Genomic DNA, 47,462 nt, shown 5'->3' with positions numbered 1-47,462 from the left:
CGCTGAGATGGATGCTTCAGGTGTAGATGTCTCAGTTGCTTTCTCCTTTGGCTGGAGTGATCCCGGCTTGATCGAAGCGACAAATAGCTACGTTATCGAGGCTATGCAGCGGTATCCCGGGCGGATCTATGGCATGGCTGTGATACAACCTACCTCTGGCTTACGAGCTGTGCGTGAACTAGAGCGATGCGCGGCGGCTGGTGTGCTTGGCTTGGGCGAACTGATGCCGCATGGACAGGGCTATCGCCTCAGTGATATTACCCTGCTGACTCCTCTGCTTGAGGTCGTGCGCCACTATCAGCTACTGGTGCTCTCGCATTGTAGCGAGCCTGTTGGCCATCTCTACCCTGGAAAGGGTGATGTCTCTGTGCAAGATGTGCTTACTTTCCTCACGGCTTTTCCAGATGTGCGCTTTATTGCCGCTCACTGGGGAGGCGGTTTGCCTTTTTATGCCCTTATGCCAGAAATAGAGCGCGCCACAGCCAATGTATGGTATGATACAGCCGCAACCATCTATCTCTACCGTCCCGCGATTTTTAAGGCGGCGGTCAATATGGTTGGCGCTGAGCGTATTCTCTTTGCCAGCGACTATGGACTTCTGGGCCAGCGGCGAGTGATTAAGCATATTCAGGCGAGCGGCCTGAACGAGGCTGAGTTACAACTTATTCTGGGCGAGAATGCGCGACGCTTGCTGCGCCTACAAGCGGCTGAATAAAATATTTTTTCTGAAGGATAACAAGGTAGCAGATATATGCGTGTGGTTTCGTTAGGTAGTAGTAGTAGTGGAAATTCCCTCTATGTCGAGGCCGGGCCAGGAGGGCGTACCAGGCTGCTGGTAGATGCTGGCCTGGGAGTACGTGTGCTTCAAGCTCGTTTACGCTCGCTCGGCGTCGACCTCTCTCAGTTGCGCGGCGTACTGGTAACTCATGAGCATAGCGACCACGTATTGGCTCTTCCTGCGCTACTTCGCCGCTACCAGGTTCCTGTTATCACAAATGAAGAGACCTTCGCGGCTATTGAGCAAGGCCTGGTGGCTGGCGCGTGGCGCTCAGACTCAGGCAAACTGGTGGTATCTCCAACTGAGGCAGAGGGGGATGTGGTTATTCAAGAACAGAGCGAGACAACGCTGGTTCAGGAGCAGTCTGGTGTAGAGATTGTGACCAGGATTCAGGAGTCTACCCTCGTCTATCGCCCGGCGAACAATGTGCCAGCCTTGATCCTGCCCACAGGCAAAACGACTACTGTGGGGGATATCGAGGTGACCTCTTTTCCTATCTTGCACGATGCTGTTGCTCCCTGTGGATATCTCTTGAGCGTTGGCGGTTGTCGTCTCTGTGTCGTGACAGATACGGGTGAGGTGACTCCTGAGATGCTCTCTATGATGGCGCAGGCGGATTTGTTGGTGCTGGAGTCCAATCATGATCGCCAGCGCCTCTTACGCGGCCCCTATCCGCAAAGGCTGAAGCAGCGCATCATCAGTTCAACAGGGCATCTCTCAAATGACCAGGCCGCGAATGCTGTTCTGAAAACGTGGCGTCCAGATAGTATACGCTGGCTCTGGTTAGGCCACTTAAGCAAGACCAACAATACACCCTCACTGGCCCTGACCAGCATGCGCGAACGACTGCAAAGTGCTGGCGCGAATCTCTCACAACTTCATATCACAGTCCTGCCACCCGGAATGGGAGGCATCTGGGATTCCACCCAACTCTGGCATGCTCCTTCGCTCTGGGATCTCTAGCTTACCCGAATATATTTAATTGGTAGATTCACCAAATATGTAGGGTCCATGCTTGCATGGACTGCGAGCGAAGCGACTTTCCTCGTGCAGGAGAGTCCATGCAAGCATGGACCCTACAGGTTACTATTTAGACGCGTGTCGAAGAAGTCTGCATCAGTATCAGGCGCAGGCGCTCAATTTGTGGCTGGGCCTTGAGAGCCTCGAAAAAGCCCAGGGCGCGTTCGAGATGATAGCGGGCGCGACTCAGATAGCTATTACGTTTCTGAGCTTTATCGTTGTTTTCTTCGGCCCGGCGCGCGTATTGAATGCCGAGATAGTAGAGTGTGAGTCCCTGCTCCCAGGGCAGGTCAAGCGCCTCGCAGCGCGTCAATGCCTGCTTGAAGTAATCTTCAGCCAGTTTCCAGTTCTTCCGCTCCGTATGCAGGCGCCCCCAGGCCCTTAGAGCAATTGCCTCACTTTTCCGTGCCCCCGACTCCTGGGCATGCAGGAGCGCGCGCTCACAAAGCTCCTCCTGTTTCTCTGCATCTTCCCCAGTGCTTACGAGTAGTTCCGCTAGTGTGGCCAGTGTTTCGGGTGTTGGTATGGGTTCACTGATGCGCAGTTTCTCTTTATAGTCCGCGGTGGCTAGCGTCCAATCCTCGCGTGCCAGGTGAATGGCATGCAACCGCGTCGCCTGGAGATTGCGTCCGTGTTCCTCTCCACGCTCCATCTGTTGCTCCACCAGGCGCTGGCACTGGCGATAATAGCGGTCGCCCTCTTCTTGCTTCCCCTGGCGATAGGCAATCGTTGCCAGCGTTTCCAGTGCCCAGAACTGCAATTTCTCGTTCTCTAGCTGATACTGGTCGATCAGAGCCAGAATCTCAATGGCGACCTGCCTGGCTTCATCCCAGCGATTCCACTGGCGCCAGGCGCGCATGCGTCCAACCATGCTTTCGAGCAGTAGAATGGGATTCTCCATGGTTTGCGCGTTGCTATAGGCCCGCCCAAACCACATCAAAGCAGCGGAATAGTCGCCTGTTTCCTCATGTGCCAATCCAAGCGATCCATAAAGATCGTAGAGCTCTTCGCGCTCGGTAAGCTGGCTTTCAAGCTTATAACGACGATGTTGCAGCTCATGTGCTTCACGATATTTATTGTATTGTCGGTAGATAAAGCTCAGCGCGTCCAGCGTTAGCGAGAGCGCGATGGGTAGGTTGAGCTTTTCGGCCAGATTTAAGGCTTCGTGCCCACTGGCAAGAGCCTGCTCCGCCAGGGCTACCTTTTGCGAAACGGGTGTTGCCTCCAACTGGCGAATATTCCAGAAGGCCTGGTAGGTCAGGAAGTATACGCGTTCTTTCGCGAGCTGTTGATTGGTGTCAAGCAGGGCCAGTCCTTGATCGATATAGCTGCGAATTTCTTGTAGCGCGGGCGGGTTGCGGAACATGCCGCGCATGCGTGTACCTAGCTCGCCCAGCCGCTCATAGATATCCACCAGCTCAATGGCTTCAATGGCAATTGGCTTCTGAGCCTCGGTTACCAGGCGTAGGGATTTACGGTATTCCTGCCAGGCCTCATCGGCGTTGCCTCGTTGCCAGTGTGCGTCTCCCAGTTTAAAGTGCATTCGTACAAGCTCAAATGGCTCCGTCTCCCCTTCTTGCTGAAGTTCCAGGGCGTCATTGTAGGCCTGCAAGGCGCGTAGCGTGTAGTAGCTATGCAAGGCCTGGTCGCCCGCCAGTGTCAGGTATCTGATCGCGCGTTTGCGCAGCTCAGGGCGATCTATAATATGTGCCTGAGACCTGGCTCCGCTGCCGAACTCCAGCGGGTCATAGGCTATATTAATAGACCAGTTTACCAGGGCCTGTTGATAGTGATAAGCCAGCAGCTCGATGTAGGTATCGCGATCTTCTCGTGTCTTCTCCTCAAGCCATTGGGCCAGCACGGCGTGCTCACGTGAGCGGCGCGTGCGCGGAATATTGTTATACACCACGTCGCGAATGAGAACGTGCTTAAAGGCAAAGGTGCGGTCATCAGGAATAATGTTGCGTGTATGCTTCTCGATTTCAGTGATAAAGTCGCGTTGGATGAGGGCGTCAAGCGCGCTGGTGAGCACTTCTTGTTGAATATCGGGTGCCAGTTCACGCAGTTGCGAGAGCCAGAAGGTGCGTCCGATAATGGACGCATGCTGGAGCACACGCTTCTCAATAAACTTGAGCAGGTCGATGCGGGCCGCGAGCACGCCCTGAATGGTGTCGGGCAGATGCGACATTGGCAGAAGATAGGGCATATTGAGCAATTCATCGGAATGCTCTAAGGGTGAGGCAAACTCACCAAAATCCATCTCGTTATAGCGTCCCAGCCGCCAGTAGTCCTGCCCTGTATTGATATCGCTTTCATATATCAGAGTGCCCTGATCAATCAGCATGCGAATGATTTCTTCTACAAAGAAGGGGTTTCCTTCGGCGCGGGCCAGGATCGACTGGCGCAGGAACTCAGGGAACTCTTCCGTATTGAGGTGGGCATCAATGAGCTCACTACTTTCCTCGGGCGAGAGGGCATCCAGCTCAATTGTCGTAAAGTTACGGCGCCCTCCCCCCCATTCACGCCGCCGCTCAAAGAAATCGGGGCGAGCTGGGCAGAGGAAGAGAATCGGCACGTCAGTGACGCGGTCGGTCAGGTATTCCAGCAGGTCGAGAAGCGCCTCATTCGCCCATTGTAGATCATCGACGACGATTATAAGTGGCTGCTCCTCCGCCAGGGCTTCCAGAAAGATGCGCCAGGCTCGTAGGAGGGGGCCTGTCTGGTTGCTGATCTGCTTGGGACTGAGCTCTTTCCCTTTCTCTTTCTCGGGGCTACCTTGTCGCTCATCCAGGCCACGACCAACGCTACGGATTATGGTGTTAACGATTTCGTCCGCCGACTCGGTGCGATGTGAGCGTTGCAGGGCTTGTTTGATGCGCTCAGAGAGGCGGGCCAGGTATTGTTCATTGCTCTCGCTCTCCTCAATAGGTAGGAGTGAGCGCAGGATCTCGATGAGCGGCCAGTATGTGATGCCTTCGCCATAGGGAGGGCAGCGTCCCTTGAGCACGCGGGGAACCACCAGTTTACCATAGGACGAAGCGCTCTTGACCTTTTCCTGCTCGCGCTTAATAAATTCTCTGACGAGTCGTGATTTACCTATGCCGGGTGAACCCAGGATCGTGATGAGATGCGGCTGACGCTCGGCGAGGACGCGCGCATAATTGGCATGAATTAAGGTTAGCTCAAGGGAACGCCCTACCAGCCTGACCTGGCGGCCCTTGATGCCGCGTGGATGTTGATCTGTGGTTGAAATGCCCTTGCGCTCATTTAGTACGACGCTGGCTGTGATTGGCTCAGCTTTTCCTTTGAGCTGTAAGGGCGCCATAGGGCTAAACTCGAAGACCTCGCGCGTCGTAAGGTAGGTGCGCTCGCCAACGAGAATTGTATCGGGCGCGGCCGCCTGTTGTAGACGCGCGGCTACATTGACTGCGTCACCTGTAATGAGAAAATCCTGCCTCTGGTGCGTGTTACTATTGGGAATGGCGACCTCGCCAGTGTTAATGCCGATACGCATTTGCAGGCGCGTGGCCTGTGGATCGAGCCTGCCGCGTTGCTCATTGAATTGGTTGAGCGCTGCTTGCATGTCTAAAGATGCGCGAATAGCCCGGTCGGGATCATCTTCATGCGCGATAGGCGCGCCGAAAACCGCCATGACTGCGTCGCCAATATATTTCTCAACGATGCCGCCATGTTTGCGGATTTGCTGCGTCATCAAGTTAAAATAGCCTGTCAGAATGGCACGCATATCTTCGGGGTCCAGGCGATCTGCCAGGGGCGTTGAGCCAGTGATATCGGCGAACATGATGGTGACAACACGCCGCTCCTCAGGTGGCAAAAGGAGAGAGGAAGCCGTGGGCGTGGGCGCTGGTAGAGGCGCTGTATTGCTCGGGCTTCGTGTCTCTGCCTGTACGACTGACATTGGCGCGGTAGGACCGCCTACGCTGGCCTTTGTTTGTGCCGTCTGTAACCTGGTGCCGCATTCAATACAGAACTTGGCGATGGGCAGGTTTACCGTCTGGCAGTTGGGGCAAACGAGCAGGCGATTCCCGCACTCAAGACAGAACTTCGCATTTGCTGGATTGATTGTCTGGCAGTTGGGGCAACGCATAAATTTCTTAATAGTCCGCATCTTCTGATCCGAAAACCCTGAGCGCGCTTGTCCCCGAATGGGGGGAGCGCTAGCCACTGCCGTGGCGTTGGGTTTCGGAATAAGATTATTCTGATCCGAAAACCCTGAGCGCGCTTGTCCCCGAATGGGGGGAGCGCTAGTCACGGTAGTGACGTTGGGTTTCGGAATAAGATTATTCTGCTGATCTTGCAACAAGCTGGCGCCCTTCTGGCAAGCAAGGCGCACGTAGTAATATGGGTAGTAAGCAGGGTGTAGAAACACGCGCCAGCACCCATCAGCTTGTATTGTACAACACCAGGCCCCCAGAAGAAAGGCCAGGGATGAGGTGCGGAGGCTTGGAAGGGGTTAAAGCTCTATTTGCGGAATAAAAGGTGAGTACAAAGCGTTTATTCAAACTGCAATGCAACAGACAGAAGTAAGCAAAGTGCCAGGCATAATGGGAAAAAGTATCTTTTATGCTTGACGTTTCAAGATAAGTTCCGTACTATGGGGTCGACGGAAGGGAGTATATGTATGCGGCAAGACTTTTTAGTAGAGTGTCGTAACTATGATAAGACGCTACGTGGCTCGTGGAAGGCACACCAGTTGAGCGCTGAGACGCAAGTGGGGGACGAAGAGGCAGAGGCGGCGCAGGGTTCCTTGCGACTCTGGCTGCCGGCTGGTACACCGATGAATTGGGAGCGAGGGGCACGCCCTCTGCGCTCACATTGTCTGCAATTCTTCTGGCCCGAGCGCTGGTACATGTTAAGCGCATTTTATGACGGCGAGAGCCTGATTCATACATACGCCACCATTATTCAGCCTGCTATCCTGGGATATGAGCGCCTTTCCTATGTTGACCTGGATCTGAGCATGCTGGTCAAGCCCGATCTCTCGTACGAAGTCCTGACCCAGGCCGAGTTCGAGCAGGCCGCGGATGCGCTTGGCTATGACGAGGAGACGCGTATCAGCGCCCTTATGGCCCTGCGTACGTTGAGTAGTACCATTCAGCGTAGCCTGGGCGTTTTCTCCGCCGTGCCTCATCGCCTAAAGTCGGATCTTCTTCAATCCCAGCATTCAAAGCATAGCTACAGCTAACGCCATAAGTAAGTAATTCTGATAGGTGGTGTGGTGTCGTAGCCGCGTACGCAAGTAGCGGCTACGACACCACACCACCTATCAGGTGAGCGCCGCAGGCGCGAGGAGTCATTGTAAAGAATGTCAGCCGAGAATACCCCTAAGCGGATCGACCATGTGGCTATCATTGTCCGTAACATTGAACAGGCATTAACCTTCTATCGTGATACACTTGGTATTGAGCCGCGCGAGATCAAAGAGGTTCCAAGCGAGCAGGTGCGTATCGCCTTTCTGCCCATGGGTGGTCCCGGCAGTAGCGAGATTGAACTAATTGAGCCTGCCGCGACCAATGCCAGCCTACTCAAGTTCCTAGAGAAGCGTGGAGAGGGCCTACATCATATCTGCCTGGAGGTTGAGCATATCGATAAAGCCTTGCAGGAGATGCAGACCCAGGAGGCGCCCGTACTCGATCAGCAGCCACGCCTTGCCGCCGAGGGCCGCGCGATATTTATCCATCCCAAAGGCACCAATGGTGTCCTCCTCGAACTCCTAGAAAAAAATAAGTAGAAGATGAGAGTGTGTTCGTTGATACGGGCAAAGCCCGTATCAACGAACACACTCTCATCTTCTACTTAAAACATTTATAAGGGGATATTGCCGTGTTTCTTGGGTGGGTTGGAGTCGCGCTTATTTTTTAGCATCTCCAGGGCGTTGATCAGCTTCACACGCGTATGGCGTGGTTCGATAATCTCATCGACATAACCGCGACTGGCTGCGATGTAGGGATTATTAAACTTCTCCGTGTACTCGGCGATCAACTCTTTACGTCGCTGCTCCGGATCGTCGGCACGCTCGATCTCGTCCTTGAAGAGGATATTGACCGCGCCCTCTGCCCCCATCACCGCGATCTCAGCGGTCGGCCAGGCGTAGTTGATATCGCCTCGGACGTGTTTGCTACTCATCACATCATACGCGCCGCCGTAGGCCTTGCGCGTAATAACGGTGATCTTAGGCACAGTGGCCTCACAATAGGCGTAGAGCAGTTTGGCGCCATGGCGAATGATGCCTCCATGCTCCTGTCCGACGCCGGGAAGGAAGCCTGGCACGTCAACGAAGGTAAGAATGGGAATATTAAAGCAATCGCAGAAGCGAACGAAGCGGGCGGCCTTGTCTGAGGCATTGATATCAAGGACGCCTGCCAGTGCGCGTGGCTGTTGCGCGACGATGCCTACAGTGCGCCCATTCAGGCGAGCGAAGCCGATAAGAATGTTCTGGGCGAAATGTTCCTGGACCTCAAAGAAATTGCCTTCATCAACGATATGTTTGATTATTGCCTTCATATCATAAGGTTTATTTGAGTTATCAGGAATAATACTGTCCAGGGCTTCCTCGACGCGGGTAGGGCTATCGCTGGTGGTGATGCGCGGAGGATCCTCCATGTTATTGGATGGCAGATAACTGAGGAGCTGACGGAGCTGACGAATGCACTCTGGCTCGCTGGGGCAGGCAAAGTGCGCGACGCCGCTGGTGCTATTGTGGATCTGTGCGCCACCCAACTGCTCGAAGGTCACATCCTCGTGTGTGACCGATTTGACGACGTTAGGGCCGGTGACGAACATATAGCTCGTCTCCTCGACCATAAAGATAAAGTCGGTGATCGCGGGTGAGTAGACAGCACCTCCGGCACAGGGTCCCATGATGGCCGAGAGCTGAGGTACCACGCCCGAGGCCATGGTATTGCGCAGGAAAATGTCTGCATAAGCGCCCAGGCTCACCACGCCCTCTTGAATGCGTGCACCGCCCGAGTCATTAAGTCCGATGACGGGTGCGCCATTCTTCATCGCCATGTCCATGATCTTGCAGATTTTCTCTGCATGTGCCTCTGAGAGTGAACCGCCAAATACGGTGAAATCCTGGGAAAAGACGTAAACAAGACGTCCATCGACATGCCCGTAACCAGTGACAACGCCGTCGCCGGGAATTTTTTGCTCATCCAGACCAAAACCTGAGGCGCGATGGGTCACAAACATATCCAGTTCGTTAAACGTACCGGGATCGAGCAGGAGGTCGATGCGCTCGCGGGCCGTTAACTTGCCCTTCTTATGCTGCACCTCGATGCGTTTAGGGCCACCGCCCAGCTTAGACGCCGCTTTGGCCTCGGCCAGGTCGGCCAGTTTCTCCTGCGTTCCCTTGGTATGTGTTGTTCCCTGTGAGCTACGTTCGCTAGTGGTCATAAAACTCAATCTCCATTGATCTATGGCAAGAACAGTGCGTACGTATGGCAGTATATCACAGCCCTTTTTACCGAGGCTACTCAGCACACACTACGCCCTAACCTCGGATGAGCTACACACCAGTTTGTAGTAAGAAGCTAGTGGCATGGTTTGCGGCGTCAGCCGCAAACCATGCCACTAGCTTCTTACTACAAAAAAGAGCGCCCCCGCAGGGGCGCTCTCGATCGGACGCAAGAGGAACTCACCGCTCAATGGGGGAGCGGACCAGGCTACCCCATTCAGTCCAGGAGCCATCGTAGTTACGGACGTTTGTATAGCCCAGCAACTGTGTGAGAATGAACCAGCTATAGGCTCCACGCTCACCAATGCGGCAATAGGTAACTACTTTGTTTTCGGGTGTAATGCCCTTGTCTGCGTAGAGCTTGCGCAGTTCATCGGCACTCTTGAATGTACCGTCTTCGCGCGCACCGGTGGCCCAGGGAATATTCTTCGCGCCAGGGATGTGACCGCCACGCTGGGCGCCTTCCTGGGGATAGTTCGGCATAGCGATCAGCTCACCGCTGTACTCACCTGGGGAGCGTACATCTACGAGGCGCAGGTCAGAATCCTTCAGTTCGACCAGGACCTGGTCGCGGAAGGCCCGGATCTGATCGTTCTCTTCCTGGGCCTGGTAATGGGTGCGCTCGTAAGTGGGAACCTCTTTAGTATAGGCTTTTTCTGCCTTTTCCCAGGCCGCGCGACCACCATTAAGAATGCGTAGATCCTCATGCCCATAGAGCTTGAAGAGCCAGAAGGCATAGGCAGCGTACCAGTTGTTCTTATCGCCGTAGAGGACCACGGTGGTATCGTTGGAGACGCCCCAGCGGCTCAACAACTGCTCAAAGCCCTCTTTATCCACAAAGTCGCGGCTCAAGGGATTCTGGACATCGACATTCCAGTCAAGTTTGACCGCGCCCGGAATATGACCAATTTCGTAGAGCAGGACATCTTCATCCGCCTCGATCAGGCGAACACGGGGATCCTGCAAATGATCCTCAACCCAATTAACGTCAACGAGTACCTCTGGATGTGCATACTCTGACATCGCGCTGGCTCCTTTGAAAAGTTGATTAAATAGATCAACAAAGTATTTTTCTCTTGAGCTAAGTATAAGTTCTGGCATAGGTAAATGTCAACCTTTAAAACGAGGTATTTTTGCGAATGCCCATCTGGAGTGGGGGAATAGCCGTCGGGAGGCCTCAAAGTGTTTACATATTGCTTCGGCTGATAAAGTGAGCGCCGCTATTTTTCAATCACGGCTTTGAGAGACTGGTGGTTAAAGGCTAACATTGTATTACATTGTTTGCTGATATAATCGTTCTTGGTCATGTTTTTAATCTTTGTTTGTATAGATATTATCTCTTTATTCTTCTTTTACGATTTTGCTGAAAAAAACTTGACAAGCAAGCTTCCTGTCTGGCATATTTATATTTAAGCTAAGCACTTAGTTTTGTTTATGCATCTTACGTTGCTTCTGCCTATAAAATACTTTCTGCGAGAGACTTTAGCCATTCGCCAAAGTACTAATCTATGTAGGGCTCGTACTGCTGGAGCCGCAGGGCACCCCACCTCGCTGACCTTTGGCAATGGGCAGTACAGCCTCTCGGCCTCCTATGACTCGGGTATGCGCGTGACCAACCTGCTCTACAAGAATGTCAGCTCCGGCACGACGCTCTTACAAGAGCAGCCTGGCTACGACGCGGTCAACAATGTCGTCACCGTCTCGGCGACCCTGCCTCAAGGTACAGACAATCAGCAGTTCTGTTACGATAACCTGAACCGCATGACCTGGTCGGGATCGACGGGCACACCACCCTGTGCCACGTTCACGGCTGGCACGCTGACCAGCGCGCAGTATCAGGAGAGCGACTCCTACAACACGGAGGGCCAGCTTACCACGGGTCCCGCAGGTGGCTACACCTATGGCAACAGCAAGCATCCGCATGCCGTCACTGCCACGGGCAATGGCTACACCGCCTCCTATGAGCTATCGGGCAACATGGTCTGTCGCGCGCTGACCAGCGCCATCACCTGTAATAGCACGCAGACCGGTCAGCAACTGGGCTATGATGCCGAAAGGCGCCTGAGCACCTGGCAGGACGAACCCAGGTTCCCCAACTCGACGGCTCAAACCTATCTTTGAAGACGTCTGCCTTCACCTTTTGAGGGATTAAAGATGAAATATTTGTTATTGAGTGCCTTCCTTTGCTTGATGCTGCTCTGCTCATGCGCGCATTTGCAGTCATTGATCTTGCCTTTGTCTTCACCTCCTGTTGCAAAGCATACGCCACTATCGCTAGCTCCAACTTCTATCCCTACCCCAACCGCTACTTCAATGCCGACGGTACTGCCGATGCCATCTGGAGATCTTCCAGGTTGGCATAAAAGTACAAGCCCCGTTTGGAGTGGATATTCATCGTTCACGAGGGGAGTTTTGGGTGTGAGAGCACAGTGGGTGGAGCCGCAGGTGTCAGGCGGACCCAATTCAAATGTGTATATATGGATTGGCGTAGGAGGATGGGCGCAAACGCAAAATGAGCTTGTGCAGATAGGCGCACTTGCCTATACTGATTCGAGTGGACATACGACGCACCGGGTGTGGTATGAAACGGTGCCACAGTTAAGCCAGTTGACAGAGATGTTTATCTCGCCCGGGGATACAATTTTTGCCGTGATGGAGCTTGAACCTGGAAGTAATCAGCGCTGGAACCTCTCGCTAAAGGATGTGACACAGAATACTACTTTTACCACCTCGATTAACTATCCCTCAAGGCAGATGTTTGCAGACTTCGTTGTGGAGGACCCACGTATCGGTTCAACAGCAGATTCAGCGCCCTTGTATCCTTTCCAACGTTTCACGTCAGTGAACTTTACCCGTGCTCAGATTCATTACGCGGATGGCTGGCACTCTATCGGGGCGCTCCCCATGATACAGATTCGTATGCTACAAAAAGGGAAGGTGGTTACCTATCCCAAGGATATCGCTCTGCCAGATTCATTCTCGGTTATCTATGCGTCTTCCTGATGATGTGAGAAAAATGCTGATCAGAACCTACAAGCGAGTTCAATGCAGACATGATTGTTTTTTTGCGCCCTAACCGACGTTGCTAAATGGTAGATTTGCGTAATTTGTAGATGTAGGGTCCATGCTGGCATGGACTGCCGAGGCCCGCAGGCCGATATCCCGCCGTTGCGGAGGTCGCTTCGCTCGCAGTCCATGCTAGCATGGACCCTACAGATTTTGTGAATTCATCATTAAAGTACACGTCTACATATCAAGGCACGGGATGCCTCGTACCTCCATATGTAGACGCGTGCTTTAGCAGCGTCGGCCCCTTTTTGCAATCCTCTTCTTTAGACTATGCTTTTGAGATACTGGCAGTTGTTGTGCACGAGGGCCATGATGCTCAGCATGGGGTTCACCCCCGAGGCGGCGGGGAAGAGGCTGCCATCGGCAACGAAGAGTCCCTTGACGCCATAGACCTCGCCGTGCTCGTTGGTGACCGAGGCCTTGGGATCATTGCCCATGCGGCAGGTGCCCATCTGGTGCGCGGTAAAGGTCATGTTGCGGTTGGCTCCCATACCATGCCGCTCAATGGCGCGATCAAAGGCACGCAAGTCCTGGGCGCTGACCGTGCCATCGCTGCCTCGCTTCACGCCTGTGCGCTGATTATGCAGCGTCACGACCTCCCTGGCGCCCGCGGCGAAGTGAACGCGCGCGGACTGGCGTAACCCGTGCATGAGGTGTTTGCGGTCATAGACCGAGACGACATAGTTAATGATTGGCTCTCCATGGCGATCAAGGGTAACACTGCCCTCGCCTTTGTCCCGCGAAAGCACGATCATGGTCGCGATATGGGCCGCTTGCGCCATCTGTTCGCGATACTCTCGCGCGGAGAACCAGGGCGTCGCCAGTCCCAGCAGACCGGGATGAGTGGGTGGCACCTCCAGCTTATATCCATAGTTGGCATCGAGATGGCTAAACTGATCCGAGTATGCCGATTGCATGACTCCTTGCCAGGGATAGACCTTGTCGGGATAGAGGCCAGCGAGCGTGGTCGTGGGATGTAGGTGGAGATGCTGCCCGATATGCTTATTTGTCAGGCCTGAGCGCAAGAGGATCGCGGGCGTATTGAGGGTCCCCGCCGCTACCACAACCGTTTTGGCGTGCAGGGTAAGCTCATAGGCGTGCCCAGTCTCTTTATTGTGTACTGTAGCCAGGACGCCTCTTACCTGTCCATTCTCCATCAGCACCTTATCGGCCTGGCAGTTGACGATGATGCGCGCACCATGGTCGAAGGCATCCTGCAAGTAGGTCTTCATGGTCGACTGCTTAGCTCCATAGCGGCAGCCATAGCCGCAGGTGCCACAGCGTTGGTCACAGCCGACGGCGTTGCGAGGGATGGCCTCCGCGTGATAGTCCAGGGCCTTGCATCCATCATAGAGTAAGCGGTTCTGGCGGTTATGCGCGCTATTCTCTGTGTTGACCTGGATGCGCTGCTCAACGGCGGCGAAGCTCTTCTGGTACTGTGCATTCGTAAAGCGGTCGCGTAAGCCAGAGATGGCCTCCCATTCTTCGAGCACGTCCATGGGCGTGCGAAACGAGGTCGTCCAGTTGACGACGGTCCCGCCGCCAAGCGTGCTTCCCGCCAGGACAACCACGCCCAGGTCCTTGGAGGTCAGCAGGCCGCGATTCAAGTAGAGCTCGGGTGTGGCCTGGGCCTCTTGCAGGGTAAAATTGGCCTCGTTGTTATAGCCACCCTTCTCCAGCAAGATCACGCTCTTGCCCGCCAGGGCCAGTTCAGCGGCGGCGACTCCCCCGCCCGCGCCAGAGCCGATCACAATGGCGTCGGCATCCAGCGTCGTGTCTTCTGTAATGGCCAGGGGGCGAATGGGCTGTGGCCCGTCGGTTGGTGGTGGCGGCGACGCTGGAGTATAGTCGAGCGCCTCCCAATTGGGATTACGGCCCTCTTCAGTTGGCGCGGAGAAGTAGATAAAGCCCGCCAGGCGCTTGATGGCTTGATACCCCTGGCGCAACTGGCCCAGGGGGCTATTGGCCATGGCCAGGAGGTAGCGCGCCCGCTTCTCGGGTGAGAGACCTAGAAAAGATTTGGCGCTACCAGCCAGGAGGAGACCGCTCACAGAACTCGCCATCAAGGCCAACAACTGGCGAAAATCCGTCTGGACCTCGGGAGCCTGCTGCGCCAGCGTCTCGGCGATCAGGTTAGCGAGATGAAGGTCATGAGCATTACGGCGATAGTAGGCCTGTTCCACCTCCGAGCTGCCAGCTGGAGGTTCAAGCGAGGGAAATAAGGTCTCACAAACAGTTTCTAAAATAGCGAACTCTTCGGGTGCGAGCCAGCCCCCGACGCGGCTCTCAGCATGGGTCGTAGAGGAGATAGTCGTGGTCATAAAGTGCCTCCTTCATTGGAGTAGAAAGATGACCGTTGATGTTGACAATGAGCCAAGTATACCATACTGCGGCTGCGCCTTTCCTGTATGTACCAGGTCTGGTTTGGTGAGACAACGCATCTGCAAGACCCGAGTCCGAGCTACTTCGCGAACGGCCGGACGGCCTGGTCGGCAGTTCCTTCTGGCGCGGGGATCGACACTGTGGGTAATGTAGTTTCGCTTAGCCAGAGCGGCTCGACAACCGTCAAGGTATATGGTCGCCCTACGGGTAGCGATACCTATCAGATAGGCGACGCGCCTAATGGTGCGCTCTTCGTTTCTGGGTTTGAATAGGAGAAAGTAGTGCAGCAATGCCGCACTACTTTCTCTTCGGTGAAGTGATCCTCAGCTTCGTTGCACAATGCGTGGGCTAATAATATCTAACATAAAGTCGTTTTCTTCTGCCTTCCTTCTCCTTTTCTCTTCTCTGCGGCGTGTATCGCCGGGCATCTCGCATTCATGAGGTGATCCTGCGATACCCACAAATTGTGCAACGAGGTTGGAAAAGGGAAGAGCTCTTCCCTTTGCTCAGTTTTACAGCCAAATCGTGTTCCTGGGAGACGATTGGCTCTTGCGTCTCCTGACACTTTTTTGAGAAGATGGAACAAGAACCATTTTATGTGTCTTAGAGGAGCGCACACATGTCAGAATCAGCTCATTTCTTGTCCTTGCCAAAAGATTTGCCAGAACCTATCGATGATGGAGCGTGTCATCACTTGCCCGGGCTCCGGCTTCCTTCCGTGCCTTTGTTCTCCACGACCGGATCTCTTGTCGATCTAGCATCATTGTCGGGGAGAACTGTGGTCTACTGTTATCCGCGTACCGGACGCCCTGACCAGGATCTTCCGGACGGGTGGGATCTTATTCCAGGCGCCAGAGGATGCACCCCACAATCCTGCGCTTTTCGTGATCACTACCAGGAACTGCGGCACAAAGGCGCCGCCTTTGTGTTTGGTCTGAGCACCAAGACGAGCGTCTACCAGCAAGAAGCTGTCAACCGACTCCACCTCCCTTTTGCCCTCTTGAGCGATGCCGCGTTGGCTTTTACGCAGGCTCTCCATTTACCCACGTTTGAGGTTGCAGGGATGACATTGATCAAACGCTTAACCCTGATCATCGAGCATGGGACCATTCTCAAGGTCTTCTATCCGGTCTTTCCTCCTGATCAAAATGCGACCGACGTCCTTGCCTGGCTCACAGAACAGTCTCAGGAAGAGACCAGGGGAGATGTGTAAAGGCAAAATCAAGATGCCAGCAGTTTCGACCGCCTTTTGAGCCTGTATACTCCTGGCTCCATGTCAATGGAACTGGGATTCATCTGAACATTCATACATACTATAAGGAAATCATTCGGATGCTTGCCAATCAATTTGACGCTTTTTTCTTGGACCTGGATGGGGTGATCTACATAGGAGAGCAGGCCCTCCCTTATGCTGTTACATCCCTTCAACGTTTGCGTGACATGGGAAAATCGCTTCGTTTCCTTACCAATAACCCCAGCATACAACGCGAACGACTCGTTGAGCGCCTTCAAAATATGGGGATCACGATTCAAAAAGAAGAAGTGATCACGTCTACCTGGGCAACCTGTCTGTATTTACAACAACAGGGGATTCAAAGTGTCTATCCGATTGGAAACTTTGATATGCTGCTCGAACTCGCTGAAGCGGGAATTGCCGTTGAGGAAGAGAACCCAGAAGCGGTCGTCGTTGGCTACGAGGATCAGATAGACTATACCCATATTCGTCATGCAGTACGACTGATCAGAGACGGCGCACCATTTATTGCGACGAACGCTGATGCCTGGTACCCTTCTCCATCTGGTCCTGCGCCAGCAACAGGAGCCATCGTGGCTGCAATCCAGGTAGCAAGTGAGCAGAGACCAACGATTATTGGGAAGCCTTCTGCCGCCATGTTTGTCCAGGCATGTCGGGATCTTGCTGTGGAACGTGACCGGATCGTCATGATTGGTGATACGCTTGTCAGTGACATTGTTGGTGCCCATCAGGCTGGGATAAGTGCTCTTTTGATCTCCACTCTGACACCAGATATCCCGCTCTTTTCTAGGACACGGGATTTGCGTCAACCCGATGCAGTTCTTCCCAATCTCTCAGCTCTTTTTGATGCACGTTCCCCCATCCAACACTGGCAGCCTGTTCCTTATGTGTGGCCGCAGCAGGTTGCCCCTGCGGTATGTGCTGTCGTGTGTAACGCGCAACAGCAGATCTTGCTGCTTCAATCCAATCATCAGGGATGGGAGTTACCAACTGCACGCGTTGAGCCTGGGGAGGAACTTGAAGAAGCCATTGTGCGCGCAGTTTTTCAGAAAACAGGGGTAAGCATCTCTATAAAGGCCATAAGTGGAGTATATTCAGATCCTCTCACGCAGGTTATATTGCTTCCAAACGGAGAAGCTACTCATTTTATCACAACGACTTTTCTCTGCGAGATGAAGGAAGAAATAGTGCAGGAGGCATGGCAATCCGCTTTCCCGATCGCTTTTGTGGCTCCCCAACATCTTCCTGATCTTCTTTTCCCCATTCATGGGAAATGGATTGCTGATGCACTCTCAGGAAGGACGACGAGGATTTTCGAGCTTCCGTTGTAACGAAAAGGAAAAAACGGTGAAAGAAATCACAGGAAGAAAGATGATTGTCTTTGATTTGGAACACGTACGCTCGATCAAGCGCTGTCCGACTCTCAGGCTGGCATTTCTGTCGGCATGATCGCGTATCTGGCACTGTGGGCAGATGTAGAGGGCGGCGCCGGGAGTATAGCCCTCCTGGGGTTGTCCCTGGTTGTAGCGTACGACCAGGCTATGACAGCACCAGACTGATGTAAAATTGTCAAACATACGTTCTATGTAGTACTCTATTGTACAATGGCTAAAGCCTAAGAACACGCCTCACCACGGTCTAAAGAACCGTGGCTTGCGGCGGGCTAATCGGCGCGCGTCTGATGTCCTTCCTCACCGATCCAAACGAGGAGCAAGATCAAGCGAAATGGGAAACAGAAGTGGCGATTCGGCTGGCGGATCCTCAACCCCGATAGCTGGCTGTCACACGTGTCAACTCGCAAGCGGGCTGACCTCCGTCTTATAGAGAGATATCTATGCCTGTGCTTGTTTCAGTTACAATACAAAACAATTGTTTGAACCAACCCGAATGGAGGAGTATGTGATGAACGAAAGAGCAAGTATCCAGAAGACGGGATTGTCGCAAGAACGTCTGGGTCGCTTGAGCAGCGTCTTGCACGGCTACGTCGAGCGCGGCGGTATCCCAGGGATGGTTGCCCTCATTCACCGACACGGTGAGGAAGCCTACGTCGAGACCATTGGCTGGCAGGACAGAGAGGCACAGATCCCCATCCAGCGCGATACGCTCTTTCGTATCATGTCCATGACCAAACCAGTGACGACTGCCGCTGCCTTAATGCTGGTAGAAGAAGGCAGGCTTTGCCTCTACGACTCGGTGGATGCCTGGCTCCCAGAACTGGCACACCGCATGGTGATGCGCGACCTGGATGGCCCGTTTGTCCGCTCTCCCTACTCGATCATCGCTCCAACCAGAATTCATGGATATCGCTCAGTATGTCTTCTAAGTCGTGAGGTTCTATAAACATACCCTCATCAAGAAGAGAAAACTAGCCTGATTCGATTTCCGCGTCTATAGTCAGGCTCGCAATCTGTTCGCGAGACGCTCTCTTTCAAGCCTTGAGACTAATACCTCTTGTATTGATGACTGGCAAGATGGCATTCGCCTGAGACGATGCGCGTGTTGTTCGAGATGTGCATGCACACTGCCCGACTGAGCATCCTCTTTTCTCATGCTCTTGTGTCTGACAGCAGGCACAATGGGAGTGGTAATCAATGACACGCCCAAGGCGATCAAATTCGATGTGGCAGCAATCGAGCACCATCTGCTTCAGCTTTTCGCGTGCTCGCTGCACTCGTGATTTGGCTCCTGAAAATGACAGGTCTAGACGCGTTGCCAGTTCTTTCTGTGAGAGACCTTGCACATCGGTCAGGAGAAGGGCCTCTTGATACGTAGGGGGCAAGCAGGTAATCATCGCAGCGACCGACGCAGCCAACTGTGCCTGGAGATCTTCCTCTGGAATTTCATCGAGGGGCAGCATCTCCTCAGCATCCTCCAGGGGAATATCCTGCCGCCCTTTGCGATAGTGATCAATAATGAGGTTGCGCGCAATCTGATACATCCAGCTTTCCAGTTTCTCCTGTTCGCGCAACGAGCCGATTTGTGTGTGCATTTTGAGGAATACCTCTTGGAGCAGATCTTCGGCCTGCTCCTGGTTTGCCACGCGTCGGCGAATAAAGCGGTAGAGGGGGTCATGGAGTGTCTGCCAGGCAGACTCAACCGTGTGAAACATCAATTTGTACCTTCTCTTCTGATGGAGATCGTCTGCCTGTATTATGCACAGCACGTCAAGGGCTGAGAAGGGCAATAGAGCTGCTCCTCAGCATTCCTCGATCCATCTGTGCCAAGGCGCAACAAAACCCCGTACTTGAGCATGCTGGAAACAAGTTTCATCCATGCGCTTTGTCTCTTGTCTGATGCCCTAGCCAAATGTGCCGCCTGGAAGCGATATAGATGGAGACGGGCCTGTTCATACTCTTGCTGACGCCAGTGCGCTAGTGCTTCTTCTCGAAACATCCTCAATGCCCTTTCTGTTCTTCGAACCATTTCTACTCAGGTAGACGGAGCATAATGAAAAAGGACGCATCTGGACAAGAAGCCATCCTGGCCTGGCTCCGATCACACCCTCCTTGCTTGCCGACTTCATGATCTGTCCACAGAAATTGCATGTGAGAGAGTTGCGTCTTTTGGCGAGGAACTACGTCTACTCAAATGAACATGCCAGAAGGGCATACACAGTTGAATAGATGACACGAACAACAAGGAGTACACATTCATGACTCAGGTCTCCAATTCGTCAAAGCCCGCAGCCAGAGGCGGTTTTCAGCATGGTCTCCCCACCGTTTCCACCTTACCGGTCCAGCAAAGTGGGTGCTGTGGCATGACCAGCCAGTCCACAAGCACAGGGTGTTGTGGCGAACCCACATCCAGCTCTGCCCTCGCCACCGATACGCAGGTAGCAAGCGGGTGTTGTGGCGAACCCGTGCAAGGAGCTTCTCCTGCTGGACAACAGCGATGCTGCTAATAACAGCACCGGGAAGGAGAGACTGCATGATGACTGAGCAACCAGTTCCGCCTGACCTGCTCGCGACCCTCACCCTTCTCGATTCAGTTCGCATGCGGGAGCACGCACACCAGTTGTGTGCTCCCGCTTTTGCCGGTCGACGGGTGGGAACGCAGGGACACGCAGGGGCAACGAGTTTTCTTGTGGAGCAATGGCAGGCTCTGGAGTGGGAGACGACGACACAGGCCTTTCCGCTTTCGGTCCCTGTCTTGGAACAGGCTGCCCCACTGCTGTTGGAACAGGTGACGGCTGAGGGGGAGATCCTCCGAACTTTTGTCCAGCGTACCGAGTACTGTGAGCATCCACGCTCCGCCTTTCAACCAGACATCGTCGAGGGGAGCGTTGTGAGGTTTTCGGAAGAAGGAGTGCTTGATCGCTATCAGGGCGCATGGGTCGCGCTCGATGCCGTTCCCCAGGGGACCGCATTCACGACGCTCGCCGACGAACTCGCACATCAAGGAGCGATAGGTTTGCTGACCCCTCTCTACACAACCGCTGATGGCTACCTGGTGAAGCGTATCATTGCCGGTACTCCCGTGGCCCTTCCAGTGCTCTCAGTTCGAGCAGACCTGCACGCACACCTGACGGGCACAAGGATACGCGCGCGCGTTCCCGTCTATGCTCACCAGGCCCAAGGGGGCAACGTTCTGGCACACCGTCCTGGAACCGATGAGCATCTGACCAGTTCTCCCCTGATCCTGGGGGCACATTATGATGGTGTTGGTGATGATGTGGAAGGACCACGCCTTCCAGGAGCGACAGATAACGCGGCTGCTGTCGCGGTCCTCCTTGAACTGGCGCGGGTCATCGCCCTGGCTCGCCTCCAGTTCAGGCGCCCACTCCTCTTTGTTGCCTTCGATGCGGAAGAAGTCGGAGTACAAGGGTCCTCTGTCCTGGTTACTCAGCTCAAAGCTCAGGGAAGCACACCGCTCATGCTCAACCTGGATGGGGCTGCCTGCCTCAATGATGCGGTCTGGATTGAGCCAGGCTCGCAGACCGAGCCTTTGCTCCAGGCGCTTGATCAAGCAGGACGTTGGCTCGATATCCCGCTCATCGTCGGCAACATTGCCTCGGATCAGCGACCATTTGTGCAGGCAGGCTTCCCTGCGGTGGGAGTGAGTGTTGGGGTGGCACAGTTGCATACCCCTGGTGATGCGATTGAGCGCGTGCAACCAGAGGCACTCCGCATCGCAGCGACCCTTCTTCTCACCACCCTCTGGCAACTGGCGGCGTAAACGCTGAAAAGCGTGACCGTGTTGGCAGGCAGGCCTCTCACACGGTCACGCTTTTCCTTTTCTTACAAAGAGTGTGGTGTCCATTATCTGGCTGGAGGCGTGAGTGTGATGCCGATGCCCGCTAGGAGAAATCCCCCAGCACATAACCAGAATGAGAGATCGTAGCGACCAAGCAGGTCATAGAGCCAGCCTGCGAGCAGGGGACCTGCCGCATTGCACAGGGCAATGGGCAAGCCTTGCAGGGCTGTTATGGTTCCATACGCTTTCTTGCCAAAATAGCCCGCAACAACGGAGGCTTTCAGCGGGGAGATCGCCCCAAAGGCCGCTCCATAGAGCAGCACATACACCAGTAACCAGGGAACCGATGGGGCCAGGATGAGGACCACGACACCCAGGGCTTGCACAACATGACAAAGACCGAGCAAACACCGTGGGGAGACGCGTTCGCTCAAGAGATTGAGCCCGACCCGCCCTGGTAAACTTGCCAGCCCTAATCCTCCCGCAAGGGTCGCGGCGAGCACCGGATCATATCCGCGATGGATCAGGTGCGCAATCTGGTGCGTAAAGAGGACAGTATTGCCAAGCATGGCAATGGCAAACGAGATCGTCAACATCCAAAAAGGACGTTGGCGCAAGGCCTCTCGGGCAGTAACCCCGTCTTCTCGTAGGAAGGCGTGTTCTTGCTGCTTCTGTGCTCCTTGTGTGTCCTCTCTCCTTGGCGCTCGTCGCAGCAACAAGCCATGGAGTGGCACGGCAATGACAAGATGAAGTCCCCCAAAGAGAAGAAGCATATGGCGCCAACCCATGCTAGGTAGCAGGACCCCCGCCAGGGGAAAGAAGATAGGTGATGCCAGCCCTCCCAGAAAGGTCAGGACCGCAAAGGCTTTGCCTCGCCCCTGTTCAAACCAGGTTGTGATGACGGTAAAGGTGACCGGGTAAAGGAAAAGCGCCATCGCAATGCCCATGCCTGCTGCCCACAGGAGCGCAAATTGCCAGGCAGCATAGGCAGAGGCAAGCCCAAAGAAGGTCAGTCCACCCAGCAGCGATCCCAGTGTCATGAGCAGGCGAGCCCCATAACGATCCACCAGGTACCCAACAGGCACACCCAACAACCCGGCGAGAAGCAGGCTGACCGCATAGACTCTGGAGATGCTGGCCCGATTCCAATGGAAGGTGTCACTCACGGGAACGACAAGCGTGCCAAAGAGGTATTGGGTCGTCCCATAGGAAAGAATCGTGGTCAGGCCAAGGGCTCCAACCAAAATCCAGCCATAGGAAGAGCGCCTGGAAGCGAGAGGCTCCTTCCCCATTATGGGAGCGTCTGTGAGATGTTGCTGGGAAGAGAGAAGTCTCTCCCCAGCATTGTTGTTAGCCACAGCATTTCCCTGGCGTTACTACCTGGAGACCCTTCCCAGCGAATTGCCTGACCCCGAGATTCAGGGGAATCTCTTCAGGCTGTGCCGAACAGCAGGACCTACCATTATCTACCGAACAGACGCCCGTCTCTGGCAGTTCCAGTTCAACCCGACGCGCGCTCTCCCAGTCGCCAGTGAGGGCAGCCACAATGGAGCGGACCTGTTCGTAGCCCGTGAGCATCAAGAAGGTTGGAGCACGACCATAGCTCTTCATTCCCACGATATAGAAGTTGGATTCTGGGTGAGAGAGTTCATCCATGCCATGAGGAGGGACAGTCCCGCAGCTATGCACATTTGGGTCGATCAACGGCGCCAGGGCAACTGGGCTTTCCACCGCAGGATCGAGTGCGAGGCGTAATTCACTCGTGAGCGCCCGGTCGGGACGGAAGCCGGTCGTCGCAATAATCTCATCAACCGCTGGCAATGTCTCTTCATAGCCAACCAGGGAGATACCTTCCTCTGTCTGCACGAGTTTGCGAATCTGAACGTTTGTCACCAGTCGTACGTGTCCACGTTCGACCAGGGTGCGAATGCGTGTCCCGAGTTGACCGCGTTCGGCAAGCGCGTCATTCTCACCGCCACCATACATCTGGCTAGTATCACTGTGACGAATCGCCCAGAAGATCTGCGTGGTCGGCACCTCGCGGGCCAACACTTCCAGGTCGAGCAGGGCGTTGAAGGCAGAGTGCCCACTGCCAACGACTAGCACGCGACGACCCGCATACCGCGCTCGATTCTTGCCCAGCACATCAGGAATGCCGTAGAAGATGGACTGTTGTAACGCCCATTCACCCACCGCTGGGATGCCCGATGCTCCCAGGACATTCGAGGTTAAATAGGTCCCTGAAGCATCGATCACTGCTTTGGCCAGCACATCGTCCTCCTCACCGCTGGCACGTTCAACGCGAAGCACAAAGGGGGCCTCCTCGCGACCTGGGGTTTTCATTTTGTCATATCCCAGGCGCGTCACCGCCAGGACCCGGCTCTTGAGATGCAGATGGGGTGTGAGTGCTGACACCTGGGAGAGAGGTTCGAGGTACTGATCAACCAGTTCGCGCCCCGTGGGATAGCCCTCAGCGTCAGGAGCTTGCCATCCCGTTTCCTCTAACAGGGAGACGGCCTCTTTATCGAGCATATAGCGCCAGGGTGAGAAGAGGCGAACATGTCCCCAGCGCAGAACTGAGGCCCCTACCGTATCGCCTGCTTCAAATAGAAGAGGGGTTTCCCCCTTGCGCAGAAGATGGGCAGCGGCTGCCAGTCCAACTGGGCCAGCACCAATAATGGCAACTGGAAGCGAAGAGCCGTTTGCAGCAGTCCATGCATAATTCATCGTGTTATCTCCTTCTTAAAAGCATCGCTAAAGCATCGCTCTTGTTCTATTTTTGCTCTGCTATAGAGAATGACGAGAAGACGCGCCAAAGGACGCAGGGGCAAGATTGCTGGCGATGAGATATTCGACAATCACCACATCACGCCAGAGGCCATCGAGTTGCCCATGTTTTTCGTAGATGCCCACTTCGCGAAATCCCAGTGAGCGTAGCAGACCACGGCTGGCCTTGTTCTCCACGAACACGCGTGAAACAATTTTCCAGAACCCGGCAGTCGCGCTCTCCTGCATGAGGTGGGTCATGGCCAGGCGTCCCGCCCCCTTGCCTCGCCAATCGCGGCGAACATAGACCGAAAATTCCGCGATACCAGCGTAGCAGGGACGCGAGCGATAGGAGGAGGTGGAGGCATAGGCGATAAGGTCTTGCTCCTGCTCCACCACCATAATGGGATGGATGCCGTCAAACCAGGATGCCACCATGGCCTCGGTACGTAACTGCGTCTCAAACGTCCCCACCCGGTCCTCGATCCCCTGATTGTAAATGGTTGCAATCGCCGAGGCATCGGCAACCGTGGCTACTCGCACTCGCATGCTGCCTCTCCCTGATCCGTGTTTTCGCAGGTACCCGCTTCCGTCGTTAGGGTCTGTAAAGCTTGCTGGAGGAGTTCCAAAGAGGAACGGACCATCTCATGTTGTGCTGCGGGAATATGTTCAAAGGTTTGTGTTGCCAGGTCATTGAGGGTCCTATTCAGCTCGGCCAGACGTGCCTCGCCTGCGGTAGAGAGGGACAGTTGCACTGTTCGCCGATCCCGTGTACTGGGGACTTTCTCTACCAGTCCTTCCTGCACCAACTGCTCGATGGCGCGGCTGGTCCATCCCTTATCCAGGCCAATCCGGCGACTCAGTTCTGCCAGCGTCACTTGCCCACTCCGCCCCAGTTCGGTGAGCACCGTACACTGGGTAGAGGTCGTTCCTCCACAATAAGTCACACAATTGCGTTGTAATTGCACATGTAAGCGGGCCACCTCGCGCAACAAGGCCCCTGCCGAGACATGCGATCTCATTGTCTTCCTCCGATCTTTTTCGTTGCTTGACACAACGAGCGATATGGAGAATGTATCATCTCTCTTGTGTTGTTGTCAATAGCAACGTTGAATGCAGCAACAAACAAAGGAGGACGCACCGTCGTGTGACCATGTTAGCAGTGCAAGCACTGATGTGTTGGGGATAGTGCTATTGTGAACTGAAGCCAGCCTGAGCATCCTCAATTGTCCCTTGCTCGCCAATGTGAATTGTTGGGATTGGCTCGTTCCAGTTACTCTTATGAGTCTGTCCCTTGCACGCTACACATGGTCTTGGGGTAGCATTTCTTTGTGCGTGCCCCTCTCTCAATCCCTGCTGAGGAGGATCTTGCTCTGGCGAACTGAGAGAGGCAAGTTGTGTTGGCATCTGAAGGAATAAGAGGAAGTCACCTGTGAGGATTGAACAAACTCACTCATCATGAAAACGGTATCCAATACCAGAGTCATGAAAGGCAGTGTAGCATAATCCTCAAAATAATGTCAAAATTCAGCATGAACTTCTTAAAAATACCTTAAAACAGGGGCAATTGTGGAAGTTTCCCTGGTAGGAATGATGCATCCCACAGGGATGCAAAAAGGGATTTCTTTTCCCAGAACGAAGAGGTGAAGTTGCCCCAACTCAGGAGAAATCAGGAACAGAAGGAAACGTTCCTTCCCCTACAAATTGAAGCGCTCATCATGAGACACGCAAAAGAGGCTGAAGTGAAATCGCATCACTTCAGCCTCTTCCTCTTTGGCTCCAAACCTTATGAGATGGTGACCACTAGTCCCTTTTTCTCCAACAACTCATGGATGTCACCCAGTAGTTCCTCTAAGTCATGAGGTTCTAGAAGCATACCTTCATCAAGAGGAGGGTAAATAGGCGTTGCTCACGCTTTGAACATGACCTGCTTGCGTGGAGAACGTGAGACACATTCTCCCCTTGCTTTTCGTTGCCTCTTGCGGAGCAGGTCAATTTAATCATCTTTTTGGCAAAGAAAGCAGCGATGCTGCTGAGCAGATGCTCTCATACGTGAGACGTTCATTGCTCGAAGCCACTGCTGTTATCGTCGCTCAATGCCCAAGCCACTTTTGACGGTCGAGAGATCATAGGTGCCTCCCCGTTGCTCGTAGCCCCCGGTGAAGGGATCTTCAGCCAGGAGCATGGGGGTATCCAGGTCAATGAAGCGGAAGCCACCCAGGCCAGCCACAAAATGTGCGGAGGCGCTGATCGCCAGGCGTGACTCGATCATAGCCCCGACCATAAGCTGCGTGTTTGTGCTCCGGCAGAGCGCGGCGATGTCCAGCGCCTGCACGAATCCCGACTTCATCAGCTTAATATTGATTACATTTACAGCTCCCATACTGATCAGGCGCCAGGCATCGGCCGGGCTGCTGACGCTCTCATCGGCGGCGATGGGCACCGAGGTGTGGTTGGTAATATAGCGTAGGCCCTCGAAGTCGTCCTTGGCGACTGGCTGCTCCAGGAGCAGGGGGCGAATATCGCGATCATTTAGGGCTTCAAGACAGAGTAGGGCCTCGTTAGGGGTATAGCCCTGGTTAGCGTCGAGGGTCAGGCCTACATGGGGCGCGCCACTGCGAATGGCCTCCACGCGGTCAACATCCTCGCGCAGACCTCCACCCACCTTGACCTTAATGCTGCTAATACCCTTCTCGACCGCGTCCTGCGCCAGTTCATAGCCGTGCTCAGGCGAGACCAGGGGGATACTCAAATCAGTCTCGACCGAGCTTGTGGCCCCACCAAAGAAGGTGTAGAGCGGAATGCCATAGGAGCGGGTTAGCGCGTCGAGGATCGCCATCTCCATGCCAGTACAGACGGTGGCCTGGGCGTAGAAGTGGCTCCGAATCAGCTTGGCGAGGACACGCCAGTTGGCCACATCCTGTCCACGCAGCAGCTCGGCACAGCCATGGGCAGCGGCCAGAGCGGTTTCCTGGGACTCGCCCGTACTAGGCGGGAAGGGCGCGCACTCGCCATAGCCCACGCTGCCATCTTGTAAGGTGATAGTGATGAGGACGTTACTTGCGGCATTCACGCTCCCAGTCGCGATAGCGAAAGGTTCGAGAAGGGGAATAGTTAAAGGTTCAACGGTCACAGAGGTAATGGTGGTACGAGTCATGTGGGCTGCTGCCTTTCTGCTTGTCATTGATGCATGTATCCTGGTTTGTGGGTCGCTTGCCAGAGCATAGTAAAAAATATACTTTTTAGTACATTGGGAACGGCTTAGATATGCTTGTATTGTATAACATCAGGCAGACTCCCTAATAGCCACCAGGAGCCAGGGGAGCGGGTTACCTATAGTTTATGTGAAGATAAGCGCTTCAGCCATCAGGCTGAAGCGCTTATCTTCACATAAACTATAGGTAACTTCTACAAACCGAAGCTGGTGCGGTTGCGCTGGCGGTCGGCGTGGCGCTCAAGGGCGAGCTCGACCAGGCGGTCAATCAACTCGGGATAGGGGATGCCGCTGGCCTCCCAGAGCATGGGATACATGCTGATCTGAGTGAAGCCGGGAAGAGTGTTAACCTCGTTGATGTAGACCTTGTTGGTCTCTTTCTCCAGGAAGAAGTCGATGCGCGAGAGGCCACTGAGGTCGAGCGAGGTGAAGGCGATGAGGGCCTGGCGGCGCATCTCTTGCGAGAGCTCCTGCGAGATTTCGGCGGGGATAATGACCTGGGACTTCCCGTCGACATACTTGGCTTTGTAGTCGTAGAATTCGTTGTTGGGAACGACCTCGCCCATAACAGAGACGATAGGCTCGTCATTGCCCAGGACGGCGCACTCAAACTCGCGACAGTTGATGTTGCGCTCAATGATGATCTTGCGGTCGTACTCGGCGGCGACATTGATGGCGTGTACCAGTTCGGCGCGGTCGTGCGCCTTGTTGATGCCCACACTTGAACCCAGGTTGACGGGCTTGACGAAGCAGGGATAGTTCAACTGCTCCTCAACGGCGTTGAGGATGCTCTCGGGATCCCGTTCCCACTGGTTGCGGCGGTAGACGAGGTACTCCCCAACTGGCAGTCCTGCGCGCTCGAAGATCATTTTCATCTTCTCTTTATCCATGCCCAGGGCCGATCCCAGGACGCCGCAGCCGACGTAGGGGACGTCCGCCATGTCTAGCATGCCCTGCAATGCGCCATCCTCGCCTGTGGTGCCATGCATGACGGGGAAGATCACGTCGATGGCTCCCTGTTTCTCTAGTTGCTCCTGGCTGCCATTGACCGGGATGAGACGGCGCAGGTTGGGGTCGCCGGTAAAGGTAACGGCAGTGCTCTGCTCTAGTTCGGCCTCAGCCTGGGCGCTCTTCTCGGCCTCGATCATGCGTGTTGGTTCGACACCCAGCAGCCACTTGCCCGTTTTGTTGATGGCGATGGGAACGACCTCGTACTTATCAGAATTGATGTTTGCGATGACCGATTTGGCGGAGTTGAGGGAGACCTCGTGCTCGCCGGAGCGGCCGCCGTAGATCAGGCCAATGCGAATTTTCTTCGCGCCTGGCTCATTATGCTGTGTCACGGATGTGATCCTTTCGTGTGTTGCGCTGGAAATAGGTGTATTTTACTTTACATCACTCTGAGATCTGTTTGATCAGAGTATCCATGCCGAGGCCGAGGGAGGCCTTGATGAGCACGAGATCATCGCCGCGCACCTGCTCCTTGAGGAGGTCGGCGGCGGCGCGCTTGGCGGCATCAACCTCGGCGCTGTTCTCCAGGTCGGCGCTATAGAAGTAGGCGTGATCCTGGGACATGCCAGCTTCCAGGGCACCCTCAATAAAGAAGCGCGCTTGCTCACCTATGGCGACGATGTAGTCGACCAGGGAGGCCAGGGCGGCGCCACAGGTACGGTGCTCCTCGCGTGCATACTGCCCTAATTCCAGGATATCACCCAGCACCGCCCAGCGTTTACCGTGGGGCGCGAGCGTTGATCCATGCATGGCCTGGGCGATGGCGAGGATGGACTGGCGATTGGCGTTATAGGAGTCGTCAATCAGGGTGCTGCCATTGGGGCCGGGCTTGATCTCGCCACGGCGTTTGGCTGGTTTGAGTTCTTCGAGCGCCTGCCGAATAACATCTAGAGGCAGGCCAGCGGCACAGCCTACCGCTGCTGCGGCCAGGGCAATCGCGATGCCATGATCACCAGGAATATGCAGTTGAACGGGAACCTCCTGGTCCTGGTAGCTGAGCACAAAGCTGCGCCCAAAGAGTTGGTCGCCGCCAGGCTTGCTGGCGCGGACGTCGGCGCCTTCTCCCTGACCGTAGTAGATCACGCGGGCGCTGGTTTTGGTGCTCATGGCGCGCACATTGGGATCATCATAGTTTAGCAGGGCGATCCCATCGGGTGAGAGCACCTGGACCAGTTCACTTTTGGCGATGATGACCTGTTCCTGCGAGCCAAAATATCCTAGATGGGAGGCGCCCACATTGGTGATGACCGACCAGTCCGGGCAGGTGATGCCACTGAGCATCTTTAGCTCGCCCACCCATTGCGCGCCCATCTCCAGAACCGCGTAACGATGCTGGGGCTCCAGGCGTAGTAGCGTAAGGGGATAGCCGATCTCCGTGTTATAGGAGGCTAGAGTCTTGAGTGTGGGCGCGTGGCGCTCCAGCACGGCGGCGATGGCCTCTTTGGTGCTGGTTTTGCCGTTGCTACCGGTAATACCGATATAGGTGGTCTCGGGCTGGCGGCGCGTGCGCGCGTGAGCCGTGGCATGTAGGGCCGCGACTACGTCGGGAACCACGATCTGGAGAAAACCCTCAGGTACATCCTCGACGGGATGTGTGCAGAGGGCCGCGCTGGCCCCGGCCTGGGCCGCTTTATGAATAAAGGCGTGTCCGTCGACTTTGGCGCCTTTGATGGCAATAAAGAGATCACCGGGTTTGACCTGGCGGCTATCGTGATGCGCCTCGGTAAAGGTCATAGCCGGATCAGGTGTTGTTGTGCTCACAAGCTGCACTTGCGCCTGTGCGTTTTGAGATTGCTGTAGGATGTCGGCGAGGGTGAACATAGAGAAGAAAACCTCCACAACCCTATGGTTTTGGTGCAATTATATCATGCTCAACTAGTACCTTCGCACCTGCGGTGCTCAGAGATAAGTATAGAGTAGGCTGTTTGGTGGGCTCCGCCCACCAAACAGCCTACTCTATACTTACTCTATATAAGCTACTTGACAATGATAAGTTAATGTGGTAAAACATAGTCAAGATATGTTGCTATTCGAAAGTAAGTGGCTTGACAAATGCAAGTTATACATGCTAGAATGTAACTATCATAAAGAAAGTTGCTAACAAAAGCATATTTGCTTTTTTAGGAGGTATATCTAATGGCCTGGGAAATCGATCCTACACACTCACACGTCAATTTCTCCGTGAAACATATGATGTTCAGCACAGTTCGCGGTAGCTTCAAAGTCTTTAGCGGTAAGCTGCACATCGACGAGCAGAATCCTGCCGCCTCCTGGGTTGAGGCCCAGGCTGATACGGCCAGCGTCGATACCAGCGATGCCAATCGCGACGGCCACCTGCGTAGCGCTGATTTTTTTGATGCTGAGCAGTTTCCTGTTCTCTCCTTCAAGAGCACCAATGTTGAGCGCGCGGGCGATGGCTACAAAGTGACCGGCGACCTGACCATCCATGGTGTGACCAAGTCAGTCGTTTTTGATGCCGAGTACCTGGGTCAAGGTAAGAACCCCTGGGGTGCGACCGTGGCCGGCCTGAGCGCGACCACGAAGATTAATCGCCGCGACTTCGGCCTGACCTGGAGCGCCGCTCTGGAGACCGGTGGTGTGCTGGTTGGCGACGATGTCAAGATCGAGATCGACCTGGAGACTCAGAACAAGGGCTAATTCCCTCCTGAGAAGCAGAAAATAAAAAAGAGGCAGCGTGTGTTCTCAAACTTGAAAACACACGCTGCCTCTTTTTTATTTGAGAATCCCTCCTGCAAAAGAGGGCGTCGACATTGTACAATAGTAGCGACATCGGCCTTGAGAGGCGGTCATCAGTGTCAATGTAGACATTTGTAAGGAGAGAGTGGTATGAAAGCGGTCATTATTACCAGGGCGGGCGGCCCTGAGGTATTAGAGGTACAGGAGATCGCCACCCCCGAACCGATTGGGGACCAGGTCCTGGTGCGCGTGAAGGCGGCAGGTCTCAATCGCGCGGACATCTCGCAGCGTATGGGACACTACCCGGCGCCTCCAGGATATCCAACCATTATCCCCGGCCTGGAGTTCGCGGGCGAGGTGGCGGCGGTGGGCCCCATGGTGCGCCGCTGGCGTCCTGGACAGCGCGTAATGGGGATTACAGGCGGCGGTGGACAGGCTGAATATTTGCTTATCCACGAGGGCCTGCTGGTAGAAATTCCCGAGAACCTGGACTTTATCCAGGCGGCGGCGATTCCTGAGGTATTCATCACTGCCCATGACGCCTTGTTTACCCAGGGTGACTTGAAGATGGGTGAGCGCCTGCTGGTACATGCCGCTGGTAGTGGTGTGGGGACGGCAGCGATCCAACTGGCAAGCGCTATGGGTTGTACGGTGTATGGCACCTCGCGCACCGCTGATAAGCTTGAACGCGCCAAAGAGCTGGGCCTGGATGTCGGTCTCTCTACCGAGAATTTCGCGCAGGAAGTCAAGGAAATGACGCATGGCGAGGGCGTGCATCTCGTGCTGGACTTTATCGGAGGCCCCTATATGGAGGGGAATCTGGAGGCGCTCGGCCTTTGGGGTCGCCTGGTCTTCCTGGCGACACTGGGCGGAGCCGATGCCAATGTTAACCTGGGCAAGGTCATGGCCAAACGTCTGAGCATTCGTGGTTTTACCCTACGCTCACGCACCCTGGAAGAGAAACTGGCGGCCACGCGCCACTTCGCGGTCCAGGTTGTACCCTTGCTCGCCAGAGGTAGGGTCAGGCCAATTGTGGAAGAGGTTTTCCCCATTGAGCGCATCTCTGAGGCGCACAAGGTGATGCAGGCCAACCGCAACTTCGGCAAGCTAGTGCTGGCCCTCGGTTAAGCAAACAGACAATCGGCGACAGTGTCGGAAGGGCCGACGCTGCTAAAGCACGCGTCTACATATAATGGTGTGAAATACCCCGCACCATTATATGTAGACGCGTGCTTTAGCAGCGTCGGGATTCTAAGCGAAATGAGAACAGGTCTCTCTATCCGCTGTGCTATGCGTGTATTTTTAGAGTGGTATGAGTGGCATGAATAATCTGGTCTGTGCTATTGTTTTTGTATAGAGAAAGAACTTTATGTTTCAAGGTTGAAGCAATGGGTTATAGAGGGGTTGCACTATGCATATTAAATTGTCACGATTGTTGTGGCGTGGTCTCATTCTGCGTTGTCCCATCTGTGGGAAGGGCAAATTGTTCCGCCGTCCTTTCAAAATGTATGATCAGTGTCCATACTGCGAGTTTCCCTATGAACGTGGGGAAGAGGGGTACTTTACCAGTTCTATGGCCATCAACCTTGTACTCAGCGAGTTCATCGTTGTCGGCTTTACCGTGCCTCTATCGGCCATGCGGACCGTGTCTTTGGCTCTAATCTGGGCCATTGGTATTCCTATGACGGTCTTGCTGCCATTCCTCTTCTTCCATCATAGCCGGAGTTTCTGGATGTCGATAGATCACTTCTTCAACCCGGTTTCACGTGAACACCTGGAGACACGCACGCGTATCTTCGAGCTTTCGAGTAAAGAATAAGGATGTAGCCAGGGGAGGCGTACCTCCCCTGGCTACATCCTTATTCTTTCTCTTTCTCTTCGGCGGCCTTCTTGTGGCGGCGAAGGTGACGCTTGGCGGCTTCACGCTGTTCTTTGGCCAGGTCGTCCTGGGGATTGAGGTGCAAAGCTTGCTCGGCGCAGGTTAGGGCCTCATCATAATGCTTGAGGCTATTGAGGACATGCGCCTTTTCGCGTAGCGTCCAGGCGTCATTGGCGTCTAGTTGCAGGGCCTTGTCATAGGCCTGAAGGGCTTCTTCATAGCGCTTGAGCTCTTTGAGCGCGAAGCCTCGGCGTCCGTGGGCGAAGGCGTTGTGTGGCTCCAGTTTAACAGCCTGGTCGGACTCATGTAATGCCTCCTCATAGCGCTTAAGCTCATTGAGCACAAAGGCTTTTTCGCGATAGAACCAGGCATTCTTAGGGTCAAGCGCCTGCGCTTGATTGTATGCCTGTAAGACCTCTTCATAGTGACCGAGATTCTTGAGGGCGAAACCCTTCTGGACATAGGCATACATATCGTGCGCATCGAACTGGATCGCCATATTTGCCGCCTCGACTGCCTCTGGATAGCGCTTAAGAAGATTGAGGACGTGGGCCTTCTCGCGATAGGTCCAGCCATCGTGTGGATCAAGAGTCAGGGCCTGGTCATACGCTTGAAGCGCTTCGGCGTGGCGACCGAGATTTTTGAGGGCGAAGCCCCGGCGACCATAGGCGAACTCGCTTTTGGCATCCAGCTCAAGCGAGCGATCGATACATTTGAGTGCCTCATCATAATGTTTGAGCGTGTTGAGGACATGCCCCTTTTCACGCAGGGTCCAGGCGTTATTGGCGTCCAGCTGGAGCGATTGGTCGTAGGCTTGCAGGGCCTCCTGGTAGCGGTGCAGCTCTTTAAGCGTATAGCCGAGATAGGCATACATCCAGCCATTATTGGTATAGCCGAGCTTAATAGCGTCATTGAGTGCCGTCAGGGCCTCCTCATAGCGCTCAAGGTGATACAGCGCGAAACCCTTGCCACCATAGAGCCAGCCGTTGGCGGGATCAAAGTGCAAGGCTTGCTCAAAATATGCCAGGGCCTCGCTATAGCGCTCGATGTCATTGAGCTTGTGCGCGGTTTCGCCATAGAGCCTGGCCTTATCTGGATCGAGAATAAGCGTGGGTTGTTGCGAGACCGGCGTAATGGGCGGTGGCACGGGGGCTACCTCAGGCGTGGATGTTTGCGCCTGGGAATTAGAAGCACTTCCTGCAGCTATGGTGGTTGGCAGGCGGCGCGTCTTTTTAGCGTTGCTTGCGGCCTGGGGCTGGTTTTGTGCGTCGCCCTGCGTCGTATGGGGTGTACTCTCTGTATCCGCATCGGCTGAGACGGTTGGTGTGTAGCCCTGAGTGGGTGTAGAGGAGGCTGGCTGGTCAGCCAGGATTGTGGGCGCGATGGCCGGGCCGGTGGGAGACTCTACCATGAGGGTAGGAGCCAGGGGCTGTTGTTGCTGGTTTGCTGGCTCTACCATAACGGTCGGGGTGAGTCCCTGTGGCTGGGCGGGCACGGCGTAGATCGTCTGCGTTGTGTAGCCAGCGTTGAGTGCCAGGAGGAAGTCCGCCACGGAGGGGAAGCGTTGCTCGCGATCCTTGGCCAGGGTGCGCAGAATCGCCTGCTCTGTATAGGGTGGAATTGTCGAGTTTATCTGCGTGGGTGGGGTCGGTACCACCTTGGCATGCTGGAACCAGATGGTCTCGATACTGGTATCGGTGAATTGAAATGGCAGACGCCCGGTGAGGAGTTCATAGGCCATGCAGCCGAGGGCGTACTGATCGCTTTTGATGCTGCTTAAGCCTTCAAACTGTTCAGGGGCCATGTAAGCCGGGGTACCACTGCGGTTGGCGAGTTGCGTACGCGTCGAGGTAAGAGTTACGGCGATGCCGAAATCGGCGAGCAGCGCCTCGCCCTGGTCGCCAAAGAGGATATTCTCTGGCTTGAGGTCGCGGTGCACCACCGATTGTTGATGCGCGTAGTTCAGACCATCGCCAACCTGGTTAAGGATGCGCAGCGCGTCGGCGACGGGAAGAGGCGTCCCCTGCTGTTTGAGCAGGAGATCGCGTAGGGAGCCGCCCGCGGCATAGGCCGCGACGAAATAGGGTACACCTTCATCGAGTCCCGCGTCCTGCACAGGCAGGATATGTGCATGCTTCAGGCGACGTAACAGGCGTGCCTCATCAAAAAACTGCTGCTCGGAGGCCGGATCAGTCAGATTAGTATGCAGAATTTTGAGGGCGACGACAGGTTCATCGGCGAAGATAACATGTTTGGCCTGGAAGACGCTGCCATATGAGCCGCGCTGTACCTCAGCCTGAACAAGGTAGTTTCCAACTTGACGCCCGACGTAGCTCTCCGAATTCGCTTGCGTATTGCTCATAAAGACTTCTACTCCTGGTTAATATATGGCCAGTCTTGCTCAGGTGTGCGAGATGCTCAACATATCCAGGTTTATTATAGAGAGGTGTTACCTATCAAGCAAGAGGTCAAGTTTTCGCGCCTGCGGTGCTCAAGGGTAAGGGGATGTTGGTGCAGGTGGCGAGCCACTGGCTCGCCACCTGCACCAACATCCCCTTACCCGAGGTGAGCTTGCGAGCTGATGAGAGAGAACTATTGTCATGTGCTCCATGTGGCGTGATATGATACAGGTCATAGTCGGCAACAGCGTTGTTGTTTCTTACGCCAAGTGAGATGTAAGGAGGCATGTATGACGCAGGCGAAAACCCCGAATATGCTAGATTATGAAGCTGAGCGCCGCGCGTTCGCGCTTGAGGTTCCCGAGTATTTTAATTTCGCAACCGATGTGATTGGTAAATGGGCGCAGGATCCGCAGAAATTAGCGATGTTATGGCTGGGACAGGATGGGGAGGAGCGACGCCTGACTTTTGCGCACTTCGCGGAGGCATCGAGCCGGGCGGCGAATGCCTTCTCACTGTTGGGGATCCGCAAAGGCGACACCGTACTGGTCATGTTGCCCCGCGTTCCCGAGTGGTGGGAGAGTGTGCTGGGATTGATGAAATTAGGTGCCATTCCTATCCCCTCGACGACTCTGCTCACAACGAAAGACATCCAATTTCGTATCAAGGCTGCGGAGGCGCGTGCAATTATCACGGACAGCGAGGGAGCCCGAAAATTTGAGGCGGTGCGTGATCAGTGCCTGACCATCACCCAGGCAATTCTAGTAGATAATGATGAGCCTGGTGAAGGCTGGCACAGCTACACGCATATCACAGGCAAGGCTCTGCCAGATTTTTCAGGCCCCAAGACGCGTAGCGACGACCCCTGCCTGATCTATTTTACCTCGGGGACCGTGGGCAACCCTAAGATGGTGCTGCATACCCAGGCCAGCTATCCCATTGGACATACCATCACAGGGAAATACTGGCTCGACCTGCATGAGGACGACCTGCACCTCAATCTCACTGAAAATGGCTGGGCAAAAGCCGCCTGGTCCAGCTTGTTTGGCCCGTGGAGCATGGGTGCGGCCATCTTTGTCCAGGACGCGCGCGGAAAATTTAACGCGCTGGAGACTCTGGAACTACTGCATACCTATCCCATTACCACCTTTTGTGCCGCCCCTACGGCCTATCGTATGCTGGTATTGGATGAACCGCTGGCCTACTTACAGTCCCATCCACCAAAGGCGCTACGCCACTGCGTGGGCGCGGGCGAGCCGCTGAATCCCGAGGTCATTCGTCTCTGGGAAGAGAAGACGGGCCTGACTATTCGTGATGGCTATGGTCAGACGGAGACGGTCTTGCTCTGTGGCAATTTTCCTCCTCTCACAGTCAAGCCTGGCTCAATGGGCAAGCCCTCGCCAGGTTTTGAGATCAGCATCATCGATCACGATGGCAGCGAACTTCCACCGCATAAAGAGGGCGATATCGCGGTACGTATCAAGCCCGAGCGTCCGCTGTGGATGTTCCAGGAGTACTGGCGCAACCTTGAGGCGACTCAGGCCAGCATTCGAGGCGATTGGTACATTACCGGTGACCGGGCCTATAAGGACGAAGATGGCTACTTCTGGTTTGTTGGACGGGCGGATGATGTTATCATTACAGCCGGTTATCGCGTTGGACCCTTCGAGGTTGAGAGCGCGCTGAAAGAACATCCAGCCGTTGCCGAGTCGGCTGTTGTGGCCAGCCCTGACCAGATGCGAGGCGAGATTGTCAAGGCATTCGTAATCCTGGCCCCGGGCTATGAGCCAGCGGACTCCCTGGCGCGCGAACTACAGGAGCATGTTAAAAACGTCACCGCCCCCTATAAATATCCCCGCGAAATCGAGTTCGTCGAGACACTCCCAAAAACTATCTCCGGCAAGATCCGGCGCGTGGAACTCCGCGAAAGAGAGCACAACAAAAAGAGCTAGGCTGTATGTAGAGGCATAGAGCCATGCGCGTCGGTCAATATCTCATGGAGTCAGGTAAGTTGGGTGCAGGGATGCCGGAGGCATCCCTGCACCCAACTTACTAAATCCTCATGTATCCTGAGTAGGAGAATGCACGTTTATCTTTGTAATAAAGCGCGATTGGTTGAGGAGAGAGAGGGGAAGCGCACATCTAGAAGAGAAGAGGTGCTGTATGCTAACGCGAACCCTTACGCTTAAGACGCTCCTGCGTTCGCTGGGAGTGATATGTCTTCTTTTAAGCTTGTATTGGACTGTGCGCATTGTCATGGCAAACGCGGGTTTGTTGCGGGTGAGCATTCCTATTGTCGTGCAGGATATCCTGTGGTGGCGCGACACTATGCTGGGCGATTGGATGACCGGCGTTCCCTTTGGGGGCGTTCTTATTTATCTAGGGATAGGGATTGGCTTACTGGGCATCAGTTCCGAGCGCCCGCGCCTGGCATTCTGGTTGCTCCAGGTCGCCGTCTGGTGTGTCGGGATCAACCTGCTCTACCAAACGCCGGGGAAGCGGGTAACCTACGCATGGGGACATCTACTAGCGCTTGTGGTGCCAGTCAATATGTTCTGGGGGATCGTCACCCTGGCAATCTCACTGTTATTGTTCATCGGTTACATCCCTTTGACGCGGTTCTTGCGACGTGTATATACGCATGCGCATGCGCAGGTGTACCTGGAAAGTGGTAGCAACGGCTAGGATTCGGTGAACGTTTCTCCATTGTAGATGTATGCCTTCGTAGATATAATAGGGGAAACAGGTTACAGCTATTTTAGTGTTTTGCGTTTGTATAAGTAAGGAATGCGTATTTCTATGTTACGGCGATTCTTGCGCTATCGGTCTGTGTGGTGTGGTCTAGGGGTGGTCTGCCTGGTGCTGGGAATACTCGGAGCGATAAACGTCGTGCTGGCGCGTTCGGCCCTGCCTTCGGTGAGTTTCTCCTGGATTCTGTCAGATCTTCTCTGGTGGCCGGGGTATATCCATGGCCTGGGCTTTGGAGGCGTGCTGACGTATATCGGTATCGGCATCTTCCTGCTAGGCATAAGCTCTGGACGTGGGCGTGTGGCATACTGGTGCCTCCAGGCTGCGATCTGGTGCGCGGGTCTGAACACCTGGTACCAGCATGCGGGAAGCTGGGGACCCGGCGCCCTGGATATTATCATGCCAACAAATCTGCTTGGATGTGTGATAACTCTTGCCTGCTCGCTTGCGCTCCTGGCTGCATATGTCCCCATAACGCGCCTATTTAGACGTCTCCTGGAGGTAAACTCGGCCGAGAAGGACCTTGAAGCGGCTAAGACCACGGCAGAGGCTTAGCTTTCTGAATAGTCTCGCGATCTTTATGTATCGCTGCTCGCCAGTAGATGCGTCAGGATTGCGGGATTATTTTGGGCGCGCTCGATAAAGGTGTCTACTTGCTGCTGACTTAGGGTCCCGTTGTTGACCTCGGGTTGCAGGTTGCTATGGAGTGTATCACTGATCAGTTGCTGTAACTGCGTGGTTGAGACACCATGATTGCTGGCGACCTGCGCGATATCTTCTCCACCTTGCAACTCCTGGATCAGGCCCTCTGGCGAGGTATGCAGGTCGTTGGCCATCTGTGTGCGTATGGAAGAGAGATGCTGGCGTAGCACGAGCGGCATGGAGTGGCCTGGAAGAAATGGACTCTGTCCACCTGTATTGTTTGCCGCGTGCGGAAGACCGGGAAATTGTATGATGCCTGGGTGTTGTGCCCCGTTGGGATGTGGATAGAGGCTATTGAGCCTCGGTATGAAGGCAAGCGTGACGACCGCTACCAGGATGAGAGCTGCCACCAGGGCCGCTGTGGTGATATAGAGCCATTTGCGCATGTGCTGTTTGGCTCTCCTGGGCTGCGGCTGCCAGTAGGGATAGCGAGCGTACTCCTGGTAAGGGGGAAACGTGGGGTGAGTGGCATAGGGGTCTTGCGCGGTCACAAAGGAACCTTCCTGGTCTGGGTGAGGATAGACTGTCTGGGTCTGCTCGCTATAGTAATTGCGTTGATAAGGGTTCAGGCTGGCGTGTGGCAGCGTTGAAGCGGGAAACGGCGCCTGGTGGTCCTGGTATATTGCCTCTTCATGTGGCTCAGAATATCTTTGTGGCTGGTGTGGATTATGACTGTGCGGTTGCTGCTCCATGAGACGACTCTTCTCCTCTAGGTAGATGCCTGTTCTTCTTTAGTATAAATCTGAGCCGTATTGAATTATTTGAGTGTATGTAGTCACAAAAAAGAGACCGGAACAGCTCCGGTCTCTCGCGTGAAAAAGGTTACTAAGGAAGGGGTGGCAAAGGAAGTGCGTTATTTGGTCTTTTTGCCCTTCCCAACGTGATTGATCACCATCTTGAGGTAGTTGGGGTGCTTGCCCATGGCGGTTGTGAATTGGTCAACCTCGCTCTGGGTGAGCTGCCCCTTGCTGACGCCCTGTTTGAGCACGGTCGTCACGGCATCTTGAACATCTTTTTGCAGGTTCTGCTCAGAGACACCCTGAGCCTTGGCGATATCGACCAGTGTCTTGCCGGATTTGATATCGTTGGTGAGCTGGTCTGAGGTCAGTTTCAGATCTTTCGCGAGTGCGTTTACCAGGTCAGTGCGATGCTGTACCAGGTACTGGCGAACGGCTGAGGATTGTGCGCCCTTCCCGTTGTAGCCGCACCACTGGTGCTTGCCCAGGTTCTGCTTGAGTTTATCTGCCTGAGCCTGGGTGATTTTCCCATCTTTCACCATCTGGTCCAGGATATCCGACGCGCTCTGCTGGTGTGCGTTCTTGAGTTGATCAACAGAGATGTTCAGGCGCTTGGCCATATCTTGCTGAAACTGCTGGCAATATGTAGCATCGCTGGTAGTCGTAGTTGCGCTCTGGTTGATAATGCTACTGGCGAATGCCGATAGTGGTGTAAAGAAGAACGCGCCAAAGAGAGCCGCGACTATAAGGGCCAGGCTCCCCAGGCCGACAAAGATTGTTTTCTTCATGATTTAAACCTCTTTTTTGGATAGCCTATGTATATCTACTTTGCTATTTATCAGCAGTTCTCAGCGTCTGCGACGCTTTACAGGGTGGTATGGGATGTGTGTGGTATGGCATTGCCTGCGGCAATGCCATACCACACACATCCCATACCACCAACAAGTTGATACATGCATATTCTATGACGCAAAGGTGAACAAAATCTCTTGTGGGTTTCAAGATTTGCTCAAGATTGCACGTGGGCGGATAAAAAGGCCTTTTTTTCTGTTGAGGCTATGCTAAGATACTGTGTAAAGCGAAAGAATTATGGTGGCTATTGCCTGGTGGGTTTTGGAGTAAAGAGCCATGGCGCAGAAAATTCTGATCATTGAAGATGAAGAAGGTATTATCCATTTACTCAACCTCTATCTAAAGGATGCGGGCTACCTGACCATTGTCGCGCGCGATGGCGCCGACGGCTTGGCATTGCATGCTCGTGAGCACCCCGACCTGGTGGTCCTGGATATTATGTTGCCCGCCATCGATGGCTTTGAGGTCTGTCGGCGCATCCGGGCCTGGTCACAGACTCCCATTCTGATGTTGACTGCGCGCAGCGCTGAGGACGACCGCATCAATGGTCTTGAATTGGGCGCGGACGACTACTTGCTAAAACCATTTAGCCCGCGTGAGCTGGTCAGTCGTGTGCGCGCCATACTACGCCGTATCCCATCGAGCCAGGAGGCTACGCCTGCTTCTAAGGCGACGAAAGAGGATGAGAAGTCGGTTCTGCGTTTCCCAGGACTCTCGGTTGATCTGCTGGCACGGCGAGTGGAGGTGCAGGGGCATGAGGTCGCGTTGACACCAACCGAGTTCGATCTCCTGGCCTTGATGGCCCAATCGCCCGACCGCGTCTTTACACGCGAGATATTGATGAACAAGGTTTGGGGCTATGACTATCTGGGCGATGGACATACCATCGATGTGCATATTAGCGCTTTACGTAAGAAGATTGAGGCGGGAGAGCAGCAGCGCTACATCAAGACGGTGTGGCGTGTAGGCTATCGCTTTGAGATAAAGGGTGCTCGTTAGAACAAAGAGCGTGCTTGTTTGAGTAGTACCGGGAGAGAGCGATGACGCAGAAACGTATGCGCTGGTGGCAGAGTATTCGCTGGCGCCTGGCCCTGGGATCGGTAGGGGTGATGGTGTTGGCGATGATCCTGTTGGTGGCAACGGCGATTCTGGCTATACTTTACTACTATGATAGTGACCAGAAAACGCAGTTGAATGAGCTATCGGAGACCCGTGCCCAACAGATTGGGCGTGAATATAGTCATCAACTCAGTATTGGCGAGACCAGCGCCGCCGCCCTACAAAAAGCTTCTGTGATGACGCTACCAGCCGCACCCTTGAAGAACTTACAAGACCAGGCCTTTGTGAATGTGGTGTTGGGAGCAAACAATCGAATCGCCTATCCTACACAGTCAAAAGTCTCATCCAAACAACTGATGCGTACCGCGCAGATACGTGCCATCTATGCCTTTATTACCAAGTACCTGGATCCTAGCCAGAAGGGTAGCGACATTACCCAGTTCCGCAATGACCTTGCCCTGGCGCAGAATGGTGACACCGTCACAGATACTCTGGGTAATAGATGGGTATTTATTATTCGCCCAATCTTCGCCGATGGGGACTCGCACCACGAGGTTGTGGGTGTGCTTTTTGTCGCCCCCCGTTCGACTGTGGAGCGTTCCTTACCACAATATATTTCAAATGTGGGAAGCGTAGTACTGCTAGCCCTGGTAGTGGTGGCTCTGCTGGCAGCGCTAGGGGCCATCCTCTTCGCGCGTACGATTACGCGCCCGCTGGAAAAAATGACGGTCGCGACACGCCAGATGGCCGTAGGCGACTATAATGTCCGCGTACAGGGGCAGGCGATGGGCGAACTAGGCGAGCTGGCAACTACATTTAATGAAATGGCCTCTCAGTTGCACCAGGACGTGGAGACCCTGCGCGAGCAGGAGCTCTGGCGCCGCGAGCTGATCATGAATATTACCCATGATCTGGCGACACCACTCACCGCCATCGCGGGCCTGGGCGAGGCGCTGGTCGATGGCATTAACCAGAGCCGCGAGGATTACGAGGCGACGGGGCGTATCATTGTACGCGAAACGCTACGCCTGCGGCGCCTGGTGAAGGACTTGCATGTCATGGCCAAGGTAGAGGCGGGGGCCCTCCACCCACAGCGCACCTCGCTACGGATGGCGGCCCTGGTCGATGAGGCGATAGCGGTCCTGGCCCCCGAATTTGAGCGTGTGGATGTGGAACCGTTGAATAATATCTCCTTTGAACTTCCCCAGGTCGAGGCGGATGCGGATATGATCACGCGTGTTGTCTCCAATCTCTGTGACAATGCGCTCCAGCATACGCCATCAGGAGGGCAGGTCGTGGTCGATGCCCAGGTGCGGGGAGCCGAGTTGCTGATCTCAGTCACCGATACTGGTAAGGGCATCCCCCCTGAGTTGCTTGCGCGCATCTTCGAACGCTTCTATCGCATCGATGGTTCACGCCAGGTACAGGGAGGCGGGGGAAGTGGCCTGGGGCTTTCTATTGTGCGTGCGATTGTCGAGGCCCATGGAGGGCGTGTCTGGGCCGAGAACGCCCCTGGCATGGGGGCGCGCATTATCTTTACCTTGCCCCTGGTAGCCGCTGGCCAGCCCTCCTTTGCCGACGCCACTACGCAACCCCTCCAGAAAATTGGCCTGCTGGCAACATCCCAATCTGGTGCTCTTCCCTCAGAGAACTAGCTGGCAAAATGCACGTTGATACTTGCCGCACATAGTTCGTGAAGTGTAGTATGGTGCGCTCTGGCAGCCTGCGGCTGCCAGAGCGCACCATACTACACTTCACGGCGAGCGCCACAGGCGCGAGAAGTCAAGCTAAAAACGCGTACATCGAACTCGCTGGACGCACAATGATATACTGTGAAAAGCCCATGTTATGGCATATGTTTGTGTGTCGATTAGTTTCAGGATAAAGTATGACGACGCCCATTTCTACTGAGTATGAGGGGAAACTGTCGGCGGGATTGGCGCGCCTGGCCCGTGTGATCAATACCGAAAGTGAGCCTGAGCCTATCTACGAGGCGATTCTGCGCGAGGCACAGTCCCTGGTAGCTTGTGAACAGGCTCATTTGTATATCTATAGTTATGGCCTTGATGGACAGGCGCACCCTTCGTTTCTGGCGACCCTGGCGGTTGCCGAGAGCACTACCAACGCTCCATCGGTCAGAGTTGAGGCCTTATCAGCCGAGCGGGCAGCGTGTCTGATGGCTGAAGAAGAGCTTCTGGCACGAGCGGTAGCACTGAGGGAACCCGTGACCGGCCTGGTGAAGGGAAGCCAGGAGAAGACGCTCGGCGTCTTCCCTTTAGAGGCACGTGGACGGCTTCAAGGCTTGCTGGCCTTGAGGTACACTTGGTGCCTGGTAGACGATGAGATCACTGTGGGTGCGCGCCTGGGGGAATTGGCCGCCACGGCGCTCGCGCTTCTCGCCTCGCAGCGACACCAGCAAGAGGGTGAGGTACGCTTCCTCTCCAGGCTCGCGCATGAGTTACGCTCTCCCTTGAACGCGATAAATGGATACCTGGATCTCTCGTTAAGTGGAGTAGGTGGCGAGTTAAGCGAGCAGCAGCGTGAGTTTATGCAACGTGCGCGTGTAGGAAGTGAATATTTATATGCTTTGCTTGAGGATCTACTCCTGCTGGGGCGCGCGAACACTGGCCAATTGCGGCTTCGCAAACAGGTAACACACCTTTCCGAGCTAGTGATGAATGCGCTTGAAGATCTGGAGTTGACGCTTGAAGATGCGGAGATCCAGGTTAGCGCACAGCTGGCGGCGGATCTGCCGCCTATATATGCCGATCCCATCCGTCTTCAGCAGGTCCTACGCAACTTTTTCTCCTATCTCGTGGCACAGGCCCGACCCCAAGATCAGTTGCTTCTGCTAGCCTCTGTGGAGGCTGAGGGCGAAACACCAATTGAGGGAGATAGACCAGAGGAAATTGGGCGCTGGCTGCACCTGGAATTAGAGGGTCCACTGGGAGATCACCAGGAGACCCAGGAGAGTGAGAAGGGGGTTCTCGCTTCCGAAACGCTACGTGCCCTCGCCATTGCTCGCTTGATTATAGAGCAGCATGGTGGCGTCTTGACTCAGGAGGAGCGCGCTGGAGGGCGATGCGCGTTGGTGGCGCGCCTACCCATCGTCTTATCCTGAGCGAGGATGTGCTTGATCCCTCATGCCTGCGGTGCTCGTTATGTTTGGTAGTGTGATGCGGATTGGCAGCCACAGGCTGCCAATCCGCATCACACTACCATGTCTGATTGCTATGGGGAGAGGATTTATAATAGAGGTGAAGGGAAATTTGAGGGCGTGAATTGGCACGTTTTCGTTATTGGGTAGACAAAAGGCGAAAGAGGAGAGGTTGCTGGAGAAACCCTTGACGCGTGGTATTTCGCGTGTTATTCTCAAGTTATCCCATCGTGTTTCTTGGCAGCAGCAAATGCCAGGAAAAATGCGCGGTACTGTACTTGCTTTTCATCAGGAGAAGGAGACCGACTGTGGGTATGCTAAGGATCATGTCTCGTCGTGGTGATGATCGCATCATGTGGGACCCCAAAAAAGTTGAAGCGAATGATCCCGAAGCGTTGGCTGCCGTACATGAGGCGGAACGCATCTTCGAAGAAGCGCGTGTACGTGGCGCAACTGCATTCAAAGTTGTCGAGTCAGGTCCTGTAGAGCGTATTGATAAGTTTGACCATACCGCAGAGCAGATCGTTCTCGTGCCGCGTGTCGTCGGTGGGTGAGGAGAGAACTGCTTATGTTGGAAACGCTGAGTTTGTTTCTCGGCATCTGGCTGCTGTTTCTCCTACTAGCGATCTATTACCTGTCGCAGTCGCCTGACGGACGGGTGGGACGTTTACGCGAGACAGTAAGCGAGCACCTCTCGGCTGAGAGCAGAGCGAAGGCCCTGCTCCAGGAGATGCTCTCAGAGGGCCAGTATCAACAGCTCATAAAATGTGGCTATCTCGAGGTATCGAGTCCTTCGTATGATAGCCGCATTTACCGTATACCTGGCTCCGGCGGTCTGGTAAAGGTCTATGAGCGAGGCTGTGCGGTTATGGAGTTGTGTTTGCAGCCAACTGAACCCCTCCCCGATGGCGATGTCGTGGTAATGCACAAACTGATGATTGAAGCGAACGAAGAGGAGTATCTGCAAAAAGCCAATCATTTTGCGCCTGGCATTATCTCTCTGCGATGCCAGCACCTCTAGCGCATTTCAAGGAGTGGGGAGATAGCTCTAAGTAAAGAGGAGGGATGGGCATGTGGCGGGGCAATTGCCCCGCCACATGCCCATCCCTCCTCTTTACTTATATTAAATATTCTTGCTAAACTTTGTAAAACAGAATACGTATATAGATTGAGAGAAACAACAAAGGCTTTAGTAGCGATTTTTATTTTATTGGCTTAAGTGCAATTTTATGAAAATAGGTGCGTTGGCATAAAGTAAAAAGCCCTCAAAGATTGGTCAGGGAGGAAACTGCCAGGTATGACTGAATGTCCAAATTGTAAAGCACCTGTGCGTGAGGGAATACGTTTCTGTAGCGCATGTGGTCAACGGTTGCAAACGCAATCCTCTACCTCAGATGCGCCCACTGTCCCTGCTTCTGGCGGATTTTCCACCGTCGCTCATACGTTATTGTCGGGTATGCGGCTACAGGGCGGGCGTTATCTCGTCAAGAAAGTGCTGGGCGAGGGAGGCATGGGGGCAGCAGTCCAGGCGACGGACAATCGCCTGGACGATAAACCGGTCGTGATTAAAGAGCTTATTTCAGATTCGACGGATGATGCCCGCTTCCAGGATGACGTGCGCAATTTCAAGCGCGAAGTGGCGATGCTTGCGCATATAGATCATCCGCTTATTCCCAATGTGACCGATCACTTTCAAGAGGGATCGCGCTATTTTATGGTTCAGGAGTATGTGGAAGGGGAGACACTGGAGGAACGGATTACGCGTCTGAACCAGCCATTGAAAGAGCGCGATGTCTTGATTTATGCGTTGGAGGTGCTGGATGTGCTCGATTACCTGAGCCAACAGACGCCCCCCATCGTGCATCGCGACATCAAGCCTGCCAACATCATAATCGGGAGTAAAGATAAGAAGGCGCACCTGGTCGATTTCGGCATCGCACGCGCGGAGGTGATGCGTAACGCCCAGCGTAAGCAAACGACCGCGCTGGGAACACCTGGGTATGCACCTCCAGAGCAGTATCAGGGGAACGCCGATCCTCGTTCTGATCTGTATGCTTTGGGGGCTACGCTACACCATTTGCTCACAAATCGCGATCCCCGGCACTACGCGCCGTTTAGCTATCCGCCTGTACGAACCCTGAATCCACAGCTCTCGCCTGATATTGAGCGCGTATTGGCGCGGGCGCTGCTCAACGATATGACGCAGCGCTACCAGAGCGCCACGGCGCTGCGTCAGGACTTTGTCTCGATTCTACAGCAACGCTTTGGCGTCTCGGATAGCCTGGGGCATTATGGTGCAACCTCTTCAAGTTCGTTGCCTGCCTACTCCGCGCCTACTACGGTAGGTACACCGCCAGTGGGGCAGAGCGCTTCTGGTGCGATTCCACCGACAGTACGCATGGCACCGCAGGGTGGCACAAGTGTCACTCCGCCTGTCCTGCCACCTGTGCCACCTGTATATGGCCCTTCCCCCTATACGCCACAACTATTAGCAACGCCAGGCTGGACGGGTTCACAGCAGCAGCCCCGTCGTCGCCAGCCCTGGTGGCTTTTCTTGTTGCTCCTCTTGCTTGTCTGCCTCTTGATTGGTGGGGGTGTGTTTTTCTACCAGGGCTTGCTACAGGGTAAACATACAACCAAGGAGCCGAATAAAGCTGGTTTGGGCGTGACGCAAATAGGCAATGAATTGATTGGTGTGAGCGATGGAAGCTATAGCTTTGATACGGGGCGGGCCAATGGGAGCTTGATGACGCAGGCCGCGGAGCGTTATCGTCAGGGGGATATTGGTGGCGCGACCTCTCTCTGGAGCCAGGCATCGACGCAAGTTACTTCAGATGCCGAGCCGTTGATCTACCTGGAGAACCAGCGCGTCGCGACGGTCCCCCATATTACCTTGATTGTCGCGACTATGCTCTCGGGTGATGGCTCATCGGTGGGAGCGGGCCGTGATAACCTCCAGGGGGCCTACCTGGCGCAAAAGGAGTTTAATGATGGCGCTAAGCTGAGCGGGGGCCTCAAGGTGCGGCTACTTATTGCGAACTCTGGCAGTAAATCGACGTATATT

40 protein-coding genes and 1 pseudogene (2 of these 41 running past the window's edge) are annotated in these 47,462 nt (G+C 54.6%); 25 read left to right on the top strand and 16 right to left on the bottom strand.

Annotated features, from left to right (window positions below; translation table 11 throughout):
* A protein-coding gene (locus JMJ16_RS35615; RefSeq protein WP_201389400.1) for an amidohydrolase family protein crosses the window boundary here: on the top strand, positions 1-715 show its 3' portion. It extends 137 nt beyond the left edge of the window; 715 of the gene's 852 nt are visible here — the last part of the coding sequence; its start codon lies off the left edge, out of view; the stop codon is at positions 713-715.
* Between the two features lie 36 nt (positions 716-751).
* A complete protein-coding gene (locus JMJ16_RS35610; protein WP_201389398.1) occupies positions 752-1,741 on the top strand; it encodes an MBL fold metallo-hydrolase in 990 nt (329 codons plus the stop codon).
* Between the two features lie 127 nt (positions 1,742-1,868).
* Here the strand turns inward: JMJ16_RS35610 and JMJ16_RS35605 are convergent, their stop codons facing one another.
* Entirely contained in the window at positions 1,869-6,122 is a 4,254-nt protein-coding gene (locus tag JMJ16_RS35605) for an adenylate/guanylate cyclase domain-containing protein (RefSeq protein ID WP_201389396.1), read from the bottom strand.
* Between the two features lie 318 nt (positions 6,123-6,440).
* Between JMJ16_RS35605 and JMJ16_RS35600 the strand changes: the two genes are divergently transcribed.
* Both JMJ16_RS35600 and mce read left to right on the top strand, forming a co-directional pair.
* Positions 6,441-7,004 (top strand): DUF402 domain-containing protein, encoded by a 564-nt coding sequence (locus JMJ16_RS35600; protein ID WP_201389394.1) that lies wholly within the window; start codon positions 6,441-6,443, stop codon positions 7,002-7,004.
* Between the two features lie 120 nt (positions 7,005-7,124).
* On the top strand, positions 7,125-7,550 hold the full coding sequence (gene mce / locus JMJ16_RS35595; RefSeq protein ID WP_201389392.1) for a methylmalonyl-CoA epimerase: 426 nt from the start codon (positions 7,125-7,127) through the stop codon (positions 7,548-7,550).
* Positions 7,551-7,624: 74 nt separating this feature from the next.
* On the opposite strand, the gene JMJ16_RS35590 is transcribed toward mce, so the two are convergent.
* Positions 7,625-9,217, bottom strand: a complete 1,593-nt coding sequence (locus JMJ16_RS35590; protein ID WP_236601870.1) for an acyl-CoA carboxylase subunit beta — start codon at positions 9,215-9,217, stop codon at positions 7,625-7,627.
* A gap of 241 nt (positions 9,218-9,458) precedes the next feature.
* Positions 9,459-10,301, bottom strand: coding sequence for a sulfurtransferase (locus JMJ16_RS35585; protein WP_201389390.1), 843 nt, complete (start codon positions 10,299-10,301; stop codon positions 9,459-9,461).
* A 411-nt stretch (positions 10,302-10,712) separates the two neighbouring features.
* Between JMJ16_RS35585 and JMJ16_RS35580 the strand changes: the two genes are divergently transcribed.
* The 3 genes from JMJ16_RS35580 to JMJ16_RS35570 all read left to right on the top strand — a co-directional run bounded on the left by JMJ16_RS35580 (position 10,713) and on the right by JMJ16_RS35570 (position 12,281).
* Positions 10,713-11,399, top strand: coding sequence for a hypothetical protein (locus JMJ16_RS35580; protein ID WP_201389389.1), 687 nt, complete (start codon positions 10,713-10,715; stop codon positions 11,397-11,399).
* A gap of 83 nt (positions 11,400-11,482) precedes the next feature.
* A complete protein-coding gene (locus JMJ16_RS35575) occupies positions 11,483-11,641 on the top strand; it encodes a hypothetical protein (protein ID WP_201389388.1) in 159 nt (52 codons plus the stop codon).
* Positions 11,592-12,281 carry a G1 family glutamic endopeptidase gene (locus JMJ16_RS35570; RefSeq protein ID WP_307813325.1) on the top strand — a complete coding sequence of 230 codons (690 nt, stop codon included), beginning with the start codon at positions 11,592-11,594 and terminating at the stop codon, positions 12,279-12,281. The genes JMJ16_RS35575 and JMJ16_RS35570 overlap by 50 nt, the downstream gene beginning before the upstream one ends.
* 329 nt (positions 12,282-12,610) lie before the next feature.
* Here the strand turns inward: JMJ16_RS35570 and JMJ16_RS35565 are convergent, their stop codons facing one another.
* The gene (locus JMJ16_RS35565) at positions 12,611-14,668 is read right to left on the bottom strand and encodes a GMC family oxidoreductase N-terminal domain-containing protein (protein WP_201389386.1); all 2,058 of its coding nucleotides are present in this window, start codon (positions 14,666-14,668) and stop codon (positions 12,611-12,613) included.
* An 87-nt stretch (positions 14,669-14,755) separates the two neighbouring features.
* Here JMJ16_RS35565 and JMJ16_RS35560 point away from each other — a divergent pair, with 87 nt between their 5' ends.
* The 3 genes from JMJ16_RS35560 to JMJ16_RS35550 all read left to right on the top strand — a co-directional run bounded on the left by JMJ16_RS35560 (position 14,756) and on the right by JMJ16_RS35550 (position 17,315).
* Positions 14,756-15,001, top strand: coding sequence for a hypothetical protein (locus JMJ16_RS35560; RefSeq protein WP_201389385.1), 246 nt, complete (start codon positions 14,756-14,758; stop codon positions 14,999-15,001).
* 347 nt (positions 15,002-15,348) lie between these two features.
* Positions 15,349-15,942 carry a peroxiredoxin gene (locus JMJ16_RS35555; RefSeq protein WP_201389384.1) on the top strand — a complete coding sequence of 198 codons (594 nt, stop codon included), beginning with the start codon at positions 15,349-15,351 and terminating at the stop codon, positions 15,940-15,942.
* 119 nt (positions 15,943-16,061) lie between these two features.
* Positions 16,062-17,315, top strand: a complete 1,254-nt coding sequence (locus JMJ16_RS35550; protein WP_201389383.1) for an HAD-IIA family hydrolase — start codon at positions 16,062-16,064, stop codon at positions 17,313-17,315.
* 63 nt (positions 17,316-17,378) lie between these two features.
* Here JMJ16_RS35550 and JMJ16_RS57490 read toward each other — a convergent pair.
* Positions 17,379-17,531: pseudogene (locus tag JMJ16_RS57490) on the bottom strand (RNA-guided endonuclease TnpB family protein); the annotation flags it as partial.
* 355 nt (positions 17,532-17,886) lie between these two features.
* Here JMJ16_RS57490 and JMJ16_RS35545 point away from each other — a divergent pair.
* Entirely contained in the window at positions 17,887-18,324 is a 438-nt protein-coding gene (locus JMJ16_RS35545) for a serine hydrolase (RefSeq protein WP_201389382.1), read from the top strand.
* Positions 18,325-18,412: 88 nt separating this feature from the next.
* On the opposite strand, the gene sigZ is transcribed toward JMJ16_RS35545, so the two are convergent.
* Positions 18,413-19,093 (bottom strand): RNA polymerase sigma factor SigZ, encoded by a 681-nt coding sequence (sigZ, locus tag JMJ16_RS35540; protein WP_201389381.1) that lies wholly within the window; start codon positions 19,091-19,093, stop codon positions 18,413-18,415.
* Positions 19,094-19,636: 543 nt separating this feature from the next.
* On the opposite strand from sigZ, the gene JMJ16_RS35535 reads away from it, so the two are divergent.
* Together JMJ16_RS35535 and JMJ16_RS35530 are read left to right on the top strand one after the other, a co-directional pair.
* A complete protein-coding gene (locus tag JMJ16_RS35535) occupies positions 19,637-19,885 on the top strand; it encodes a hypothetical protein (protein ID WP_201389379.1) in 249 nt (82 codons plus the stop codon).
* A gap of 26 nt (positions 19,886-19,911) precedes the next feature.
* Positions 19,912-21,159 (top strand): M28 family metallopeptidase, encoded by a 1,248-nt coding sequence (locus tag JMJ16_RS35530; protein ID WP_201389377.1) that lies wholly within the window; start codon positions 19,912-19,914, stop codon positions 21,157-21,159.
* An 83-nt stretch (positions 21,160-21,242) separates the two neighbouring features.
* Here JMJ16_RS35530 and JMJ16_RS35525 read toward each other — a convergent pair whose 3' ends face one another.
* The 7 genes from JMJ16_RS35525 to murF all read right to left on the bottom strand — a co-directional run bounded on the left by JMJ16_RS35525 (position 21,243) and on the right by murF (position 29,989).
* Entirely contained in the window at positions 21,243-22,535 is a 1,293-nt protein-coding gene (locus tag JMJ16_RS35525) for an MFS transporter (RefSeq protein ID WP_201389375.1), read from the bottom strand.
* Positions 22,528-23,904 (bottom strand): NAD(P)-binding domain-containing protein, encoded by a 1,377-nt coding sequence (locus tag JMJ16_RS35520; protein ID WP_201389374.1) that lies wholly within the window; start codon positions 23,902-23,904, stop codon positions 22,528-22,530. The genes JMJ16_RS35525 and JMJ16_RS35520 overlap by 8 nt, the downstream gene beginning before the upstream one ends.
* Positions 23,905-23,964: 60 nt before the next feature.
* Entirely contained in the window at positions 23,965-24,492 is a 528-nt protein-coding gene (locus tag JMJ16_RS35515; RefSeq protein ID WP_201389373.1) for an arsinothricin resistance N-acetyltransferase ArsN1 family A, read from the bottom strand.
* Positions 24,477-24,965: a MarR family winged helix-turn-helix transcriptional regulator gene (locus tag JMJ16_RS35510; protein ID WP_201389372.1), complete on the bottom strand. Its 489-nt coding sequence runs from the start codon at positions 24,963-24,965 to the stop codon at positions 24,477-24,479. Before JMJ16_RS35510 ends, JMJ16_RS35515 begins: the two co-directional genes overlap by 16 nt.
* 1,061 nt (positions 24,966-26,026) lie before the next feature.
* On the bottom strand, positions 26,027-27,100 hold the full coding sequence (locus JMJ16_RS35505) for a dipeptide epimerase (RefSeq protein ID WP_201389371.1): 1,074 nt from the start codon (positions 27,098-27,100) through the stop codon (positions 26,027-26,029).
* Between the two features lie 251 nt (positions 27,101-27,351).
* Positions 27,352-28,500 (bottom strand): D-alanine--D-alanine ligase, encoded by a 1,149-nt coding sequence (locus JMJ16_RS35500; protein WP_201389370.1) that lies wholly within the window; start codon positions 28,498-28,500, stop codon positions 27,352-27,354.
* Between the two features lie 52 nt (positions 28,501-28,552).
* Positions 28,553-29,989 carry a UDP-N-acetylmuramoyl-tripeptide--D-alanyl-D-alanine ligase gene (gene murF / locus JMJ16_RS35495; RefSeq protein ID WP_201389368.1) on the bottom strand — a complete coding sequence of 479 codons (1,437 nt, stop codon included), beginning with the start codon at positions 29,987-29,989 and terminating at the stop codon, positions 28,553-28,555.
* A 315-nt stretch (positions 29,990-30,304) separates the two neighbouring features.
* Between murF and JMJ16_RS35490 the strand changes: the two genes are divergently transcribed.
* The 3 genes from JMJ16_RS35490 (at position 30,305) to JMJ16_RS35480 (ending at position 32,684) form a co-directional block, all read left to right on the top strand.
* Positions 30,305-30,826, top strand: coding sequence for a YceI family protein (locus tag JMJ16_RS35490; RefSeq protein WP_201380770.1), 522 nt, complete (start codon positions 30,305-30,307; stop codon positions 30,824-30,826).
* A 189-nt stretch (positions 30,827-31,015) separates the two neighbouring features.
* Positions 31,016-31,993, top strand: coding sequence for an NAD(P)H-quinone oxidoreductase (locus JMJ16_RS35485; protein WP_201370782.1), 978 nt, complete (start codon positions 31,016-31,018; stop codon positions 31,991-31,993).
* Between the two features lie 283 nt (positions 31,994-32,276).
* Positions 32,277-32,684: a DUF983 domain-containing protein gene (locus JMJ16_RS35480; RefSeq protein WP_201370784.1), complete on the top strand. Its 408-nt coding sequence runs from the start codon at positions 32,277-32,279 to the stop codon at positions 32,682-32,684.
* 40 nt (positions 32,685-32,724) lie between these two features.
* On the opposite strand, the gene JMJ16_RS35475 is transcribed toward JMJ16_RS35480, so the two are convergent.
* On the bottom strand, positions 32,725-35,106 hold the full coding sequence (locus tag JMJ16_RS35475; protein ID WP_201389366.1) for a tetratricopeptide repeat protein: 2,382 nt from the start codon (positions 35,104-35,106) through the stop codon (positions 32,725-32,727).
* 327 nt (positions 35,107-35,433) lie between these two features.
* On the opposite strand from JMJ16_RS35475, the gene JMJ16_RS35470 reads away from it, so the two are divergent.
* The 3 genes from JMJ16_RS35470 (at position 35,434) to JMJ16_RS35460 (ending at position 38,446) form a co-directional block, all read left to right on the top strand.
* Entirely contained in the window at positions 35,434-37,095 is a 1,662-nt protein-coding gene (locus tag JMJ16_RS35470) for an AMP-binding protein (RefSeq protein ID WP_201389363.1), read from the top strand.
* Between the two features lie 211 nt (positions 37,096-37,306).
* The gene (locus JMJ16_RS35465) at positions 37,307-37,828 is read left to right on the top strand and encodes a hypothetical protein (protein ID WP_201389362.1); all 522 of its coding nucleotides are present in this window, start codon (positions 37,307-37,309) and stop codon (positions 37,826-37,828) included.
* A gap of 114 nt (positions 37,829-37,942) precedes the next feature.
* Positions 37,943-38,446, top strand: coding sequence for a hypothetical protein (locus tag JMJ16_RS35460; RefSeq protein WP_201389360.1), 504 nt, complete (start codon positions 37,943-37,945; stop codon positions 38,444-38,446).
* A gap of 23 nt (positions 38,447-38,469) precedes the next feature.
* Here the strand turns inward: JMJ16_RS35460 and JMJ16_RS35455 are convergent, their stop codons facing one another.
* Positions 38,470-39,285 (bottom strand): hypothetical protein, encoded by an 816-nt coding sequence (locus tag JMJ16_RS35455; protein WP_201389359.1) that lies wholly within the window; start codon positions 39,283-39,285, stop codon positions 38,470-38,472.
* Between the two features lie 161 nt (positions 39,286-39,446).
* On the bottom strand, positions 39,447-40,118 hold the full coding sequence (locus tag JMJ16_RS35450) for a hypothetical protein (RefSeq protein WP_201389358.1): 672 nt from the start codon (positions 40,116-40,118) through the stop codon (positions 39,447-39,449).
* A gap of 340 nt (positions 40,119-40,458) precedes the next feature.
* Here JMJ16_RS35450 and JMJ16_RS35445 point away from each other — a divergent pair, with 340 nt between their 5' ends.
* The 6 genes from JMJ16_RS35445 to JMJ16_RS35420 form a co-directional block, all read left to right on the top strand.
* Positions 40,459-41,181 carry a response regulator transcription factor gene (locus tag JMJ16_RS35445; protein ID WP_201389357.1) on the top strand — a complete coding sequence of 241 codons (723 nt, stop codon included), beginning with the start codon at positions 40,459-40,461 and terminating at the stop codon, positions 41,179-41,181.
* Between the two features lie 41 nt (positions 41,182-41,222).
* Entirely contained in the window at positions 41,223-42,896 is a 1,674-nt protein-coding gene (locus JMJ16_RS35440; protein WP_201389356.1) for a HAMP domain-containing sensor histidine kinase, read from the top strand.
* Between the two features lie 233 nt (positions 42,897-43,129).
* The gene (locus JMJ16_RS35435; RefSeq protein WP_201389355.1) at positions 43,130-44,362 is read left to right on the top strand and encodes a sensor histidine kinase KdpD; all 1,233 of its coding nucleotides are present in this window, start codon (positions 43,130-43,132) and stop codon (positions 44,360-44,362) included.
* A gap of 350 nt (positions 44,363-44,712) precedes the next feature.
* A complete protein-coding gene (locus tag JMJ16_RS35430) occupies positions 44,713-44,952 on the top strand; it encodes a hypothetical protein (RefSeq protein WP_236037995.1) in 240 nt (79 codons plus the stop codon).
* Positions 44,953-44,966: 14 nt separating this feature from the next.
* Positions 44,967-45,419 carry a hypothetical protein gene (locus JMJ16_RS35425; protein ID WP_201370794.1) on the top strand — a complete coding sequence of 151 codons (453 nt, stop codon included), beginning with the start codon at positions 44,967-44,969 and terminating at the stop codon, positions 45,417-45,419.
* Positions 45,420-45,695: 276 nt separating this feature from the next.
* Positions 45,696-47,462, top strand: the 5' portion of a protein-coding gene (locus tag JMJ16_RS35420; protein ID WP_201389354.1) for an ABC transporter substrate-binding protein. It continues 990 nt past the right edge of the window; only the first 1,767 of its 2,757 coding nucleotides appear in the window; its start codon is at positions 45,696-45,698; its stop codon lies off the right edge, out of view.

Source organism: Ktedonobacter sp. SOSP1-52, from assembly GCF_016587395.1.
Note: the sequence above shows the minus strand (reverse complement) of the source record. Positions and strands in the feature narration are given on the sequence as shown.

Bases quoted from the DNA above. Each gene is read 5' to 3' on its own strand.
- sigZ (WP_201389381.1), bottom strand. From the start codon at position 19,093: ATGTTTCACACGGTTGAGTCTGCCTGGCAGACACTCCATGACCCCCTC.
- JMJ16_RS35555 (WP_201389384.1), top strand. From the start codon at position 15,349: ATGTCAGAATCAGCTCATTTCTTGTCCTTGCCAAAAGATTTGCCAGAA.
- JMJ16_RS35515 (WP_201389373.1), bottom strand. From the start codon at position 24,492: ATGCGAGTGCGAGTAGCCACGGTTGCCGATGCCTCGGCGATTGCAACC.
- JMJ16_RS35485 (WP_201370782.1), top strand. From the start codon at position 31,016: ATGAAAGCGGTCATTATTACCAGGGCGGGCGGCCCTGAGGTATTAGAG.
- JMJ16_RS35455 (WP_201389359.1), bottom strand. From the start codon at position 39,285: ATGGAGCAGCAACCGCACAGTCATAATCCACACCAGCCACAAAGATAT.
- JMJ16_RS35565 (WP_201389386.1), bottom strand. From the start codon at position 14,668: ATGACCACGACTATCTCCTCTACGACCCATGCTGAGAGCCGCGTCGGG.
- JMJ16_RS35445 (WP_201389357.1), top strand. From the start codon at position 40,459: ATGGCGCAGAAAATTCTGATCATTGAAGATGAAGAAGGTATTATCCAT.
- JMJ16_RS35470 (WP_201389363.1), top strand. From the start codon at position 35,434: ATGACGCAGGCGAAAACCCCGAATATGCTAGATTATGAAGCTGAGCGC.
- JMJ16_RS35580 (WP_201389389.1), top strand. From the start codon at position 10,713: ATGCATCTTACGTTGCTTCTGCCTATAAAATACTTTCTGCGAGAGACT.
- JMJ16_RS35510 (WP_201389372.1), bottom strand. From the start codon at position 24,965: ATGAGATCGCATGTCTCGGCAGGGGCCTTGTTGCGCGAGGTGGCCCGC.
- JMJ16_RS35490 (WP_201380770.1), top strand. From the start codon at position 30,305: ATGGCCTGGGAAATCGATCCTACACACTCACACGTCAATTTCTCCGTG.
- JMJ16_RS35480 (WP_201370784.1), top strand. From the start codon at position 32,277: ATGCATATTAAATTGTCACGATTGTTGTGGCGTGGTCTCATTCTGCGT.
- JMJ16_RS35545 (WP_201389382.1), top strand. From the start codon at position 17,887: ATGAACGAAAGAGCAAGTATCCAGAAGACGGGATTGTCGCAAGAACGT.
- JMJ16_RS35460 (WP_201389360.1), top strand. From the start codon at position 37,943: ATGTTACGGCGATTCTTGCGCTATCGGTCTGTGTGGTGTGGTCTAGGG.
- JMJ16_RS35430 (WP_236037995.1), top strand. From the start codon at position 44,713: ATGCTAAGGATCATGTCTCGTCGTGGTGATGATCGCATCATGTGGGAC.
- JMJ16_RS35530 (WP_201389377.1), top strand. From the start codon at position 19,912: ATGATGACTGAGCAACCAGTTCCGCCTGACCTGCTCGCGACCCTCACC.
- JMJ16_RS35465 (WP_201389362.1), top strand. From the start codon at position 37,307: ATGCTAACGCGAACCCTTACGCTTAAGACGCTCCTGCGTTCGCTGGGA.
- mce (WP_201389392.1), top strand. From the start codon at position 7,125: ATGTCAGCCGAGAATACCCCTAAGCGGATCGACCATGTGGCTATCATT.
- JMJ16_RS35440 (WP_201389356.1), top strand. From the start codon at position 41,223: ATGACGCAGAAACGTATGCGCTGGTGGCAGAGTATTCGCTGGCGCCTG.
- JMJ16_RS35425 (WP_201370794.1), top strand. From the start codon at position 44,967: ATGTTGGAAACGCTGAGTTTGTTTCTCGGCATCTGGCTGCTGTTTCTC.
- JMJ16_RS35450 (WP_201389358.1), bottom strand. From the start codon at position 40,118: ATGAAGAAAACAATCTTTGTCGGCCTGGGGAGCCTGGCCCTTATAGTC.
- JMJ16_RS35475 (WP_201389366.1), bottom strand. From the start codon at position 35,106: ATGAGCAATACGCAAGCGAATTCGGAGAGCTACGTCGGGCGTCAAGTT.
- JMJ16_RS35550 (WP_201389383.1), top strand. From the start codon at position 16,062: ATGCTTGCCAATCAATTTGACGCTTTTTTCTTGGACCTGGATGGGGTG.
- JMJ16_RS35590 (WP_236601870.1), bottom strand. From the start codon at position 9,217: ATGACCACTAGCGAACGTAGCTCACAGGGAACAACACATACCAAGGGA.
- JMJ16_RS35560 (WP_201389385.1), top strand. From the start codon at position 14,756: ATGTACCAGGTCTGGTTTGGTGAGACAACGCATCTGCAAGACCCGAGT.
- JMJ16_RS35585 (WP_201389390.1), bottom strand. From the start codon at position 10,301: ATGTCAGAGTATGCACATCCAGAGGTACTCGTTGACGTTAATTGGGTT.
- JMJ16_RS35535 (WP_201389379.1), top strand. From the start codon at position 19,637: ATGACTCAGGTCTCCAATTCGTCAAAGCCCGCAGCCAGAGGCGGTTTT.
- JMJ16_RS35505 (WP_201389371.1), bottom strand. From the start codon at position 27,100: ATGACTCGTACCACCATTACCTCTGTGACCGTTGAACCTTTAACTATT.
- JMJ16_RS35610 (WP_201389398.1), top strand. From the start codon at position 752: ATGCGTGTGGTTTCGTTAGGTAGTAGTAGTAGTGGAAATTCCCTCTAT.
- JMJ16_RS35520 (WP_201389374.1), bottom strand. From the start codon at position 23,904: ATGAATTATGCATGGACTGCTGCAAACGGCTCTTCGCTTCCAGTTGCC.
- JMJ16_RS35600 (WP_201389394.1), top strand. From the start codon at position 6,441: ATGCGGCAAGACTTTTTAGTAGAGTGTCGTAACTATGATAAGACGCTA.
- JMJ16_RS35570 (WP_307813325.1), top strand. From the start codon at position 11,592: ATGCCGACGGTACTGCCGATGCCATCTGGAGATCTTCCAGGTTGGCAT.
- JMJ16_RS35575 (WP_201389388.1), top strand. From the start codon at position 11,483: ATGCGCGCATTTGCAGTCATTGATCTTGCCTTTGTCTTCACCTCCTGT.
- JMJ16_RS35435 (WP_201389355.1), top strand. From the start codon at position 43,130: ATGACGACGCCCATTTCTACTGAGTATGAGGGGAAACTGTCGGCGGGA.
- murF (WP_201389368.1), bottom strand. From the start codon at position 29,989: ATGTTCACCCTCGCCGACATCCTACAGCAATCTCAAAACGCACAGGCG.